We start from the raw sequence: 57,671 nt of genomic DNA on the forward strand, positions 1-57,671 counted from the left end.
AAGGAACCGCGGAACGCGCCGGACGAGGTCACCGGCACCGTCTGGCAGGACTTCACCCTCGGCAAGGGCGCGGGCGGCGTCAACGGCATCGACTCCTCCGAGGTCGGCTACCCGGGCATGCGGATCGAGGCCGTCAAGGACGGCAAGGTGGTGGCCTCCACCACGGCCGCGGCCGACGGGACGTTCAGCCTGCCCGCCAAGGCCGAAGGAGCCCAACTCCGGCTGCCCGCCTCGAACTTCGTGGAGCCCTACAACGGCGTCGACTGGCTGGGCGACAAGAAGTTCTTCACCCTCCACCTCGGCGGCTTCGATCTCTACCTCAACATCGTCACGACCTCGATCATGGTGTCGTACGTGTGGATGTGGGCCGGCTTCGCGATGGTCCTGATCGGCGCCGGACTCGCCAGTATCCCCAGGGAACTGCTGGAGGCGGCCCGGGTCGACGGGGCGACGGAGTGGCAGGTGTTCCGGCGCGTCACGGTGCCGCTGCTCGCGCCGGTGCTCGCCGTCGTCATGGTGACGCTGATGATCAACGTGCTGAAGATCTTCGACCTGATCTTCATCATCGCGCCCGGCTCCTCGCAGGACGACGCCAACGTCCTGGCGCTGCAGCTGTACCGGTCGGCGTTCAGCGAGGGCAACGAGGGTCTGGCCAGCGCGATCGCGGTCCTGCTGCTGCTGCTCGTGATCCCGGTGATGTGGTTCAACATGAGGCGACTTCGGCGGGAGGCACGACGATGACCACCGTCGACCAGACAGTGAAGAAACCGCGGTCGTTCGCGAGCCGCGTCACCGAGAAGGTCGGCGGCGGATTCCTGCAGTTCGTCCTCATCCTGGTGGGCGCGCTGTGGCTGGTGCCGACGGTAGGGCTGCTGCTGTCCTCGCTGCGCAGCCCGGAGGACATGGCGGCGAGCGGCTGGTGGAAGGTGCTCAGCAAGCCCTCGCAGCTCACCTTCGACAGCTACAGCAAGCTCCTGGAGAACTCCGACATCACCAGGTCCCTGATCAACACGGCGCTGATCACGGTGCCGGCGACGCTGCTCGTCATCATCATCGGCTCGCTGGCCGGGTACGCGTTCGCGTGGATGGAGTTCCCGGGCCGCGACTGGTGGTTCCTGATCGTGGTGGGCCTGCTGGTGGTGCCGGTGCAGCTCGCCCTGGTGCCGATCGCCAAGCTCTTCGGCAACATCGGGATCTTCGGTTCGCTGTTCGGCGTGATCCTCTTCCACGTCGGGTTCGGGCTGCCGTTCGCGGTGTTCCTGCTACGGAACTTCTTCGCGGAGATCCCCCGCGAACTCCTGGAGGCGGCCCGCCTCGACGGCGCGGGCGAACTGCGGCTGTTCGTCCGGGTCGTGATGCCGCTGGGCGGTCCGGCGATCGCCTCGCTCGGCATCTTCCAGTTCCTGTGGGTGTGGAACGACATGCTGGTCGCGCTGATCTTCACGGACACCGACAGCCAGCCGATCACGGTGGCCCTGCAGACCCAGGTGCGGCAGTTCGGCAACAACATCGACGTGCTCGGGCCGGGCGCCTTCATCTCGATGGTGATCCCGCTGGCCGTGTTCTTCGCGTTCCAGCGACAGTTCGTGTCCGGGGTGATGGCGGGCGCGGTGAAGTAGCGGACGATCATGCGGTGACGGGGGCGGGCCGGGCACCACGGCCCGCCCCCGTCGCGCTCGCACGTACGTCCCCCGTCTGCCACATCCGGCGTAACCGATCACTCCGTCGGGCGTTCCCGGGCAATATGCCCGCGCCGACCCCCTGGATGTGCAGCCTTGCCCCGGTTCAGTGTCATCGTTCCCGTGTACAAGGTGCAGGCCTACCTGCACGAATGCCTCGCGTCGGTCCTGGAGCAGTCCTTCTCCGACTTCGAAGTGATCGCGGTGGACGACTGCTCGCCGGACGCCTGTGGCGCGATCATCGACGAGGTCGCGACGCTCGACCCGCGGGTCAGACCGGTCCACCTCGACGAGAACGTCGGCCTGGGCCGCGCCCGCAACGCGGGCCTCGCACACGCCACCGGGGACTACGTCCTGTTCCTCGACAGCGACGACGCGCTGACGCCGGGCGCGCTGCGGGCGATCGCGGACCGCGTCAAGGAGACCGGCTCCCCCGATGTCCTGGTCCACGACTACGCGCGCACGTTCTGGGACGGCCGCGAGGTCCGCAACCAGTACGCGCACCTGCTCACCCAGGAAGGCCCCGCGCCCTTCCGGCTCCTCGACCGGCCGGACCTGCTGCGGCTCCTGATGGTGGTGTGGAACAAGGCGTACAACCGGGAGTTCATCGAGCGGGAGGCCTTCACCTTCCCTCCCGGCTACTACGAGGACACGCCGTGGACGTACCCGGTCCTGATGGCCGCCGAGACCGTCGCGACCCTGGACCGGGTCTGCGTCCACTACCGGCAGCGGCGTCAGGGCAACATCCTCGGCACGACCTCCCGCAAGCACTTCGACATCTTCGACCAGTACGAGCGCGTCTTCGCGTTCCTCGACCAGCACCCCGACCTGGACGCCGAGTGGCGGGCGGTCATGTTCCGGCGCATGGTCGACCACCTGTCCACCCTCTTCACCAAGCCGGGGCGGCTGCCGCGCCGCAGCCACGCCGAGTTCCTGCGCAGGTCCCGCACGCACTACGCCCGCTACCGGACCGTCGGGTCCCGCGTCCCGCTCAGGACCCGGCTGCGGCACGCCCTGATCCGCCTCGGCTCGCACCGCACGTACCGCGCCCTGTGGACGGCCCTGCGCGTCAAACGACGCGTGCACCGCTACGCCGCCACGGCCCGCCGCACCCTCAGGGCGAGCGCCCTGCAACTCCACTACCACGTCCAACTCCGGCTCCCGGTACGGGAGAACGAGGCCGTCTTCGCCAGTTACTGGGGCCGCGGGCACGGCTGCAACCCGGGCGCGCTGGAGGAGGCGTTCCGCGCGTACGCCCCGCAGGTGCGCACGGCCTGGATCGCGCACCCCGAGCACCACCACACGGTCCCGGCCGCCACCCGCCGGCTCACCCCCGGCACGGCCGCGTACTGGACGGCGCTCGCCCGCTCCAAGTACCTGGTCAACAACGTCAACTTCGACCGCCGCCTGATCAAGCGCCCCCGTCAGGTCCTGATCCAGACCCAGCACGGCACCCCGCTGAAGAAGATGGGGCTCGACCTCCAGGACTATCCCGCGGCCGCCCGCGACACGGACTTCGGGCAGCTGATGCGCAACGCCGACAAGTGGGACTACGTCCTGTCCTCCAACCGCCACTCGACCCTCGTCTGGGAGCGCGTCTTCCCGTCCTCGTACACGACTCTCGAGTACGGCTATCCGCGCAACGACCGTCTCCACGCGGCGACTTCGCAGGAGGTCGCGCGGATCCGCGAGTCGCTGGGCATCCCGCGCGACACGACCGCGATCCTGTACGCCCCCACGCACCGCGACTACCGGGCCACCCCGCGCCGGACGCTGGACCTGGAGCGGATGCTGCGCACGCTCGGCCCCGGCTTCGTGCTCCTCGTCCGCTCGCACCACGTGTACGAGGCGCCGGCGGCGCACGCGGCGGGCGGCCGCCTCATCGACGTGACGGACCACCCGAGTGTGGAGTCCCTCTGCCTGGCCTCGGACGCGCTGGTCACGGACTACTCGTCGCTGATGTTCGACTACGCGTGCCTGGACCGGCCGCTGGTGATCCACGCCGACGACTGGGAGGCGTACGAGGCGTCCCGCGGCACCTACTTCGACCTGCGGTCCTTCCCGCCGGGCGCGGTGGCCCGGTCCGAGGACGAACTGGTCGACATCTTCGCCACCGGGCACTGGCGCGGCTCGCGCTCCGCGCAGCTGCGGGCCGCGTTCCGCGAGCGGTTCTGCGTCTACGACGACGGGCGCGCGGGTGAGCGCGTGGTGCGGCGGCTGGTGCTGGGCGAGGCCGTCGGACCGGTGCCCGGAGGGGCTACCGCTCCAGGAGAGCGAACAACTCCTCCCACCTCTCCAGGACCCGCTCCTCGGAGAACCGCTGGACGTTGACGCGCGCCCGCTCCCCCATGGCGTCCCGCAGCCGCGGATTGCCGGTGAGGCGCAGCAGCCGGTCGGCGAGGGCGTCCAGGTCGCCGAGCGGGGCGAGGAGGCCGTCCTCGCCGTCCCGGACGATCTCGCGGACGCCGGGCGCGCAGTCGAACGCGGCGCACGGCACGGCGCTGGCCATCGCCTCCATGAGGGCCAGCGGGAAGCCCTCTCCGCGCGAGGACTGGGCGAACACGGAGGAGGCGGCGAGGGCGCCCGGCACGTCGTCGGTGCGCCCGAGCCACTTCACCGATGTGTCGAGCCCCAACTCTGTGCACTGGCGGCGCAGTTGAGACTCGTCCGCGCCCGCCCCGTACACGTGCAGCTGCCAGCCCGCGCGGAACGGCGCGACCCTCGCCCAGGTGTCGAGCAGCATGTCGACGCCCTTCTGGTCGGCGAGCCGGCCGATCGAGCAGACGACCTTCTCCGTGCGCGGTGACGGGAGCGCGGGCAGGTGGGCGAGGGCGTTGGGCATGAAGCCGACGTTGTTCAGGCCCTCGGCGGTCCAGATGTCGGCGTCCTCCTGGGTGAGCGCCAGCCAGCGGTCGACGTGCGGGTAGTGCCGCTTCACCCAGTGGTAGCGGTGGCAGGCGCGGGAGTACGCGAACGACTCGTGGCTCATGCCGACGACCGTGAGGTGCGAGGTGTCGATCTCGCGCAGCCACTCCATCGGCCACACCTGGGTGACGACCACGACGGAGCCGGGCGGCGCCGGGCGCAGGATCGACTCCAGCGCGGCGACGGCCCGCTTCTTCTCGGCGACCCTGCGGGACTCGCGGCGGCGCGCGGGAACACTGAACCGGCGGGCGCCGCGCAGCGGCCGCGGGGTCGGCGGGTGCTGCGTGTAGAGGCTGGTCACCGGGTAGCCGGGCGCCGTCGGCACCGCCATTTTCAGGTCGGACTCGTGGACGCCGATGACGTGCACGCGGTGGCCCGCACTCGTGAACAGGCGGGCCATCTGGTGGGTCCAGGCGGTGACGCCGCCGAGCTCGTCGGTGGTGTTGGCGACGAGGAAGAGGTCGCGGGCCGCGGTCATGAGCCTGCCTTTCGCGTGAAGAGGGCGTCGACGACGGCGCGGGCGGCGCCTCCGTCGTCGTACGCCCCGAACTCGGCGGCGAACGCCCGCCGTGCCTCCTGCCAGTCGTCGTCCGTCTCCTTGATCCCGGCGAGGGTGCGGTGCAGTTCGTCCTGGGTGGCGACGACCGGGCCGCCCGCGCGGGCGCGCAGGTCGAAGTAGCTGCCGCGCTCGGCGGCGTACGCGTCGAGGTCGGGGGCGAAGTGCACGAGGGGGCGGTCGAGGAGCGCGTAGTCGAACATGATCGACGAGTAGTCGGTGACCAACACGTCGGCCAGGCAGAGGAGTTCGCTGACGTCGTGGTGGGCGGAGACGTCGATGACGGTGCCGGGCGGGGTGACCGGCAGGGCGGCCGCCTCCATGTAGTGGGCGCGCACGAGGAGCACGTGCGTGTCGCCGAACTGCTCCGCGAACCGGCGGACGTCGAGCGGCAGCCGGACGGTGTTCTTCTTCGGTGCGCCGCGGAACGTGGGGGCGTACAGGACGACCGTCCGGTGGTCGGGGATGCCGAGGGCGACGGCCAGGGCCGGGCGCGGGAAGCGGCCCTCGCGGCCGTCGCGTTTCCTGGCCGCCACGAGGCGGTCGTTGCGCGGGTAGCCGACGCGCATCAGTCGGTCCCCGGAGATCCGGTAGGCGTGCGCGAGGGTGTTCACGTCGTGTTCCGAGCGGACCAGGAAGTGGTCGAACCGGTCGACGGCGCGGGCGAGTTGCTCACGCCGCGGGGCGTTCTGCGTCTTGTGCCGGATCTCGTCGAAGCCCATCCGCTTGTACGCGGAGCCGTGCCAGGTCTGCAGGTACGTGGTGTGCTTCGGCTTGTCGAGGGCGTGCGGGAAGCCCTGGTTGTCGACCCACCATTCGGCGCGGGCCAGGGCCCACAGGTACCGCCAGGACCAGCGGCGTACGAGCTTGGCGTCCGGGGGGAAGCCGTCCGGGGACGTCGCGTACGACCACACGACGTGCGCCCCGCGGCGCCGGGCGACGAGCTCCTCGTGGATGGCGCGGGGGCTGTCGCCGTAGCACTTGCCCATGTGGCTCTCGAAGACGACGGTGCCGCGGCTGACGGGCAGCCGGCACAGAACCCGGCGGTAGACGCGGATCTTGACGCGCTGCGAGTGCAGGGCCTGGTACTTCTTGCGGAGCTTCTTCCAGAGCTGTTTGACCTTGCGGGCCGGGCGGAAGTTCGTGGCGTACCGGGCGAGGGCGTTGGCCTTGCGGGCGGGCCGTTCGCGCGGCAGCAGGCAGACGGCGAGGTGGTGCCTGGCAGTGACGTAGGGCTGCCAGGTGTCGGCGGTGAGGCGGCTCAGCCGGGGCCTGGCCGGGAGGGCGGTGTCCTTGCCGGGGACGGTGTCCGGTTCGGCGAACAGGTCGAGCGGGGGCAGGAGTTCACCGTCGACGCCGAGCCGCAGCCGCGGATCCCACACGCGGTCGCCGATGCCGCGGGGGCGCAGCATGCGGGTGAGCGGGACGGCGGCGCGCCACGCGATGGTGCCGCCGTGCTCGCCGTGTTCGTGGTGCTCGCTCTGGAGTCGTACGTCCTCGACGGGCACGGTCACCGTCTTCTCGCCGGCGTCGCGTACCTTGAAGTCGAGGGTCGCGGTGAGGACGCTCGCGCGCTCGCCGTCGAACAGGCCGGGCGGCACGACGACTTCGCCTTCGACGACGAGCCGTCCGTCCTCGCGGGCGCACCGGGTGACGCGGTTGAGCAGCGCGAGGTCGCGGGGGGCCCGGTGCTGGTGCCCGAGTTCGGTGACGTCGTACGCGGCGCCGGTGTGGCCCGCGCTCCAGTGGACGCGGTCGCCGCTGCGGGCCAGGGGGGTGACGATGGTGCCGGGCCGTTCCAGGGCGTACGCGGCGGTGAGTACGCCGTCCGCGTCCCCGTCGGCGAGCAGCCGGGCGGCGACCCGGTCCAGGGGCGGGAGCTGTGCCAGTACGGCGGTGTCGAGCAGACCGTCGAGCAACTGCGCGGCCTGTGCCGCCAGTTGGGCGCGGCGGGCGCGGTCGAGGCCGAGGAAGGCGCGGGCGCACGGCAGGACGTGGTCGACGACGAAGGCGTGCGCGCGGCGGGACCGCAGCTCCGGGTCGGCGATCAGGGCGAGGGCGCGGCGGTGCTCGTCGGCGGCCGCGGGGAGGTCGCGGAGCGGGTCGGGGGCGGCGCGGTGGGTGGTGATCAGGTTGGGGACGAGGGCGATGCGGCGGGCGGCGACGGCACGGCCGAGTCCCGTCGTGGCCTCCCCCACCAGCGCGCGCCGCACGCAGTACCCGGCCGTGAGCGCGGACCGCGTCAGCAGCTCCGGCGCCTCGGCCACGGTGTCGAGGACCCGCGACCTGGCGTACAGGCCGGCCTGCCACTCGGGGGCGCGCTCCTTCGTGCCGGTGCCGGTCAGCCGGGTCCAGCGGCCCGCGATCAGGTCGGCGCCGGTGCGGCGGGCCGCCGCGTAGAGGTTGCGGCAGGCGTTGCGCTCCAGGAGTTCGCCGGGGGCCAGCGGCAGGACGTAGGTGCCGCGGGGGGCGCCGAGGCGGACCCGGCGGGGGTGGCCGGCGACCAGGGCGGTGCCCGCCTCGCCGACGCCGTCGCCGGTGAGCACGGCCTCCGTGGCGGCGAGGGTCTGGTCCAGGACCGAGCGGACCGAGGCCCGCAGCCGCGCCGGGTCGGTGCCCGCCGGGCAGTCGAGAAGGACGCTGACGTCGATGGCCTCGGGGGCGCTCATCGCGGGCCCCCGTCCGTGCCGTGGGCGAGCATCGCGTCGGCGACCTGCGCGGCGGCGGTGCCGTCGTCGAGGTCGCAGAACGCCTCACGGAACCGCGCGTACGCGTCCCGGTGCCCGGCGACGGCGGCGTCCGGGTCGAGCAGCGCGGCGATCACCTCGTCGCTGCTGCGCAGCAGTGGCCCCGGGGCCTGCGCGCCGAAGTCGAAGTAGAAGCCGCGCAGGGAGTCCCGGTAGTGGTCGAGGTCGTAGGTGTGGAACAGCATCGGCCGGCCGGTCTGCGCGAAGTCGAACATCATCGAGGAGTAGTCCGTCACCAGGACGTCGGCGATGAGCAGGAGTTCGGCCGCGTCGGGGTGGCGGGTCACGTCGCGCACGAAGTCGGAGGCGGGTACGGCGCCGCCGACCAGGTAGTGGCGGCGGACCAGCAGGACGTGGTCGTCGCCGAGGGCCGCCTGCGCCGCCGCCAGGTCCAGCTGGAGGTCGAGGCCGTAGCGTCCCGACTTGCGGGGCTGGTTCTCGCGCCAGGTCGGTGCGTAGAGGATGACCCGCTTGCCCTCGGGGATGCCGAGGCGCTCGCGCACGGACGCGATGAGCTTGTCGCGGTCGGGGGCGTGCAGCACGTCGTTGCGCGGATAGCCGGAGGCGAGGACGGTGCCGGTGTAGCCGAAGGCGCCGCGCAGGACCGGCGTGGAGAAGCTGTTCGGGGAGACGAGCAGCGACCACTGGGCGGCGCGGTCGGGCAGCGTGGCGATGAACTGCACGTCGGCGGAGGCGCTGCCCGTCAGGTCGCGGCCGATCCGCTTGAGCGGGGTGCCGTGCCAGGTCTGGACGACGCACTGGCCCTCGGCGCGCTCGAACCAGTCGGGCAGGTGCGTGTTGGTGACGATGTACCGGCAGCGGGCCAGCGCCTCGTGCCAGGCGGCGCTCCACATCGCTACGGGCGCGGCGCCGGGCGGCAGCTCCACCTGCTGGTCGCGCACCGCCCACAGGTGCTCCAACTCGGTTCCTCGCGAGGCCAGTTCGTCGAAGACGGCGCGCGGCGAGTCGGAGTGCTGGCGCCCGTCGAAGCTGACGTAGAGGACGGCGTCGCGGCGCGGCAGGGTGCGCTGCGTCGCGTAGGCGGCGCGCAGGGCGTTCTGTGCGCCGCGCCCGCGGTCCGGCTCCGGCAGCGACGTGCCGGAGGTGAGCAGGAGCTGGTCGTGGTGGCGGCGCTGCACGACGAAGTCCCGGCCGCCCAGCTCCCTGGTGAGCGGCAGCTCCGGGTGGCGGGCGGGCGAGACGAGGACGGGGACGCGGCTGTCGGGGTCGCTGTCGCCGGTCCCGCGCAGGAACAGGTACCAGTTGCCTTCGGCCAGCGGCAGCGTGCCGGCCGGGCCGGGGAGCGCGTGCGGGTCCAGCGAGACCTCGAAGCGGCCGTCGGCGAGCGTGACCGGGACGACGGCCTCCTCGTCGTGGCCGCTGTGCACGAGGACCAGCTCGCGCCGCCCGGCGTCCGGGTAGCTGCCCGCCAGCAGCAGCCGGCCCGACTCCGCCCAGCGGACGGTGTCGACGACGGGCCGTACCGTCTGGTCGCGCAGTTCGGTGTTGCCGGACGGGTTGGCGAGCACCATCAGCTCGCGGCCGCCGCCGAGGCCGTAGCGGCCGGGCGCGATGTCGGGGCGCACGGCGAGCGAGGCCCAGCTGCCGTCCGGGCGGACCAGCCCGGCGCCCCACGGGTCGGCGGGCCCGTCCGAGCCGCCGAAGAGGGCCAGCGGCACCTCGGCGGTGAAGGTGCGCCCGTCGACGGCGACGGGCAGGTCGTGGGCCTCCTTGGTGCGCCAGTTCTCCACGCGCACGGCGACCGGCGCGGCGGCCCCGTGGTCCGCCAGCTCGCCGTGCAGCAGGACCCTTTCTCCGTCGCCGGAGTGTGCGGCGAGCCGGGCGGGCAGCCGCTCCACGCGCAGCCGGAGCCGGCCGCCCCGCAGGGTGGGCGCGACCCGCAGGAAGTCGTCGAGGTGCCGTACGGGCAGCGGGCACGGGCCGTTCATCCGGACCGGCCCGGTGCGCGGCAACAGGCTGCCCGCGTAGGCGCCGAGCTCCAGGTTCCAGGTGGTGCTGGCCCGGCCGGTGACGAGCTTCGCCGGGTCGAGAACCGTCTCGAACCCGGCCCGGTCGTAGCTGTGCAGCCCCTGCTTGGAGGCGAGCGTCGCCTCGCGGGAGCGGACGGTGCGCAGCCGCAGCGGTACGGCCCGGCGCTTGCCCGCGCGCAGCCAGGCGACGCGGACGCGGGCGCCGAGCCGGCCCGCGGGCAGGTTGCGTACGTACGCGTAGCCCTTGAGCCGCAGCGTGCCGTCCTCACCCCAGGCCGCGTACGTGACGCGGGCCTCCAGCGGCAGGTCCCCCCGGGCCAGGTCGACGACCTTGCGCGGCAGCCGGCCGGTCAGGGCGGGGAAGTCGGCCCGGCGTCCGCGCAGTCCGCGGCGGGCCCGGAAGGCGCCCGGGTTGCGCTTCTCGTACGCCATGAAGGCGAGCAGTTCCGTCGTGCGGCGCTCGCGGATCAGCCGCCAGCGCACCCGCAGCCCGAGCGGCAGTTCGTCGAGGACGGCCGGGTCGACTCCTGCGGCGAAGGAGTTGGCGTGGTCGAGGAACGCCTCGTGGTAGGCGGCGTCCCCGTCGGGGAGCGCCTCCATGAACATCCACAGGTCGCCGGCGAGGACGGAGGCGTCGTAGCGCCGCTTGGCCTCCTGCCACTCGGGCCGCCCGGCGAGGAAGGTGCTGACGTGGGCGACGGAGCCGGTGCGGTCGTGGACGGCGCGCGGGAGGGCGCGGCGGTTGGAGATGGAGCCGTCGCGGTCCCGCCACAGGTAGACGGTGTCGTCCAGGACGTCGACCGAGCGGGCCAGGAAGTGGGCGGGCAGCACGACGGGGATGTCCTCGAAGAGCACGCCCTCCGGGAAGGCGAAGGAGTGCTTGTCCCAGAAGCTGCGCCGGAACACCTTGTTGCAGGCGATCCGGTCGGCGAGCAGGTCCCAGTCGGCGGTGACGTGGGTGGCGGTGCGGGTCGAGGCCATCGCCCTGCGGAACATGGGCGACTGCTCGGTGGAGCCGTCGGCGCGCAGCCGGTGGACGTTGCCGGTGACGAAGTCCGAGCCGGACTCCTCCAGGGCGTTCAGCATCAGCTCGTAGGCGGCCTCGGGGATCACGTCGTCGCTGTCCACGAAGGCGAGGTAGCCGCCGGTGGCGTGCCGGGTGCCGGCGTTGCGGGCGGCGCCGAGGCCGGCGTTGGCCTGCTCGACGAGGTGGAACCGGGGGTCCCCGGCCGCGAACTCGCGCGCGATCCCGCCGCTGTCGTCGGTGGAGCCGTCGTCGACCATCACGACCTCGAGGTCCGGCATGGTCTGCGCCGAAAGCGACTCCAGGCAGGCGCCGAGGTACTCCTCGACGTTGTGGATGGGAACGACGACGGTGAGGCGGGGTGTCATGCGCTGCGCACATTCCTTCCGGCGGACGGCGATGGGCCTACTCGTTAACAACCGGTGCCGCTGTTCCCGGTCACCCGTCCTGGGCCATTCGAGTGATCACACGTCGGCCCCCGCTCCACGCGACGCGGGGGCCGATCGTCAAGTACACGCAGGTGGAGCGCAGTTCACGGCTTGACCGCGATGCGCCCCTCGTCCATCCGCAGCAGGAGCAGCCGCTCGCCGGTCCGCTCCAGGAACTCGTCGACGGCCTGCCGGGAGCCCTGCCAGTAGCCGTAGTCGTCGATGAGCAGGACGCCGCCGGGCACCAACCGGTCGTAGAGGTGGTCGAGTTCGTGCTTGGTGGAGGCGTACCAGTCGGTGTCGAGCCGCAGGATCGCGATCTTGTCGGGGGCCTCGCCCGGCACGGTGTCCTCGACCTTGCCCTGCACGTAGTGGACGCGCTCGGCCGGGTAAGGCACCTGCTGGAAGCCGGACTTGACGTCGTCGAGGGTGGCGTACGCCCAGATCGCCTTGTCCTTGCCGTGCCGCGCGAGGATGTCGGCGGCGGGCGTGCCGTCGCGCCGCAGGTCCTCGTCGGTGGGCGGGGTCATGCCGTCGTACGTGTCGAAGAGGTACAGGTCGCGGTCGGCGACGCCGCAGCCGAGCAGCGTCTTCGCGCAGGCCTGCATGGAACCGCCGCGCCACACGCCGCACTCGACGATGTCACCGGGGATGCCGTGCCGGACGACGTGCCGGGTGGCGAGGATGAACGCGTTGAGCCGCTCCGGGGACGTCATGGTCCACGGCTTGACCGCGCGGATCGTCTCCTTGGCCTCGTCGTCGTAGTCGACGGGCAGGTGGAGCCCCTTGGACTCAGCGGACGCGGGCGCGGGCGCGGGCTTCGGGGCCTTCGGGACCCCGGCGCGCGGAGCGGGCACCCGCGGGCGGGTCAGCTGGTATCCGATGAGCGTCCGGAGCGCGCCGTTGACGGCTTTCTTCCATGCCATGGGGCGGGACACTACGCGCATTTCACCCTCCATGTCACGGTGCGTCAGGGGTCGGTCACGTTACGTGGCTCAGCGGCGCGTCCACCAGCGCCGGGCGGGTTCCTCGACGTAGGTGTACGCGGCCCAGGACAGGGCGACGACGACGGCCGCGACGCCGAGCAGGGTGAACACGGACTCGTTCGAGGGGTGCGCGCGGCCCCAGTGGTCGACGATCAGGCGGTTGACGGTCTGGTGCAGCAGGTAGAAGGCGTACGACCAGGCGCCGAGCCGCACCATGACCGGGGTGCACAGCCAGCCGCGCCGCCCGTCGCGTTCGCGCTGCACATACGCGACGATCACGAGGACCGAGAAGACTGCCGCCAACGGCCGTACGGAGTAGGTGAGTTGACCGGTGACAGTGTCGGTGAACCAGGCGCCGCGGTGCGCGTACACCACCGTGTACGCGGCGAAGGCGGCGGCGAGGACGCCGGGGCTCAACGGGACGCGGATGCCCCGGCCCACCGCGAGCGCGAGCGTGAGGCCGAGCGCGAACTCGGGCAGCCGGGTCACCGGGTGCCGCATCACCCATTCGCTGTAGAACGGTGAAAGGTGCGTGGCCGTCCACCAGTTGAGGGCCCACATGGCGACGATCCCGGCCCCCGAGAGGCCGAGCAGGGTCCGCGTCCGCAGCCGGTAGGCGCCCCGGATGACGAACGGGAACAGCAGGTAGAAGAGCGCCTCGACGCTGAGCGTCCACGCGACCCCGTTGCCCGGGAACATCGGGACGACGCCGGGGAACCAGGTCTGCACGAGCACCAGCGACGCCAGGAAACTCGGCAGGTCCCACGGCACACCGCCCCACACGTGGAACACCCAGATGCACGGCACGGTCGCCGCCAGGTGCAGCGGGAGGATGCGGCCCGCGCGCCGCCGGTAGAAGTCCTTGGCGCCGGTCCCGGCCCTGTGTCCCCAGGCGAGCAGGAACCCGGACAGGACGAAGAAGAAGTCGACGCCGGTGATGCCGATCGTCGAGTAGGGGAAGAGCACGGGCGCGTGGGCGACGCCGCCGGACGGGCTCGCGCCGGTGAAGTGGTGCGTGAACACGGCGAACGCGGCGAGGAAGCGCAGCCCGGTGAGGGAGTCGAGCCGGTCGGTACGGGCCACCCGGATGCGCTGCCGCAGCGGCTGGGAGGGGACGAGCGCGGTGGTCACCGGAGCACCTCCTGGGAGACGGGCACGACGGGGGTCGGCCGCGCGGGGGCGAGCGGGATGGGGTGTACGTGGCCGCCGTCCGGGGGCGGGGCCACCCCGGCGCCGGTGCCGGGGGGCCGCGGGACGGCCGGGCCCGCCGGTGCGGCGGCCGGGGCGGGGCTGAGCCGCGCCCCGCAGTCGCCGAGGTGGCCGCGTTCGTTCTGCTTCTCGTGGTTCATCCGGTCGATACGGGGCTTCGCCCACTGCCGTACGGCGTCAATGCGGGGCTCTCCGCCCGGCACGGCGGAGGCGAGGACGTAGTCGCCGCCGGTGTTCTCCGGGTACAGCGGCACGTATCCGGCGGCGGTGAGCCGGGCCGCGGTCAGACCGGACTTGCCCGGCCAGGTGCCATGGGTGTGGATGAGTTCGGGGCGGGTCTCGGTCAGCACGTAGTGCGTGAGGGCGGCCTTGTCGTGGGCCGCGTACGCGTCGGCGATCCTGCGGTCGGTGAGGCCCGCGACGTCGACGACCCGCAGCCGGCTGGTGAGCAGCGTGCCGCCCAGGTCGGGCAGGGCGACGGTGGCGCCGGGGCGCAGGCCGAGCCGGTCGGCGTACGCGTCGAAGGTGCGGCCGTAGCGGTCGGCGACCCAGCACATGGAGAGCGTCGGCTCGCGCCGGAACCCCGCGCCGCGGGCCCCCTGTCCGGCGAGGGAGAGCACCAGGGCGCCGGCGACCGCGCAGCCGAGCAGGACCCGGGCCCGCGGCCGTGCCGCGCCCGCCACGGCGGTGACGGCGAGCGCGGCGACGGCCGAGCCGAGCACCCACACCGGGGTGGCGAACCGGTACAGCGGCATCCAGTCCCGCGCGAGCGCCCCGTACGCGAGGAGGGTGAGGGCGAGCGGCACGCACAGCACGGCGAGCACGCGCCGCGCGGGACCCGGCCGCCCCACGACGATCCCGGCGCACGCGACGCAGACGAGGACGAACGCCCAGCCCGCGTAGCCGAGCAGCTCGCTCACCTTCGCCAACTCGGCTGTATCGGGCGGCTGTTGGGATTTGGCGACCGCGGTGTTGGGCAGCCAGAGCCCGAACTCGGCGAACCGCCACAGCAGGAAGGCGCCGTAACCCGCGCCGAACGCGGCGCCGTTGATCAGCGCCGCCCGCAGCGCGTCCCGGCGCCGCAGCAGCAGCACGGTCAGCGGGTACGCGGCGGCGAGCACGGCACCGTCGGGGCGGGTCAGCGCGGCGAGCAGGGCGAGTCCCGCGGCGCCGCACGCGACGCGGGGCGTGGTGCCGCCACGCACGAGCAGCAGGGCCAGAGCGGCGGCGAGCAGCCCGTACAGGGAGTTCTCCAGGCCGGAGAAGCACCACACGACGTACGCCTGGTTCGCGGCGAGCAGTCCGCCCGTGCCGAGCACGACGAGCCAGGCGCGCGCGGGCAGCGCCACCCGCGCCGCTCCCCCGACGCAGGCCAGCGTCCCGGCGACGCAGCCGAGGGCGAGGACCTTGGGGAACAGCGCGAGGTCGCTGACCCCGAACCAGGCGCCGTGGTCGAAGAGGCCGAGGACCCGCCCGACGAGCAGCAGGGCGAGCCAGACCGGGTTGGAGTACCCCTCGACGGGCGGCGCCCCCGCCTGCTGCACCGGGCCGAGGCCGTCCCCGATGCTGCGTACGTAGGCGAAGGTGACGGCGGCGTCGTCGACGATCCACTGGCCGAGCGCCGCGGCGCGCAGGGCGACGAGGGCGGTGCCGCCGAGCACGGCGAGGGGCACGGCCCAGGACCGGGCCGGGATGCCGGGCGGGGCGCCGGGGCGGCGGGCGCCGGGGACGGCCGGGCGGGCCGGGACAGTGGGCCGGTTCAAGATCTTCATCCACTGCCCAACCCCCGCGGGGCCGCCCGGTCACTGGTACTGGCCCGCCCGGGTGACCCGTCTTAGCCCACCTGGGCGGGGACCCCCTGCGGCCGCGCGCACAGCTCGCGCCCGTCGAGCGGTGCCGGGACCGCGATGCCGTCGACGCCGCCGACCCGGTTCGCCCACCAGCGGGTCACTCCGCGCACGAGCCCCATGCGCAGTTCCGGGTACTTCGCGGGCCGCCGGAAGACGCCGACCGTGTCGCCCCAGTAGGAGTTCTTGGCGTCGATCGACGGGTAGTTGTGGCGGATGCCCTTGAAGGGCGGGAAGTCCGTGTGCGCTTCCACCAGTTCGAGCCCGGTGTACGCGGCGAGGGCCCGCATGCCGTCCGGGTAGTAGCGCCAGCAGTCCTGCTCGTCGTGCGCGTGGCCGCGCGAGGGCGCGGTCACGAAGGCGGTGCCGCCGGGCCTGAGCACCCGGGCGATCTCCAGCATCGTCGCCCAGAAGAACGGGATGTGCTCGAAGGCCTGGCCCGAGATGACGAAGTCGGCGCTCCTCGACTTCACGGGGACGCGGTACGGCTTGGTCATCACCCGGTCCACGTTGCGCCCTTCGAGCACGTCCACGCCGACGTAGTCGATGTCGCGCCCGTCCAGCAGCGACCGGTGCGTCCTGGTCTGCTTGTCGGAGATGCGCGATCCCAGGTCGACGACCCGGTGGCGGCCCTCGTGGGGCAGGTACTGCTCGACGCAGAGCTTCATGTGGGCGTACGCGGAGGGGTGCATGCGGGTCGGTTCCTCTCGGCTGGGTCGTGGCGCTCCCTCAACTGCCGGGGCGGCGCGAGGGCTACGGTCCGCGTCAAGCCACCGTGGCCACGTTTTCGTAACGTACCCACTTATGTACCGATAAGTTCAACCATGACCACTCTTCTCGGGGGCAGACGGCTGCCCTTCGTTCCGTCGCCGCAGGGCCGGTCCGCGCCCGGCCGGCCCACGTCACGCGGCCGCGTGGCACGGGCCGCGACCGTCGCCGGACCGGCCCTCGCGCTCGCGGTGCTCGGCCGGCACCACCGCTGGATCGGCGACGACGGCCTCATCTACACGCGGGTGGTGCGCCAGCTCCTCGCCGGCCACGGCCCCGTCTTCAACGTCGGGGAACGCGTGGAGACCTCCACCGGCACCCTGTGGGTGTGGCTCGTCACCGCGGCGACGTACGTCACCCGGCAGGACCCGGCGACGGTCGCCGTGCTCCTCGGCCTCGCCCTCGCCGTCGGCGGGCTCGCCCTCGCGCTGCTCGGGACACTGGAACTGTACGGCCGCCCCGCCCGGGTGGTGCCGCTCGGAGTGCTGGTGCTGCTGCCGGTCCAGGCGGTGTGGGACTACGCCACGTCGGGCCTGGAGACCGGGCTCGCCTTCGCCTGGCTGGGGGCGAGCTGGTGGGCGCTGGTGCGCGCGGCCCGACGCTCATCGGCCCCGGACCCGTCGCCCCAAAACCCTTCGTCCGGGCGCCCGTTCACCGTCGCGGCCGTGCTCCTCGGTCTCGCCCCGCTGGTCCGCCCGGACCTCGCGCTGGTCGCCGTGGTGTACGCGCCGGTGCTGTGGCTGGTGGTGCGCCCCGGACCGCGGCGCACGCTCACGGCCGCGGCGGCGGGCCTCGCGCTGCCGCTCGCCTACGAGATCTTCCGCGCCGGCTACTACGGAATCCTGGTGCCGCTGCCCGCCGTCACGAAGGAGGCGTCCTGGACGCTGTGGGACCGCGGGCTGGTCTATCTCGGTGACTTCACCGGGCCGTACCGCCTGTGGCTCCCGCTCGCCGTGCTCGCGGCGGCGGGCGCGCTCCTCGTCCGGCGCACGGCCCCGCGCGGGCACCGGATGCCGCTGGTCGCCGCCGCCCCCGTGGTGGCGGGCACGGCGACGGCCGTCTTCGTCGTCAAGGTCGGCGGCGACTTCATGCACGGCCGGATGCTGCTGCCGAGCCTGTTCCTGATCCTGCTCCCGCTCTTCGCCGTGCCGTGGTCCAGAGTCACGGCGGCCGCGCTCGCGGCCGTCGCCACCTGGGCGCTGAGCTGCGCGTTCCTGTGGCGCCCCGCGTACCACGGCGGTGACGGCACCTATCACGTGTACGACGAGCACGCCGGCTACGTGGCGAACACCGGGCAGGACCACCCGGTGACCCAACGGGCCCACGCGGACCGGCGGTTCCTCTTCGCGCGCGAGGTCCGCGGCCTCCGCACGGCGGGCACCAGGACCCTGCTGATCGAGACCCGCTACGACCGCACGGTGCTGAAGCTGCCGCTGGCGCCGCGCGTCCCGGCCGCGTTCGTCGGGGTGGAGGCCCGCCTCGGGCACGCCGGGACGGTGATCCCCCTCACCGACCGGGCCGTCGACTCCCTGAGCCTCGCCAACCCGCTGGGCGCGCACACCCCGCCCGTCCTGTTCAGCAAGGCGGGGCACGAGAAACCGGTGGACCCGGCCTGGCTGATCGCCGACTACACGGACCCGGCGCCCGGCGAGAGCGCCCCGGTCCGTGCCGCCCGCCGCGCACTGCGGTGCGGCGCGATCGCGGAGCTCCAGGACTCGGTACGCGCCCCGCTGACCCCGGCCCGCTTCTGGCACAACCTCACCGGCGCCCCGGCCCGCACCGCCCTGCGCGTCCCGGCGGACCCCCTCGACGCGCAACGGGCCTTCTGCGGCGGTTAGTCAGGGCACGTCATCCGTTCAGGAACAGTTTCCGTACGACCCGGTCGGCGGCGCCCCCGTCGTCGTAGGCGCAGAACCGCTCGCGGAAGGCGGCGCGCAGCCGGGTCGTCGCGGGGCTGTCCCAGCCGCCGTCCTGGAAGAGCGCGAGCAGTTCCTCCTCGGTGGTGGCGACCGCGCCCGGGGTGTCGCCGGGCAGTCCCGACAGGAGGTCGAAGTAGGTGCCGCGGGCCAGCCGGTACGCCTGCCAGTCGGGGGCGTAGGTGATGATCGGGCGGTCGAGGCAGGCGTAGTCGAACATCACGGACGAGTAGTCCGTGACGAGGGCGTCGGCGGCGAGGCACAGCTCCTCGACGCGGCCGTGTCCGGTGACGTCGATCAGCCGCGGATGTGTGTCGGCGAGGCCGGCCTCGGCGCCGTAGAAGTAGTGGGCGCGGACCAGGACGACGTGGTCGTCGCCGAGCGCGTCGGCGAACCGGACGAGGTCGAGCCGGGGCAGGAAGCCCTTCTGGTAGTCGCGGTGGGTAGGGGCGTAGAGGATCGCCCGCTGCCCGTCGCCGATCCCCAACTCCCGGCGGATGGCCCGGATTTCGTCGTCGCCGGTGGTGAAGAGGACGTCGTTGCGGGGGTAGCCGAGTTCCAGCGGGGCGTACGCCGACGAGGGGTACACGCGCTCCCACACCTGCGTGGAGTGCGGGTTGGCAGAGAGGCTGTAGTCCCACTGGTCGGTGTGGGCGAGGACCTTGGCGAAGCTGATGCCGTGCGTGCCCGCCGGGTAGCGGCGCTGGTCCAGGCCCATCTTCTTCAGCGGTGTGCCGTGATGGGTCTGGAGGTAGACCTGGCCGGGACGCTTGGTGAAGCCGCCGGGGAAGGACGAGTTGTTGACGAGGTACTTCGCCGTGGCCATGGCCTGCCAGTAGCGGCGCGAGCCCTCGATGACGTACGGGACACCGGCGGGGACGCGCTCCTGGTGGCGGGAGGAGACGACGAAGACGCCCTTGACGTGCGGGGCGGTCCGGCGGGCCGCGGCGTGGATGGCGGCCGGGTTGCAGCTGACGCCGCGGTTCCAGTACGCGCCGTAGACCGCGAGGTCCGGGTCGAGGCGCGCGGTGCGCAGGTCGGTGCGGTAGGCGGCCTTCATGACGCGGGAGCGCAGCCTCTTCTTCTGCCGCTTGAGGGCCGAACCCACCGACCGCTTCAGCCCGTTGGTCTTCTCCTGTTTCTGGTACGCGGGCCAGGACCCGGCGGCGACGGCCTGTTCCCGCTCGTCCAGGGGTGTGTGCCCGGCGGGCCGGTGGGCGCGGTGCAGTTCGGCGGCGAGGCGGAACAGCTCGGGGCGGTCGGCCGCGGGGGTGCGGGTGGAGTCGTCGAGGACGTCGAGGACGCGGCCGACGGCGACGGGGAAGACGCGCTGGGTGTCGCCCGGTCCCGCGAGCAGCTCTCCGTAGCGCTCCACGACCGCGAAGTGCTGACGTCCCGGCGTCGCGGCCAGGCCGCCCGCGCGGCGCCTGCGCCAGCGCACGCAGGGGCGCGGCAGCGTCGCGAGGGTGGCCGCCTCCAGGACGGCACGGTGGGCGGGGACCACGTCCTCGTACGGGCCCTCCGCGGCGAAGGCGAGCCCCCGCTCCGCCCAGAACTCGCGGCGCACGGCGCGGTTCCACGCGGCGGGGGTGAGGGTCAGCGGGTCGGTGTCCCCCGCGAGGTCGTCGCCGCTGCCGCGGACCTTGTCCCACCAGTCGGTGCGGTCGTGGTCGTAGAGCAGGACGTCGGGGTCGCCGGCCCCGGTGAGTGCCACGTCGATCGCGGTGAGGGCGCCGGGCAGCAGGGCGTCGTCGGCATCGAGGAAGAGGAGGTAGGTGCCGGTGGCCACGCGCACTCCCGCGGCGCGGGCGGCGCCGACGCCCTCGCGGGCGGGCAGGGTGACGGCCCGCACCCGCGGATCGCGCCGCGTGTACTCCGCGGCGATCGCGCCGGAGGCGTCCGGCGAGGCGTCGTCGACGACGATCAGCTGCCAGTCCGCGTGGCTCTGGCCGAGCACGGAGTCCAGGCACTCCCGGAGATAGCCCTGGACGCGATACGCGGGAACAATAACGGAGAATCTGGACATAACACCTGACGGTACCTCAGCCTCCCGGCCGTCGAGCGGGCACGGAGCCCCGCGACGGGGGACCCCGGCCGGCCGGCCGGTTGACCCACACGGGCGAGTCGAGGCAAAACCGTGGGCACAAATGGGCAAATAAGACGAATGCCCCAAAAGCCTCGCCCCCGCCTCAGCGTCGTCGTGCCCGTCTTCAACGTCGAGGACTACCTGGCCGAGTGCCTGGAGTCGATCGCCGCGCAGACCCTCACCGACCTCGAGGTGGTCCTCGTGGACGACGGGTCCACGGACGACAGCCCGCGCATCGCCCGCGCCTTCGCGGACCGCGACCCCCGCTTCCGCTACGTCCGGCAGGACAACGCCGGACTGAGCGCCGCCCGCAACACCGGAGTGCGGCACACCGACCCCGGCGCCGCGTTCCTGACGTTCGTCGACAGTGACGACGTCGTGCCGCACGACGCGTACGAGCGGATGACCGCGAGCCTGGAGCGCACCGGGTCCGACTTCGCGACCGGCAACGTGTGGCGGCTGAACGAGCGCGGCCGGCAGCAGGCCTGGCAGTACAAGTGGCTGACGCGGCGCCGCGAGCGCACCCACATCACCCGCGACCGGCAGCTGCTGTCCGACCGGGTCGCCTGGAACAAGGTGTTCCGGCGCGCGTTCTGGGACCGGCACGACTTCACCTTCCCGGAAGGGAAGCTGTACGAGGACACCCCCGTCATGATCCCGGCGCACTTCCTCGCCGAGTCCGTGGACGTCCTCGACGACCACGTCTACTACTGGCGGGTGCGCGAGGGCTCCATCACCCGGCGCCGCACCGACGTGAAGGGGGTCCGCGACCGGATCGCGGCCTGCGACCACGTCAGCCGCTTCCTCGCCGAGCGCTTCCCCGACCGGCCCGACCTGAAGAAGTCCTACGACACGTCCTGCCTGCGCGACGACTTCGTGTACTTCCTCGACGGGCTGCCGATGGGCGGGCCCGAGTACCGGCGGGCCTTCATCGACGACACGGCGGCGTTCCTGCGCCGCGCCGACCCGGCCGCCGCCGACGCCCTCCCCCTCGACCTGCGCGTGAAGTGGCATCTCGTACGCACCCGGCGCCTCGACGACCTCGTCCGCCTGCTCTCCTTCGAGCGCCGCAACGGCACCGCCTTCCAGCTCCGCGGGGCGCTGCGGCGCACCGCCTCCTACCCGGTCCTGGCCCGCCTGCCCGAGAGCCTGGTGAAGATCGGCAGGCGCGAGATGCCGGTGGTGGCGCGGGTCCGCGAGACGGCGTGGGGCGCCGACGGGAAGCTGCGCCTGAGCGGCTACGCGTACGTGAAGAACGTGGCCGCCGCCCGGTCCGGGCAGTCGGTGAAGACGGGCCTGCTCAAGGCCGCGGGCAGCCGCACCCAGGTGCGCCGGGTACCGACCCGCAGCGCCGTGGACCCGCTGGCCACCGCCGACTCCGGCCAGGAACTGCACAGTTACGACCACTCCGGTTTCACCATGACGATCGACCCGGAGAAGCTGAAGGTGAAGGGGAAGTGGCGGCCCGGCACCTGGAACCTGGGCATCGTCGTCGCCGGGCGCGGGCAGCTGCGCCGCGCGGCCCTGCGCGCGCTCGACGGTTCCGCGCAGCAGCACCTGGTGCGCGACCTCGGCGACGGGACACGCCTCGTCGTCGGCCACACCAAGGGGCGGCTCGTCCTGAAGGTCGTGGCGCACGCGGCACTCGCCGACGACCACCACGCCGAGCACGGCGCCATGGTGCTCGCGGGCCGCCTGCTGAACGGCATCGAGCCGCGCACCCTGCGCCTCACCCACAAGCACTCGGGCACCGAGCTCGCGTATCCGGTGACGTGCGCGGGCGGCCGGTTCCTGGTGCGGGTGCCGCTCGCCGAGCTTGCGGCGGTGCCGGAGCCGCCGCACCGCGCGCCCAAGGAGGTCGAGCCGCCGCACGGCGACCGCTGGCAGGTCAACTTCGCGCTGGCCGACGGGAAGACGCGTTCGGTGGCGGCGGCGCTCGATCTGGAGCCGGGCCGGTACCCGGCCGGGGAGCGCGAGCTGTGCGCGACCGCCAACGACCAGGGCCAGCTCGTGGTCGAACTCACCCGCCAGCCGATCGCCGACCTGGTGGGCTGGGCGGACGACGGCTCCTTCGTCGTCGCGGGGACGGCGTCCGCACACAGCTGGGAGCGACCGGAGTTCGTGCTGCGGCACAGCTCGACCACCGAGGAGATCACCACCCCCACCGAACACGAGGAGGGCCGCTTCCGGGCCGTCGTCACCGCGTCGAAGGTGTGGGAGGGCCGCTGGTACGCGTTCCTGCGGGAGACGGACGACCGGCACGGCGACGGCGTCCCGGTGCGCGTCCTGACCTCGGTCGGCGCCGAGCTGCCCCGCCACCGGCCGTACTCGGCGCGGCAGTTCACCCTCGACCGGCGGTTCGGCGACCGGCTGCTCGTCGAGGCGGGTCCCGCGCTGTCCCCCGCCGACCGCGGCCCCTACCGGCGCCACCGGCTGCGCACCCTCCACTACCCGGCCCAGCGCCTGCTCCCCCTGCGCGACGCGGTCCTGTACGTCGACGGGGACTCGCCGCGCGCGGTCCACACGGAGCTGGTGCGGCGCGGCGCGGCCGTCGAGCACCTGTGGGTGACGCGCGACGGCCGCACCCACGTGCCGCCGACCGCGCGCGGGATCGAGGAGTTCTCCGCCGAGTGGTACGCGGCCCTGGCGCGCTGCCGCCGCATCGTCACCGCCCACCAGCTGCCCGACTTCTTCGAGCGCCGCACGGGCCAGACCGTCGTACAGACCTGGGACGGCAGTCCGCTCAAGCGGATCGGCGCCGACCTCACCGACACCCTGTACGCGGACCACGACCACCTCACGCTGCTGCCGAAGCTGGCCCGCCAGTGGGACGTCCTGGTCGCCCCCTCGCGCTGGTCGGCCCCGCACCTGTCGCGGGCCCTCTCCTACAGCGGCGAGGTCCTCCAGGCGGGCTCGCCGCGCAACGACGTCCTCTTCACCACGGCCGACGACCGCCGCGAGCGGGCCGAACGGCTGCGCCACGACCTCGCCATCGAGCCGGGCAAACGGATCGTGCTCTACGCGCCCACCTACCGCGACCACCTCGCCCACTCCCCCGGCCGCTTCCGGCACGAGCCGGCCTTCGACTTCGCGGCGGCCGAACGCGAGCTCGCCGCCGACCATGTGCTGCTGGTCCGCAAGCACCCGCAGTCGACGGGCCGCCTCACCGGTGCCCGTGCCCCGTTCGTCCGGGACGTCACCGGTCATCCGAGCGCGGCCGAACTCCTGCTCCTGGCCGATGTGCTCGTGACGGACTACTCGTCGCTGATGTTCGACTTCGCGCACACCGGCCGCCCGATGCTCTTCCACACCTACGACCTCGACCACTACCGGGACACGGTGCGCGGCTTCTACCTCGACTTCGAGGACCACGCCCCGGGCCCGCTGCTCTCCTCCACGGCCCAAGTGGTGTCCGCGCTGCGGGAGCTGGACACGCTGGCGCCCCGGCACGCGGCGGCGTACGAGGCGTTCCGCACGGCCTACTGCGACCTGGACGACGGACAGGCGGCGGCCCGGGTGGCGGAACGGCTGATGCGATGACGCCGCCGGCCGCCGCCACGCTCACCCGGGGGACGGTCCGCGGCGCGACCGCCCTGCGCGGCGGCCGTTTCTGGCGCCCCACCCCGTTCTTCGTCCTCGGCGGCCTGTTCTGGCTGGTGATGACGCTCGCGTACTGGCGGGTGCCGATGTGCTGCGACTTCGGCCAGCACGCGGCGGTCGTGGAGCGCCTCAAGGCGTCCCTGTCGCACCCCCGTCACCCCATGGCGGACCTGCCGGGCGCGGGCAGCCCCTACTACTCCCCGTACGCGGTCGCCCAGGGCGTCTTCGCGCGCCTGACGGGCCTGGCCGGCTGGGAGGTCGTGAAGCTGGCGGGCCCGCTGAACCTGCTGGTGCTGCTGAGCGGCCTGAACCGTTTCGTGCGCTCCCTGACGTCCCGGCAGTGGGCGCCCGTCCTCGCCCTGGCCGCGATGACGCTGCTGTGGGGCACCCGCACGGCCTGGTGGAGCGGCTACCTCGGCCTGCTCTCGATGACGGGCAACCTCGGCTATCCGTCCACGTTCGCGATCGGCCTGGCGTTCTGGGCCTGGGCGTGGGCGGCCCGGCTGCGCCGGACGAGTTCGTGGTGGGCGTACGCGGGGCTCGGCGTCCTGGTGGGCGTCATCCTGCTCGTCCACCCGATCTCCTCGGTGGCCGCGGTGCTCGGCGTCGTGGCCGTCGGACTGCGCGCCCTCGACGTGCGCTGGACCCTCACCGCGGTGACCGCCGCGGCCACCGCCCTGGTCTGGCCGTACTACGACGTCCTGTCGCTGGTCGGCGACACCAGCGTCGACTCCATCCACCACCAGCTCTACACCGAGATGCCCGCCCGGTTCTGGCTGGCCTTCATCGGCCTGCCGGTGCTGTGGCTCAGGTTCCGCCGCGACCGCCGGGACCCGCTGGCCCTCATGTTCGCGCTCGACGTCCTGGTCATCGCCTACGGCTGGGCCACCGGCCACTACACGTACGGCCGGATCATGGGCCTGGCCCTGGTCCCGCTCCAGTTCTCCCTGGCGATCGCGCTCGCGGCGCCCCGCCCGTGGACCTGGCCGCGCCGCGCCCTGGGCCTGCTGGCGGCGGCGGGCGCGGCGCTCGGCTTCCTCACGGTGCAGGCCGGCGCGGTCGTGCCGCGCGGCTTCGACCAGCCCCCGATGTGGCCCACGTACACCTGGGCGGCGCAGCACATCCCGCCCGGCGACGTGGTCCTCACCAACGGCTACCGGCCGACCCGCTCGCTGCCGGGGTACGGCCCGAACCTGCTCGCCCCGGCCTGGCCGGACCCGGCCCTCGACGAGCGGGAGCGCCATCGGCGCCTCGACGCGGTGCGCGCCTACCTCTCCCCTGAGTCCACCCGCTCGGAGCGCACGGCCATCGCGCGCCACTACCGGGTGCACTGGCTTCTCCTGGACAAGAGCCAGAAGCTGCCCGCGGAGGCGGTGATGGTGGCCTGGAGCCCCCGGACCGGCGAGGTGCTCGCGCGGGTCGGCTCCCGGTGACGGATTACTCGACGACGAGGTCCACGTCGATGTTGCCGCGGGTGGCGTTCGAGTACGGGCACACCTGGTGGGCCTGCTCGACCAGCTTGCGGCCCGTCTCGGCGTCGACCGAGTCGGGCAGCTCGACGCGGAGCACGACCGAGAGGCCGAAGCCCTCGCCCTGCTTGCCGATGGAGACCTCGGCGGTGACGGCCGCGTCGCTGACGTCGACCTTGGCCGAGCGGCCGACGAGGCCGAGGGCGCTGCCGAAGCAGGCCGCGTAACCGGCGGCGAAGAGCTGCTCCGGGTTCGAGCCCTGGCCGTTGCCGCCCATCGCCTCGGGGATGCCGAGCTGGAGGTCGATCACGCCGTCGGAGGAGACGGCGCGTCCGTCGCGGCCGTGGGTGGCGGTGGCGACGGCGGTGTAGATGGCGTCCATGAGGGGGCTCCTTGCGTACGTCCGTGAAGTCCTGACAGCCACAAGTAGAGCACGCAATTCAATTGTGCACAACTTAATGACGCGTTCAGTTATCCTGGGGCCATGACCGACATCCGCCCCGACGAGGACTTCCTGCGGCTCGACCGGCAGATCTGCTTCTCGCTGAACGCGGCGTCGCGCGCGTTCGGCAGCGTCTACCGCACCCTCCTCAAGGACCTCGACCTCACCTACCCCCAGTACCTGGTCATGCTGGTCCTCTGGGAGGACCCGGAGCACGCGGCGCTCCCGGTCAAGCACCTCGGAGAGCGCCTGCGCCTCGACTCGGGCACGCTCTCGCCCCTGCTCAAGCGCCTGGAGGCGAACGGGCTCGTGCGCCGCGAACGCAGCGCCCGCGACGAGCGCTCGGTGAACGTGACGCTCACCGAGGCGGGCGCCGCCCTCAGGGAGCGGGCGACCGAGGTCCCGCGCGGCATCGCGCGGGCGACGGGCTTCGAACTGGCGGAGATCGAGGACCTGCGGGAGCGCCTGAACCGGCTGACGGCGGCACTGGACGCGGCGACGCTCGACCGGGCCTGAACACCCGCTCGAGCCGGGACACCCGCCCGGGCCGGGGCGCTCGGTTGAGCCCTCAGGGGCAACATGGGACATACGCTCCCACATCGTGACAGTCGACACGCTAGAACAGCCCACGGCCCCGGACACCGCCCCCACCACCCGGCCCCGTCCGGCCCGCGCCGCACTCCCCGTCGCCTGGCTGCTCACCCGCGCCGCGATGCTCCTCCTGCTCGTCCGGGACGGCGCGCACCCGCTCGGGGCCGGCGGTGTCGCCCGCGAGGTGCACGACCTGTACGCGCGCTGGAGCGTCACGCTCGCCCACGGCACGTTCCCCACCGACGACCCCCTGTGGCAGTACCCGCCGGGTGCGGGGCCGGTGCTGCTGGCACCCGGCCTGCTCCCGGGCCCGACGTACTTCCAGGCGTTCGTGACGCTCACCCTCGCCACCGACGCACTCGTCACGTACGTGCTGGTGCGCGGCGGCCGCGACCCGCGCGGCGGCTGGCTCTGGACGGCGGGCCTCCCCCTCCTCCTGCACATCCCGCTCGCCCGCTACGACATCGAGGTCACCGCTCTCGCCGTCCTCGCGCTGCTCACCCTGCACCGCTCGCCCCGCGCCGCCGGCACCTTCGCCGCGCTCGGCGCCCTCGTGAAGGTCTGGCCGGCGCTGACCCTGCTGGGCGCACCCCGGGGACGTACGACGAGAGAGGCGTGGACGGCGGCACTCGCCTCGGCGGCCGCGCTGCTCCTGGTCCTGGCGCTGGCCTTCCGCTCGCCGTTCTCGTTCCTGGGCGGGCAGAGCGGGCGCGGGGTGCAGATCGAGTCGGTCGGCGGGACGGCACTCATGCTGGCGCGCCGGGCCGGATGGCCGGGGCACGTCCGGTACCAGTTCGGGGCGATGGAGTTCGTCGGGCCGTACGTGGGCGTCGTGGCGGCGCTCTCGCTCGCGGGGACGGCGGCGGCGTTCGCGTCGCTGCTGTGGTGGCGGGTGCGGGCCCGGCGGTTCTCGGCGGCGACCCCGTACGACGCCGCGCTCTGCGCCGTGCTGCTGTTCACGGTCACCAGCCGCGTGATCAGCCCGCAGTACCTGGTCTGGCTCCTCGGCCTCTCCGCGGTCTGCCTCACCGCGCGGTGCACCACCCAGCGTCCGGTCGCGCTGCTGGTCCTCGCCGCGGCGGGCGTGAGCGCGCTCGCGTACCCGGTGCTGTACGACGACGTGAAGGCCGGTACGTGGCTGGGCATCGCGGTGATGGCCGTACGCAACACCCTTCTCCTCGGAGGGGTTTTGATGTCGTTCCGTTCCCTTTGGCGGGACACAAAAGAGTAAAACCTTCCGCTTACCGGACAATTACCCGAAACCCCTAAGATTTACCCCGTGAACGCCCAGGACTCTCCGACCCCGAACACCCCGGCCACCCCGACCGTCACGGTGATCGTCATCGGTTACGACGACGCCGCCCATGTCCGCGACGCGGTGCGTTCGGCGCTCGCGCAGGGGCCGGGCGTGCGCGAGGTGATCGCGGTCGACGACTGCTCCACGGACGGCAGCGGCGACCTGCTCGACACACTCGCCGCCCACGAACCACGGCTGAGCGTGGTGCACCGCGAGACCAACAGCGGCGGCTGCGGAACGCCCCGCAACGACGGGATCGCCCGCGCCTCCTCCTCGTACGTGATGTTCCTCGACAGCGACGACGTGCTGCCGCCCGGCGCGGTGGACGCGCTGCTCGCCGCAGCCGTACGGCACGACGCGCAGGTCACCGCCGGCCTGTGCGTGCGGCGCGAACTCCCCTCCGGGCACGAGACCCCCTGGCAGCCCGAGCTGTACGCGAAGGCGTCCGTGGTCCGCCATCCGGCCCGCCGCCCGCGCCTCGTCCACGACACGCTCTGCGTCAACAAGCTCTACCGCACGGACTTCCTGCGCGCGCACGCGATCCGCTTCCCGGACGGCCGGTTCGTCTACGAGGACTTCGTGTTCACGGCGCGCGTGCTCGCCGCCGCCCCGCGCATGGCCCTGACCCCCGACCGGGTCTACGTGTGGCACGTCCGCCGCGCCGCCGAAAAGCTCTCCCTCTCCCTCGACCGCTCCGGCATCGACAACTGGCAGGCCCGCCTCGACGCCCACCGCGCCTCCGTCTCCATCCTCCTCGACGCCTCGCAGAAGCGGCTCGCCCGCGCCGCCCGCTCCTACTTCCTCGACCACTCCCTGCGGATGTACGCGCGTGAACTCGATCTGCGCGGGCCCGCGTACCGCACCGAATGGTGGACACGGACCCGCGCCTACCTGGAGTCCTTCGACACCGCCGACTTCGAGGCGGCCCCGGCACCGGGCCGCGTCGTCGGCCGCCTGATCCTCGCGTCCCCGGCACCCCGCGACCTGCCCCGCCTCAAGGAGGTCGCCGCCCGCCCCGCCCGGCTGCTGCCCCCGTACGCGCGCGCCCCCGACGGCACGCCCGTCTGGTCGCCCGACCTGCCCCAGGTCTCCCTCGAACACCTGCTGCACCGCCCGATGGACCTGCTCCCGGTGGCCGTCGACGGCGAGCTGCGCCCGAGCGCCCGCGGTACCCGGCTCAAGCTGCTGCTGCACGAGCTGTACGGGCGGGTGGCCGACGCGGGACCGCGGACCGTGGACGTGGAACTGGTGGAACGGCGGCGCGGCTCGGTCCTGCAGCGCCGCACGGCGGCGTTCACCGCCCTGTCCGAGGACGAGATGTGGGTGGCGACGGCCCTGCTCGACCTGTCCGCGCTCGGCCGCCCCGGCACCTGCGACATCCGGCTGCGCCTGCACTTCGCCGACGGCGGCCACCGCGACGCCACGGCACACGCCGTCCACGGCCCCGGACTGCTGCGCCGGGTCGCCGTGCCGAGCCGCCGCCACGGACTGCTGCTCGCCCAGCCGTACGCCACCCACTCGGGCGCCCTCGCGCTGCGCACGGCCCCGGGGCTGCGCGGTGCGGTCTCCGTGGTGCGGCGCAGGGCGGCACGGCTGTTTCACTGAACTCCGGGAACGCACGTTCACCGGTTCCGACGACGAGGGGACCTCACCGACATGACCTGGCTGATCACCGGCGGGGCCGGCTACATCGGCGCCCACGTGGTGCACGCGCTGCGCGCGGCGGGTGAACGCCCCGTCGTCTACGACGACTTGTCCACGGGTGTGGCCGAACGGGTGGCGTCCGACGTCGAGTTGGTGGTCGGATCGACCCTCGACCGCGCCCTCCTGGACCGGACGTTCACCGCGCACGACGTCACCGGCATCATCCATCTCGCCGCGAAGAAGCAGGCGGGCGAGTCGGTCGAGCTGCCGCTGCACTACTACCGCGAGAACGTGGAAGGCCTGCGGGTCCTCCTGGAGGCGGTCACGGCGGCCGACGCCGTTCGCTCCTTCGTGTTCTCCTCCTCGGCCGCCGTCTACGGCATGCCGGACGTCGACCTGGTCACCGAGGACACCCCGTGCGTCCCGATGAGCCCGTACGGCGAGACGAAGCTGGCGGGCGAGTGGCTGGTCCGGGCCACAGGCCGCGCCACGGGCCTGGCGACGGCGTCCCTGCGCTACTTCAACGTGGCGGGCGCGGCGACCCCCGAACTCGCCGACACCGGCGTCTTCAACCTCGTCCCGATGGTCTTCGAACGCCTCACCTCGGGCGAGGCCCCCCGGATCTTCGGCGACGACTACCCCACCCCCGACGGCACCTGCGTACGCGACTACATCCACGTCACCGACCTGGCCGAGGCCCACGTCGCCACCGCCCGCCGCCTCGCCGAAGCCGCCCCCGGCACGGACCTCACCCTCAACATCGGCCGCGGCGAAGGCGTCTCGGTCCACGAGATGATCACCCTCATCAACGCGGAGACGGGCTACGACCGCCCGCCACTCGTCACCCCGCGCCGCCCCGGCGACCCGGCCCGGGTAGTGGCCTCCGCCGCCCGGATCGCGACGGAACTCGGCTGGACGGCGAAGCGGGATGTTCGGGAGATGGTGAGCTCGGCGTGGGCGGGATGGAAGGCGCCCGGCCCGTCGGCATAAGGGAGCCTGTGCGCCCGCCCGGATGCGGGCAGACGAAAAGGGGGCCCGCTCCTGCTCGGCGGGCCCCCTTGCCTCCGCATCTCTCCCGGCGGGGCCGCGGTGAGGTGCGTCGGAGGTACTGGCGAACTACTCGCCGTGGTTGCTCTGGAAACCGGAGGCCGCGGTGATCCCGGCCGGGCCGCCGAGGTTCGCGAAGCCGAAGCCGGCCTGGCCGCCATCGGCGTGGTCGCCCTCGGCGTAACCGGAGGCGCGGGTGATGCCGGCGGGGCCGCCGAGGTTCTCGTAGTGGAAGGCGGACGCCCCGCCGTAGTAGTGGTCGTCCTGGTCGTCGTGGGCGAGGGCGGTGCCACTGGCGCCCAACACGGCCGCGGCGGCGAGGGCGGTGACGGCCAGAGCAGTACGAATACGCATGGGGTCCCTTTCAGGTACGTGACGATGACGTTTGCCCAGGTCATGCCCTCTTCCCGGACCGCACAGACCCGCCCTCCCGCATTTCACCCGGACAGCCTCACCCTCCGGAAACCGCCCTGTCCTCGACAAAAAGCTCTGCGACATCGACAGCGGTGACGGAGCGGTCGAGCCACAGATCCAGAGTGTCGAGATCTCCGCACGAGGTGATGCGGGCACGAACCTCATCGGTGACAGGAACACCACGCTTCTCAAGAACCCTGAGAACGGCCTTCGCCTCACCCTGGGCACAGCCCTGGGCACGGCCCTCATCGCGGATCTCCTCCGACATGTCGGAGTTGTAGAAGGACAGATCGACGGCCATCAGGTGCCTCCACTGTTGGGCTGCCGGGCGCTTGTTCAGGCCCTTTGCGACGAATTCGATGAGCGGGTTTGCCGGGCCCGCGGGGTCGTCCCGCAGGGCGGTGGAGAGTGCTTTCAGTATGGCATCGACCCTTTCGTCGGCGGCGTGTGTGATCGCCGAGAACGCGGCGAGCGTCGGATCCTTGCGGGCCTCGACCGCGCTGGTGATGCGCGGCATGTTGTGCGGTCCGATGACGAGGGGCTGAATGGTCAGCCCGGGGATCGCCGCCGGCCCGCTGGACACGGGCTGTGCCGCCCATTCCGCCGTGCGCCGGTCCTGGCACACGACGAGAAGGGTCGTCGGCCGCCGGTATTTCGACCAGAGGTAGGCGATGTAGTACGCCCACGTGGCCGGCTTGTCCGGGTGTTTCTTTCCCTGCGCCTCGACGGCGAGGAGGTACGGGCCGAACTCCTCCGTCTCCATGTTGAGCAGCGTGTCCACGCGCCGTTCCAGGCATGACCGTGGAGGCGCTGGCGGACGGGTGGGGATCGGAGCCGCGTCCGGGCGGGGCCGGCCAGACGGTGTGGTGCGAGCTGCGCTGGGAGAAGACGTAGTCGGACGAGGCGGATCAGACGAGGCGGCGGGCCGTCGCCCAGCGCGTCAGCTCGTGCCGGTTCGACAGCTGGAGCTTCCTGAGGACCGCCGAGACGTGGGACTCGACCGTCTTGACGGAGATGAAGAGCTGCTTGGCGATCTCCTTGTAGGCGTAGCCGCGCGCGATCAGGCGCAGCACCTCGCGCTCGCGCTGCGTGAGACGGTCGAGGTCCTCGTCCACCGGCGGCGCGTCCGTCGAGGCGAACGCGTCGAGGACGAAGCCCGCCAGCCTCGGCGAGAACACCGCGTCGCCCTCCTGGACCCGGAAGATCGAGTCGACGAGATCCGTGCCGGTGATCGTCTTCGTGACGTAGCCGCGCGCGCCGCCGCGGATCACGCCGATGACGTCCTCCGCCGCGTCCGAGACCGACAGGGCCAGGAAGCGGACGGGGTTCTGCGCGTCCGACATCAACGGGGCGCTGCGGCGCAGGACTTCGGCCCCGCCGCCGCCCGGGAGGTGCACGTCCAGGAGGACCACCTCGGGGCGGGTCGCCGCGATGACGGTGACCGCCTGGTCGACGTCGGCCGCCTCGCCGACCACCTCGACGCCCGTGGTCTCGGTGCGGCCGATCTCCGCCTGGACGCCCGTACGGAACATGCGGTGGTCGTCGACCAGCACCACCCGCACGTGCCGCTCGGGGGCCGCACCGGTTGTTGCAGCTGCGTCGTCGGTCATGACGTCCTCTCCGCCCTCTTCATGGTCAGTTCGACCTCCGTGCCGCCGTCCGGGACGGCCCGCAGCCGGGCCGTCCCGCCGTTGCGTTCCATCCGGCCGATGATCGATTCTCTTACGCCCATGCGGTCCACGGGGATGGAGTCGAGATCGAAGCCGGGCCCGCGGTCCCGTACGGACACGAACACCTCGTCCCCCTCGACCTCGGCGAAAACCTGCACAGCCCCGCCCTCGCCACCGTACTTGGCGGCGTTCACCATCGCTTCCCTCGCGGCCTGCATCTGTGCGCGCAGGCCCTCGTCGAGCGGGCAGTCGCCGACGACCACGACCTCCAGGGGGACGCCGTGCTTGTCCTCGACCTCGGCCGCGTCGCGCTTGACGGCCTCGGCGACCGTCTCGGGCTCCTGCGGGTTCTCGGCGGCGGCCGGCTTGTACAGCCAGGCCCGCAGGTCGCGCTCCTGGGCGCGGGCGAGGCGGCGTACTTCGGAGGCGCTGTCCGCGTTGCGCTGGATCAGGGTGAGGGTGTGCAGGACCGAGTCGTGGACGTGGGCCGCCACTTCCGCCCGCTCCTGGGCGCGGATGCGCATCAGCCGTTCCTCGGACAGGTCCTGGGTCATGCGGATCAGGTAGGGGCCCGCGAGCAGCGCGATGCCGACGAGGACGGCGAGCGCCGCCTGGAGGATCGAGCCGAGGTGTTCGGTGGCGCCCTGGGTCACGAAGATGCCGGTGACACCTGTGCCGACGAGGACGACGCCCGCGGCGGAGCGGGCCAGGTTCAGGGTGCGTTTGCGGCGGCCGACCTCGGCCCAGCGGGCCCGGCGCGCGTTGTCGGCCTGGCGCCAGACGAGGGCCACGCCCGCGCCGACGAAGACGGTGGGGACCAGGTACGCCTTGGTGTTGCCGGTGAGGTTCACGTTCTGCACGAAGATCATCGCGACGATGACCATCAGCAGCAGCGCGAGGATCTGGCCCTTGTCGGGGCGGCGCGCGACCAGCCTGCGGCGCCCGTCGGAGGCCGTCTCGGTGGTGAGCACCGGCGGCCGGCCGGTGCCGACCCCGCCCACACCCAGCGGCACGAAGAACCAGAACGCCGCGTAGAGCAGGGCCCCGAGCCCGTCCGCCATGAACAGGCCCACGAAGACCAGGCGCACCCAGACGACCGGCAGACCGAGATGCCCGGCGAGCCCCCGCGCGACTCCGCCGAGCCAGCGGCCGTCGCTGCTGCGGTAGAGCTTGCGCGGCGGCCGCGGGTCTCGCGTGTCTTCGGTGAGAGGGGCGGTCGCTGCTTCCGGCATGCCACCGATCGTCACACGCCGGACCGGTTCCGGGCATCAGGGTCGGCCCCGGATACGCCCCTGATCTCCGGGCCCGTACGAGGTCGGACTCAGGGGTGATCTCAGGGTCCGGCCAGGGTTGTCCCGGCTGCCGTCCGCGGCGCGGGCCCGTCACCATGGACGTATGACCGAGCAGCCTCACGACGCGGTGCCCACCGCCGAGAAGGAACCGCCGCCGCCCGCCCCGGCACACCGCTTCCGCCGGGACCGGCCGCACAAGACGCTGGGCGGCGTGTGCGCGGGCCTGGGCAGGCACTGCGACATGGACCCGGTGATCTTCCGGATCGGCCTGGCCGTGCTCGCCGTGACCGGCGGGATCGGCCTGATCTTCTACGGCTTCGCGTGGCTCTTCGTGCCGTACGACGACGAGGACGAGAACGAGTTCCGCAAGCTCCTGACCGGCCGCGTCGACGGGCCGGGCCTCGCGGCCATCGTCACCGCGCTGGTCGGCTGCGGCGTCTTCCTGTCGATGCTGAACAACGGCGGCGCCCTCACCTTCGCCGTCGTCCTCGCCCTGCTGCTCGCGGGCGCCGGCTACTGGTCGCAGCAGCGCCGCACCGCCGACCCCGACCCCGTCACCGTGCAGGCCGCGGCCGACGCCCCGCCGGAAGCGCAGGCCCCGCCGGTCTCCCCGGCGCCGTCGTGGTGGCGCGACCCGATCGTCAAGGACGGCACGCACGTCGGCGGCACCGGCTACTTCTGGGGTCCGGCGGGCAGCGAGGACCTCACGCCCGAGGGGGCCGCCGCCCGGTCCGGGCCCGCGGTCAAACGGCCCGCCGCGCCGCCGCAGGCACGCGGCCCCCGGGGCATCGGCGCCCTCACATTCCTGGCCGCGCTCGTCGCGGGCACCGTCGGTACCGGCGCGTCCTGGGAGTCCCGCTCGTTCGGCGCCAGTTTGCAGACCGGGCTCGCCGTCGCGCTCGGCGTCCTCGGCCTGGGAATCGCGATCAGCGCGTTCCGCGGCCGGACCGGCGCGGGCGCGATGATCCTCGCGGTGATCACGGCGGGACTGCTCGCCGCGTCCGCCGCCCTCCCGGCGAACATCGGCACCGACTGGGTGCGGACGGACTGGACCCCGGCGAGCGCGGCGGAACTGCGGCCGCACTACGAACTGGGCTCCGGCGTCGGCACGCTGGACCTGTCGAGGGTGGACGCCGCCAAGGGCACGACGCTGACCACGCACGTGCAGGTCGGGGCCGGGCAGGCGAAGATCGTGCTGCCGAAGGACGACACCGTGAAGTTGCACGTCCAAGTGGGCGTCGGGGACGTCCAGTTGCCCGGCGACGAGTCGAACGACGTCGACGTCCGGCCCGATGTCGAAAAGACCATCACGCTCGAACCGCCCGCCGGCACGAAGGCCTCCGGCGTGCTGGAGCTTCAGGTCGAGGTCGGTCTCGGACAGGCGGAGGTGTCCCGTGCGGCATGACTTCTCTCCCGGCCGGCTGGTCGCCGGGGTGGCCCTGATGATCGCGGCGGTCGTCTATTTCGGCGACGCGGGCGGCGCGTGGGACACGCCCTGGTTCGTGATCATCCCGCTGGTGTGCGGGGGGCTGTTCCTGGCGGCCGCGGTGGGGACGATCACGCGAGCGATCCGCCTGAAACGGCGGCGCTCCGCTTGAACCTGGTGGATTGCTGCCCCGGGGCTGGTCACCCTCGTTGCGCCACCGCGGCCCGGTGGGGGCTGATCGCGCGGTTCCCCGCGCCCCTGGGCGTCTGCCAGGTTGCGGCATCGTGCGGGTGCGCCACCGTCGTGGTTGTTCGCGCACTCCGTGCGCCCATGGGGCTGCGGCGCAGCCGCATGCTCCAGGGGCGCGGGGAACTGCGCGAGAAGTCACGACGAGAGCCGCACCCGCACGACGGCAGGACGCGGCAGACGCGACCGCGTAAGGACCCCGGTCAGCGACGCCCCCGGCCCCTCCACCACGCATCGACGGACCACACCGCCGCCCCCGCCAAAATCAGCGGCAGCCACGCCATCAGGTACGCCAGATCGTTGCCCAGGTAATACGGCTCGGTGGCCCAGCTCACCGTCAGCCACAGGCTCAGGGAGATCAGCGCGCCGCCGAGCGCCGCGATCCGGGTCAGCAGACCGAGGAGCGCGCCGATCCCCACCGCCAGCTCGCCGAGGGCAATCGCGTACCCGAAGCCCGTCGGCGCTTTGAGCGCGAGGTCGACGAGTTGGGGGATGGCGGAGATGTCGCGCACGTTGCGCATCTGCTCCCCGATGGACCCGGCACCGCTCGCGTCGAAGAACGCGCTGTCGGTGAGCTTGTCGAGGGCGGCGTAGATGAAGGTGACGCCGAGGAAGATGCGCAGCGGCACCAGGGCGTACCGCTGGGCGGTGTCGCGCCAGTCGCCGCCGCTGCCTCGTTGGAGGTAACTGCCGTGCAGGTCGGTTCTCATGCCGTGCGTCATCTCTGGTCCGCCGCCTCTCCCCGCGCTTCCCGCCCGGTCTCTTTACCCGACCATACGTACGAGAGTGTGGCTCGGCTCACTTCCGGAGCCGATCAGCTGAAACGATGCACCGCTGCGCCGAAGCATGGCTCAATCGACGACGTCTATGGCGCAGCGGTTCGTCTCGACGCCTGTCGCGGTGATCACCTGGACCTCGACCCGGCCGGGTTCGACGTCCACCGGGACCGGCACGGTCAGCAGCGCGTCCGCCGGGTTGGTGAAGCCGCCGGGGACGGGGACGAGCGGCACGTGGACGTGGACGGTGCCGATGCGCACGGCGACCCGGGCGAGCTGGTCGGCGGTGCCTGCGCCGGGCGGCACGAATCCGGCGCCGCGGATCTCGATGTCGTCGCCGGTTCGGATCGGCGCGTCCAGGTCACCGGCCTCGCGGGCCCGCACGACGGAGAGGACGACGGGGCGGCCGCCCTCCGCGTACTTGCCGCAGATGTACGTCGCCGCCGAGACCGCCACCAGAACGGTGAGGCCCCACGGCAGGTCGGGCAGCTGGTCGGGGCGGCGGGCGAGGCGGGCCGCGGCCCACACGAGGGCGGCCGCGCACACGGCGACGTACTGCGTGTCGGTGAAGCTGCCGCGCCCGGAGTCGTCGGTGAGCAGGTCGGCGGCGCGCGGCCGGGCGGCGGGCACCTTCTGCAGTCGTTGGGCGAGCACGCGCAAGCCGACCACCCGGCGCACCAGCACCGCGACGGCGCACACCACGGCCAGCACGGTCAACAGGCCTGCTCCGCGGGCGAGTTCAAGGCCGTCGATGAGGTCTTCACGGGCGCCGTGGCCGGACGCGGAGGCCAGTTCACCGGCGAGGACGAGCACCGCGTAGACCGCGAAGAGCACCACGACGCCCGCCACCGCGCGGGACGTCGACAGCCGGTTGTCCTCGCCGATCAGGGGCGCGAGGACGCCGCCACGGGACCGGTGCACGGACGCGGCGCCGCTCAGCAGCCCGCCCACGACGACCGCGGCGACGAGGCCCGCCGTGCGCGCGGCGCTCCAGCCCGCGCCGATCGCGGTGAGCGCCTGCACGAGCAGCAGCGCGAGGACGCCGCCCCACACCACGTACAGGGTGCGCGGCCGCAGACCCGCGAGCCAGGCCGCGCCCTCCTCCCGGGCGCGGGCGGCGACCGCCTGGGCGGACTGGGTGAGTTCGTCGGAGATCCACTGCCGGGAGGCCCCGGCCGAGTGCGCGACGGCGGCCGGCAGGCCGCCCCCGGACGCCAGCACGTCCCGCTTCGCGAGGAACGCGGCCACTGCCCTGCGGTGCCCCTCGCGCGCCCCGTGCGGACAGTCGCCGCACGTGCATCCGCCCTCGTGCGCGCCCTGCCCCTGCCGCACTCCCTGCATCGCCACCGCGACGCCCCCGCCCTCAGCCTCTGTGTCGACCGTCGGCGCTTGGCCAACTCGTCAACTTCTTTGTGGTGAAGGTGAATTGTGCCGTACGCGGCGCATGCTCCGGCGCACGGGACCGAACCGGAGGGGTGAACAGGGTTCGTCCGTATTGACCGGAGTGTTGACGACGCTGCGAGAATTTTCGTATGGCCGAGATCATCCAGCGTGACGGAACCTGGGCCTTCGACGGAACCACGGTCCGCATCACCCCGGGTCTGCACCGCAGCGTGGCCCTGCTGCGGCAGACGTACGGCGAGATCAGCGTGCCGCTCACGGCCGTGACCGGGGTCGCCTACGAACCCGAGCGCAAGCGCGGCCGGCTCCGCCTCACCCTGCGCGAGGCGGCCGACCCGCTGCTGCAGGCCACCGGCGGCCGCCTCCCGGACACCGCCGACCCCTACCGGCTCGCGGTCGACACGGACCGCTCCGGCGTCGCGGAGTACGTCGCCGAGGAGATCCGGCAGGCGCTGCTCCTCGAACAACTCCCGGACGGACCGGCCGAGTCGTACCTCGTGCCGGGGCCCGCGGTGCCGGTCTCCGTGCGCTCCAGCGACGGCACGGTCTCCTTCGACGGCAGCCGCGTCCGGATCGACTGGAGCGACACCTCGGACCGGGTGAAGCGGGCGACGGGCCCGCGCGTCATCGCGCTCGACGACCTCGACGGCGTCGACTGGGTGCCCAACTCCGGTTACGAGGACGGCGTGCTGCGATTCGTCCTCAAGGGCACGGCGTACGCGAAGCTGCCGCCGGAGAAGGACCCGTACGCCCTCGACCTGTGGGGCAACACCCGCAAGGACCTGCTGACGGCCCTCGTCGCGGCCGCGGTCACGGCCCGCCTGCCGCATCCGTCCATGCCTGCCGGCACTCCCGCCCTGCCCGGTCCGCCCCGCACCGACCACGACGTACTCCTGCGCCGATTGCGGGAGTTGGGTGAGCTGTACCGGCAAGGGGTGCTCACGGACGAGGAGTTCACGATGACGAAGCGGATCGTGCTCCGTGACTTCCGCTAGCCGCGCCGGCGGTCCCGGTCAGCCCAGCAGCTCCGGTTCGCTGCGCGTGATGTCCTGCCACAGGGACTGGTAGTTGATCCACGCGACGAGGTCGCCGCCCGTCTGGTCACGGGTCGCGGCGGCCTGCCGCCGGTCGATCAGGATCGGCCGCCCGGCCGCGCGCGCCGCGAGCTGGACCTGGCAGCACCGCTCCATGGCGATGAACCACCAGGCCGCCGCGTCCACCGAGTCGCCGACGGTCAGCACGCCGTGATTGCGCAGGACGAGCGCCTTGTAGCCGCCCAGCGCGGCGGCGATCCGCTTGCCCTCGCCCGCGTCGACGGAGACCCCCGTGTACTCGTCGAGCAGCGCCTGGTCCTCGTAGAAGGCGCAGGCCTCCTGGGTGATCGGCTCGACCAGCTCGCCGAGCGCGGACAGCGCGCGCCCGTACGGGGAGTGGCAGTGCGCCACGGCGACCAGGTCCGGCCGGGCCCGGTGCACCTCGGCGTGCACGGTGAACGCGGCCTGATTGACGTGCCGGCGGCCCTCGACGACCTGCCCGTCCCCGTTGGCCAGCACGAGGTCGCCGACGGTGATGTGCCGCAACGGCATCCCGAACGGGTTCACCCAGTAGCAGTCCTCGAACTCCGGGTCCCGGGCGGTGATGTGGCCCGACACCCCGTCCTCGTACCCCAGCCGCCCGAAGATCCGCAGTGCGCCCGCGAGCCGTTCCTTGCGGTACCGCCGCTCGTCGGCCGCGTTCGTGTGCACCGGCGGCATCGCGAAGTGCAGCTGGTCGGTGGGGAGGGGGATCGGGGCGGGGTTCTGCGTCGACATGGAGCGGAAGGTACCTCCGTGACCTCCAAGGCGACAGGTCCCCGCTGTGAAGAGATCGCGGCGAATCACCACCGAATCCGGACAGAGGCTGTCGGGTATCAGCGCCAGACTCGACGCATGACGTCGCACTGGGCTGCCTTCGCCACCGCCGAACCGGACCTCGCCAAGACCGTCGAGGCCCGCTTCGCCCTGCACACGCACCACGTCCTGGCGACCCTTCGCAAGGACGGTTCGCCCCGCACCTCGGGGCTCGAAGTCCGCTTCCTGGACGGCGAGTTGTGGCTCGGCATGATGCCGGGCTCGCTCAAGGCCCGCGACCTGGAGCGCGACCCGCGGTTCGCGCTCCAGACGAACCCGGGCGAGGGCACCACGATGGGCGGCGGCGACGTACGGATCAGCGGCCGCGCCCACCTCGTCGAGGACCCGGCGGTCATCACCGGCTACACCAGCCGGGTCGACGTCCCCGACCCGGACGACTTCCACCTGTTCCGCACCGAAGTCACCGAGGTCACCAGGACGTACATCGAGGACGACACGTATCTGGTGGCGCAGGTGTGGAAGCCGGGCGAGGCCGTGCGCACGATGAAGCGGAGGTGAGCGCCTCCCTCCACGCGCCGTCCAGGTGCCTACGTGACGGAAGGCGCCGCCCACCATCGCGGTGGGCGGCGCCTTCCGTCACGTACGGCCGGGGTGGGGACTACTCCCACTCGATGGTGCCCGGCGGCTTGCTCGTCACGTCGAGGACGACGCGGTTGACGTCCTTGACCTCGTTCGTGATCCGCGTCGAGATCTTCGCGAGCACCTCGTACGGCATCCGCGTCCAGTCCGCCGTCATGGCGTCCTCGGACGAGACCGGGCGCAGCACGATCGGGTGGCCGTAGGTGCGGCCGTCGCCCTGGACGCCGACCGAGCGGACGTCGGCGAGCAGCACGACCGGGCACTGCCAGATCTCGCGGTCCAGACCGGCCGCGGTGAGCTCCTCGCGGGCGATCGCGTCGGCCTCGCGGAGCAGGTCCAGACGCTCCTTGGTGACGTCGCCGACGATCCGGATACCGAGGCCGGGGCCCGGGAACGGCTGGCGCTGGACGATCTCGTCCGGCAGGCCCAGCTCGGCGCCGACCGAGCGGACCTCGTCCTTGAACAGCTGGCGGAGCGGCTCGACGAGCTCGAACTCGATGTCGTCGGGGAGCCCGCCCACGTTGTGGTGGGACTTGATGTTCGCGGTGCCGGTGCCGCCGCCGGACTCGACGACGTCCGGGTAGAGGGTGCCCTGCACGAGGAAGGCGACCTCGGGGCCGTCCTCCTGGAGGATCTCCAACTGCGCCTGCTCGAAGACCCGGATGAACTCCCGGCCGATGATCTTCCGCTTCTGCTCGGGGTCGGAGACCCCGGCCAGCGCGTTCAGGAACCGCTCGCTCGCGTCGACGACCTTCAGGTTCGCGCCGGTCGCGGCCACGAAGTCCTTCTCGACCTGCTCGGTCTCGCCCTTGCGCATCAGGCCGTGGTCGACGTACACGCAGGTCAGCTGGGAGCCGATGGCCTTCTGGACGAGGGCCGCGGCGACCGCCGAGTCGACGCCGCCGGACAGGCCGCAGATGGCGCGCTTGTCGCCGACCTGCTCGCGGATCGCGGCGACCTGCTCCTCGATCACGTTCCCGGTCGTCCAGGTGGGCTGCAGGCCCGCGCCCCGGTACAGGAAGTGCTCCAGGACCTGCTGGCCGTGCGTGGAGTGCATCACCTCGGGGTGGTACTGGACCCCGTACAGCTTCTTCTCGTCGTTCTCGAACGCGGCGACCGGGACGACCTCGGTGGAGGCCGTCACGGTGAAGCCCTCGGGGGCGGCGGAGCAGGCGTCGCCGTGCGACATCCACACCGGCTGCTCGGCCGGGGTGCCCTCGAAGAGCGTCGAGTCGGTCTTGGAGACGGCCAGCGGGGTGCGGCCGTACTCGCGGGCGCCGGTGTTGTCGACGGTGCCGCCGAGGGTCGTCGCCATCAGCTGGAAGCCGTAGCACATGCCGAAGACGGGGACGCCGGCCTCGAAGAGCGCGCGGTCCAGGCGCGGGGCGCCCTCCGCGTACACCGACGAGGGGCCGCCGGACAGGATGATCGCCGCCGGGTTCTTGGCGAGGATCTCCGCGACGGGCATGGTGCTCGGCACGATCTCGCTGTAGACCCGGGCCTCACGGACACGGCGGGCGATGAGCTGGGCGTACTGCGCACCGAAGTCGACGACCAGGACGGTGTCGGGGGCGGCGGCAGCGGAAGCTGATGACACGGGTTGCCTTCCGGCTGCGGCTGAGCGGGGGTACCCGTGATTCTACCGGTTCGGCTCAGCTGCTCCTCAGGCCACGGGGCTCCGCCCCGGACCCGCTCCTCGAACGCCGGAGGGGGTTGAAGGAACAGCGCGCTATAGTGGCCGCCATGTTCTCGCAGACGACCTTCGTCTTTACCTATGGCAGCCGGCCCGCCGGATGCCATGGTCGTGCTGCTTGAGCAACTGACAAGCGACTTCCCAGGCGCCCCGGGCCGACAAGGCCCGGGGCGTCTGTCGTTTCCGGGGCCTGACGGGCCGGGGCTCCGCACCGACACCAGGAGCCCGCTCATGACTGCCACCACCGGCACCACCGACACCACCACCGCCGTGATCTCCGACGCCCGCGAGCGCATCGACGCGCTCGACGACCGGATCATCGGCCTCGTCCAGGAACGCATGGCCGTCTCCGCCGTCGTACAGGAGGCACGGATCTCCTCGGGCGGGCGGCGCGTGCACCTCTCGCGCGAGATGGAGGTGCTCGGCCACTACCGCGACGCGCTCGGCAAGCCCGGCACCTCGCTCGCGATGACGCTTCTCGAACTCTGCCGGGGCCGGATCTGAGTTCGAATGCGCCCTCACCCGTACGGCGCGTGACCCGGACGCGCCGGGCTTCGTTGGTCCCGGTGTCCGTGCCAGCCAGGGGCGGTCCGATCGAACCACGCGTGGCTCTGCTGGAGCGATGAGACGTCACGGTCATGCCGTACGTCGTGGGACCTCGCTTCAGTGCAGTGACCGGACGGCAGGGGACAGCAGCCCGGTCACCCAAGAGAACGGCCGGTCCTGGGGACGCCCGGGGCCGGCCGGCCTCCCTCCCCGTAGCACCAGCACCACGAGCACGATGTGCGGGAAAGTCCACACCTGCACGTCAAGTCCCCTGCTCCACCGGCCAGTTGACCGACCGAGACTTGCGGCGTCACCCCCCGGCGCCGCTCCGCGGCACCGACGCTGCCCTGACGTCGGAGCCGATGCCGAAGGGCCCCGCAGCTCCGTCCTGCGGGGCCCTTCGCCCGTACCGGTCCTCAGGAGGCCTTCGCCGGTGCGGCCTTCTCCAGCTTGGCGATCTGCGCCTCGATGATCCTCGCCGGGACTTCGGCCTGCTGCGCGTCCAGGGTGTTCATGGCGTAGAAGGCGGCCAGGGTGGAGCCGCTGCGCACGACGACGTACGTCATCGGGATCGTCTCGCCGTCGATCTTGCCGGTCATCGCGTACGAGACGGCCTCGTCACCCAGAGCGGGGGCCTTGCGGGGCTCGATGCCGCTGTACTTGTAACCGGTGTGCTCGTACGCGTCGCAGCTCTCGCTCGCCGTGCGCAGATCCGCGACCACCTTCTCGGCGTCCGCCTCCTCGTGCGCGAGGAGGCCCATCTGGATCACGGTGGCGTCCGTCTCGGTGAGGCTGGTCAGCGAGCGGGCCACCCGCGCGGCCGCGTCGGGCTCGGAGCCGAGCAGGAACATGTCGGCGATCGCCTGGCAGTCCGCCGGCTCCGCGGGCACGCTCACGTCCGGGATCTCGGCGTCGGGCACCTTGCCGACGCGGTAGCCCTTCACATCCGCCTCGGTGATCACCGCCTGCGTCAACTGCGCCTCGGCGAGCGGCTTCAGGGCCGGCTGCGCCGTGGACTTGCCGCCGCCCTTGTCGCCGTTCTCGCCGTCGTCCGCCCCCGAACCGCATGCCGCCGTGGCGGCGAGCGCCGCCGTCAGACAGGCCCCGGCCCACACGCGCCCCAGACCTTTGTTCACGTCACTCCCCCACTCCCGCATCCCCCGGCCCGTCCGCAGATCGGGGCGCGCCGAGCCGCCATCAAAGCCCGGACCTGCGACGTTTGCCAGCCCTTTGCGCCCGCTTTGCGTAACGATCGGGGATCGGCGAAATGGTTGCACAGCACGGGGGTGGTGCTCGACACATCCCCTCGCGATGCTCGACAGGGCGTGCGAGCCGAGGGTTCACAATCCATGCGCAAGCGGAAGATATCCCTCATTTTGTGACTCGCGCCACATCGGGCAACGTCCTTCCCCTCAAGTGGTCTCAACCAGTTCACGGGTCGACGTGGCCCGTCTCCTGGGGGGGAACACTCATGAAGATCGTCTTTCTCATCAACGACGCGTACGGCATCGGCGGCACCATCCGCGCCACCGCCAATATGTCCGGCGCCCTGGCCACCCGGCACGAAGTCCACGTGGTCAGCGTGCACCGGACCGCCGACCGGACGGGGCTGCCCTTCGACCCGCGCGTCCGGATGGCCACCCTGATCGACCTGCGCGAGGACAGCCCGGCGTACGCGGGCGACGACCCGCTCACCGCACAGCCCTGCGCGATGTACCACGAGAAGGGCACGCTGGAAGGGCGGCTGCGCTACACCGCGCTGCACGACCGGCGCCTCGCCGACTACCTCACGGAGACCGACGCCGACATCGTCATCGCCACCCGCCCGATCCTCAACGGCTACCTGTCCCGCTACGGCACCGACCGCTACCTGCGCATCGGCCAGGAACACCTCTCGCTGACGGGCCACGCCGACGACGTACGCCGCGCCCAGAACGTGGCGATCGGGCAGCTCGACGCGTTCGTCACCGTGTCGGAGGCGGACGCCGCGCAGTACCGCGCCGCACTCCCCCAGGTCCGTACGACGATCACCTGCGTGCCCAACGCGGTGCCCGCCGGTGCCGTCCAGCCCTCGCCGCGGGACTCGAAGGTGATCGTGGCGGCCGGACGGCTCATCCCGGTCAAGCGCTACGACCGGCTCGTCGACGCCTTCGCGAAGGTCGCGGGCGACCACCCCGAGTGGACGCTGCGGCTGTACGGACGCGGCCCCCAGAGAGACGCGCTGCGCGCCCAGATCGACGAACTGGGGCTGTACGAGCGGGTGTTGCTGATGGGCCCGGTCTCCCCCATCGAGACCGAGTGGGCCAAGGGCGCGATCGCGGCGGTCTCCTCCGACCGGGAGTCCTTCGGCATGACCATCGTGGAGGCCATGCACTGCGGGGTGCCGGTGATCGCGACGGACTGCCCGCACGGCCCCGCCGAGATCATCACCCACGAGGAGAACGGGCTGCTCGTGCCGGTGGAGGCGGGCGACAGCGGCGTCCAGCTGTTCGCCGACGCGCTCGGCCTGCTCATGTCCGACGCCGAACTGCGCGACAGACTCGGCGAGTCGGCGCGCACCCGCGCCCAGGACTTCGAGCCCGCCGCCGTCGCCCGCCGCTACGAGGAGCTGTTCCGGACGCTGTCGGCGCGCCGGCACCTGGGACGGGTCCGGCAGCCGCAGCCGCGACGCCCTCTCCTGCGGCGCCGGACCAGAGCCACCGCGCCCGCCCACCGGCCCGCGGCGACCGCCGGGCCGAAGGCGCCGGCCAACCCGGTCGCGTTCGTCCGCTCCACCGCCGACGGCGGATTCACCGTGCGGTTCGACGCGGCGAGCCTGCCGCCCCGCTCCCTGGACTTCGTGGCCCGGCTGCGCAAGGACCCCAAGGGGCGGGAGATCCGGGTGCCGCTGCCCGAGGTCGCCACCGCACCGGACCTCGGCGCGATCACCGTCACCGTCGCGGCCGGCGAACACGCCCTCGCCGAGGGCCGCTGGGACTGCTACATCGCCCGCCGCGGCACCGACCGGCGCACCCGCCTGATCTGCGGCCTCGCCGAACGCGCCCGCCGCGTCGGCGCGGCCCCGCGCACCGGTCCCGACGGAGTCGCGGCCTGGCTTCCGTACGCCACCGTCGACGGATTCCTCGCCGTGCGCGCCTGGCAGCGGCCCGCGCACGCGGAGGTGCTCCGCGTCGACATCGGTGCGGAAGGGGTCACGATCGGCGCCGCGCTGCTCGGTGCCGAGGACCCCCTCGACGGCGCGCGCGTGGTGGCCGTCTCGCGCGCCGGCAGGAGCCAGGACTTCTCCGTCCCGGTGACCCGACTCGCCGACGGGCGCTTCGAGTTCACGCTTCCCTACGCGGAGGCGGCCGAGCGGCGCGAGGCCGTGAGCGACCACTGGGACCTGCGGTTGCACCGCGCCACGCCCGATCCGGCGCCGGTGCCGCTCGGCCGGCTCGGCGGCGACATCGTCGACCGCAACAAGACCGACCTGTTCCCCGAACGCGGCGCCCACGGCGTGCAGATGTACGTCACCGGCGCCAACGACCTGGCCCTGAGCGCGCGCGAGCAGTGATCCAGTTCACATAAAGATCCTGTCAGTGAAGGGACAACCATTTCCGCCCATCGCAGGTCACATGTGCAGAACCAACGGCCACACCCGCGACCGCCACCGCGGCGGCCCTCCGCCTTCGTACCGATCGAGGTCTAGATGAAGCTTCGCCGCGCACTGGTGACGGCGGCCGCGACGGCCGCCATGGCCCCGATCGCGCTCCTGTCCGCACCGGCCGCGTTCGCCACGGGGACGCCGACCGCCCCCGGGACCGTCGAGTCCACCGAGACGACTACGACGGCGCCGGAGACCACCGCGGGCGAGACGCCCGGGACGAGCACGCCGGACCCGTCCGCCACCGAGACGGCGGAAGAAACCGAAACCCCCGCGGCCGGCACCGGCGAGACGACCTCGCCGGCCGTGTCGGACACCACGACGCCCGCGACCACCCCGGACCCGTCCGAGACCGACGACGACGGTGACACCGGTGACGACGACGAGTGCACCGGCTACGAGGACAGCCCCGGCACCCTCGCCGAGCTGCGCGATCTGCCGTCCGAGATCGTCGCGGGCTCCGGCTGGCACGGCTTCACGTTCCGCGTCTCGAACAAGACCGACGCGGACTTCGAGACCGTCTCCACGCAGCTGTACGCCTTCTCGTACGCGTACGACGAGGACACCACGGAGACGAGCAAGTACCTGCACGTCCAGTTCTCCGACAAGTCCGGCTGGCACGACATCGACACCGCCATCGACGTCGCCAACGACGAGCCGTTCACCGAGCTCGGCCCGCTCGCGCGGGGCAAGCACACCGACGTCAAGCTCCGCATCAAGGTCGACGCCAAGGCCCCGGCCGGGCTCGGCGGCGGGGTGGCCTTCGCCACCAGCGTGGACGCGGAGGGTGTCTGCGGCTACAGCGTGCCCGAGGACCAGGAGTACCGCTTCGAGGTGCTGCCCGCGGGGACCAAGCCCGGCAGCGTCCCGCCGGCCACGAGCGCGCCGAAGCCGACCAACACCCCGGCCCCGCAGAGCAGCAGCACCCCGCTCGCCGGGTCGCTCGCCGAGACCGGTTCCAGCTCGGCGCTGCCGACCGTCGGCCTCATCGGCGGTGTCGCCGTCGTCGCCGGTGCCGGTGTCGTCTACTCCGTGCGTCGCCGCAAGGTGGGCAACGAGGCGTAAGCGCCTGTGCACGAGCCCCGCATGTAACGCGAAGGACCCGCACTCGGAGGGGGGTGCGGGTCCTTCGCGTTCAACAGCCCTGCCGCTACTGCTCCTTGGGCTACTTCTGCTTCTTGCGCGGTACCGCCGGTATCCCCAGGAACGGCAGCTTCAGCGCGCCGAACGCCTCCGCAGGGACGGCCGGGTTCTTCGGCTCGACGGGCGCGAGCCGGGTGTAGGCCGCGCCGACCGCCGGGCGCTGATCGTCCTCGCCCTTGTTCGGCCAGTACGCCATCGCGCGCTCGGCCTGCGCCGTGATCGTCAGGGACGGATTGACGCCGAGGTTCGCGGAGACCGCGGCGCCGTCGACGACGGAGATGCCCGGGTGGCCGTAGACCCGGTGGTACGGGTCGATCACGCCGCTCTCCGCGCTGTCGCCGATGGGGCAGCCGCCGAGGAAGTGGGCGGTCAGCGGGGTGCCCATCAGTTCGCCGACGTTCGACCCGGCGAAGCCGTTGATCTCGGCGGCGATGGCGGACGCGCCCTGCGAAGCCGCCTTGATCTGCTTGGGGTTGGGGGCGCCGTGGCCCTGCCCTGCGGTGAGCAGGCCCTTGCCGACGCCGTCCGGCTTCAGGTACGTGGTCAGCGAGTTGTCCAGGGACTGCATGACCAGGCCGATGATGGTCCGCTCCGACCAGTGGCGGTTGGAGAGGGAGCGCACCAGCAGGCTCGGGTGCCTCACCGCGTTCGCCAGCCAGCCCGCCACCCTCGACGTCCCCTCGGCGTAGGGGACTTGGAGGATGGACATGCCGCCCATCGCGTTCGACCCCTTGCCGTAGCGGACCGGCTCGATGTGCGTGTTCGCGTCCGGGTGGACGGACGAGGTGATCGCGACGCCCTTGGTGAAGTCGGCCTTCGCGACGCCGTGCCGCTTGCGGTAGCGCCGGTCGGTGGTCTGCGCGCCCACCAGGGCCTCGGAGTTGGTGCGGGTCAGCTCACCCAACCTGGCCGAGAGGTGCGGGAGTCGGCCGCTCGCCTTCATACGGTGCAGGAGCGTCTGCGTACCGTAGGTGCCCGCCGCGACGACGACCCTGCGGGCCTTGAAGACGCGCCCGGCCGCCTTCTTCTTGTTGTCGGTGGGCAGCGTCGCGATCGCGTACCCGCCCTGCGAGTCGTCGGTCACGGACACGACGGACGTCATGGGGTGGACGACCGCGCCCGCCTTCTCGGCGAGGTACAGGTAGTTCTCGTTGAGGGTGTTCTTCGCGCCGTGCCGGCAGCCCGTCATGCACTCGCCGCACTCGGTGCACGCCTTGCGGGCCGGGCCCGCGCCGCCGAAGTACGGGTCGGGGACCTGCTGTCCCGGCCGGGCCCTCACCTCGTCGCGGCCGTCGGCGTCGTCACCGTCGCCGAAGAACACGCCGACCGGCGCCATGTGGAAGGTGTCACCGATGCCCATGGATTCGGCGGCCGCCTTCAGGTGCACGTCGGCCGGGGTCATCGTCTTGTTGAGCCGCACGCCGAGCATCCGCCGCGCCTGGTCGTAGTACGGCTTCAGCTCCTCCTCCCAGTCCGTGATGTCCTTCCACTGGGGGTCCTCGAAGAACGGCTTCGGCGGTACGTACAGGGTGTTGGCGTAGTTGAGCGAGCCGCCGCCGACACCCGCGCCGGCCAGCACCATCACGTTGCCGAGCAGGTGGATGCGCTGGATCCCGTACATGCCGAGCTTCGGCGCCCAGAGGTAGTTCTTCACGTCCCAGGAGTTCTTCGGGAGCGTGCCGGGGGCGAACCGGCGGCCCGCCTCCAGGACGCCGACCCGGTACCCCTTCTCGGTCAGGCGCAGGGCGGACACGGATCCGCCGAACCCGGAGCCGATGACCACGACGTCGTAGTCGTACGCGGAGTCGTCGCTGTTCTCCAGCGCCATTGCCGGTTCTCCTTGCGTGCGTGTGCGGGCTGTGTGTGGCCGGTCGCGCTCGCGCTCAGCGCAGCCGGAACTTCTTCATCAGGCTCAGGCTGCGCGTCATGAACTGCGCGTACTTCTCGTCGTCCATCCCGAACGACGGCGCCATCGGCATCACGCGCTGGTGCGCGACGGTCTGCGCCTCGGTGTACTTCAACAGGCCCTCGGAGCCGTGCCGGCGGCCGAGTCCGGAGTCCTTCATGCCGCCCATGGGCGACTGGACGCTGCCGTACGCGGGCGCGTACCCCTCGTTGATGTTCACGGTGCCGGTGCGCAGCCGGGCCGCGACCTCGTGGCCGCGCTTGGCATCCTTCGTCCACACCGACGAATTCAGCCCGTACGGCGTCGAGTTGGCGAGCGCGACGACCTCGTCCTCGTCGGTGAAGCGGTAGATCGAGACGACCGGGCCGAAGGTCTCCTCGTTGCAGACCGCCATCGGCGCCTCCACCCCGTCGAGGATGGTCGGCTCGAAGAAGTACGGGCCGATGTCGGGGCGCGCGACACCGCCGGCGACGAGCCTGGCGCCCTTGGCGACGGCCTCCTCGACGTGCGCCTTCACGGTCGTCAACTGCCGCTCGCCGACGAGCGATCCCATGTCGGCGCCGTACGCGAGCGACGTGCCGAGCCGCATCGCCTTGGTACGGGTGGCGAACCGCTCGACGAAGGCGTCGGCGACCGACTCGTGGACGTACAACCGCTCGATGGAGATGCACAGTTGGCCCGCGGAGGAGAAACAGGCCCGCACCGCGCCGGCCGCGGCCTTCTCCACGTCGGCGTCCTTGAGGACCAACATGGCGTTCTTGCCGCCGAGTTCGAGCGAGACGCCGACCAGGCGGGCGGCGGCTCCCTGCGCCACCTCGCGGCCGGTGCGGGTGGAGCCGGTGAAGGAGACGTAATCGGCGTGCTTGACCAACTCGGGTCCCACGACCGGGCCTTCGCCGAGCACGACCTGGAAGACCTCGGCGGGCAGCCCTGCCTCGATCAGGAGGTCGCGGGCCCACAGTGCGGTCAGGCAGGTCTCCGTGTCGGGCTTCATCACGACGGCGTTGCCCGCGACGAAGGCGGGCAGCGCGTCGCCGACCGACAGCTCGAGGGGGTAGTTCCAGGGCGCGATCTGGCCCACGACGCCGCGCGGCTGCCGCAGTTCGGTCACCTTGGTGAGCGTCGGGACGGCGCCGGTGTGCCGCTTGGGCTTCAGGTACGAGGGGGCCTTGCGGCCGTAGTGCCGGGCCGCGACGACGACGGCCTGCACCTCCTCGTGGGCGTGCAGCCGGGCCTTGCCGGTCTCCAGCTGGATCAGGTCGAGCACCTCGGCCTGCCGGGCCAGGACCAGGTCGTGGAAGCGCAGCAGCACGGCGGCGCGCTGCCGCACCGGCGTCTTCGCCCACACCTCCTGGGCGGCGCGGGCGCGCTCGAAGGCCGTCGCCACGTCCTCCGGTGTCGACTCCGGCAGGTCGGCCAGCTTCTCACCGGTGAACGGCGTGTGGTTCGCCGTCCGCCCCGAGCCGACCACGCCCCGGGTGAGCTGGGCGACCAGCTCGGGCGTGACCACGTCGGCCGCCGTGCGCGCGCCTACGGGGGCGGCGGCCGGCGGATTGGTGCCGGTCCTCGCCGCGGTCTCTGCGTTCTCGGGGCTCTCGGTGGTGGCCTGCGACTCCGTCATGTGGGGGAGCGTATGCCGAAGCCGACGCTTTCGGTACCCATCGGTAACGGGCTTTCACCGAGTACACACACCGCGCCAGTGATCGCTGGCAGCAAAGCCGCTGATCAGGCGCTTTACGGCACCGAGAACCGCCGATCAATTACTCCCGATCATTTTCCGGCGATGTCCACATTCGCCAGTACGTCCTCGGCGACCTCGCGGCCGCGGTCGGTGAAGTCGCCCTTGCCCGGATAGCTGACCGTCACCCGGTACATGTCGCCGGCCTTGTTCTTGTAGTAGAAGAAGCGGATCTCGCGCGGCCGGGGATTCTCGGTGTCGTCCGTCATGTAGGCGACGGTGTTCCGTGCGGCGTCCTGCTCCTCGTACTTGGCGTTCGCGTCGGGGGTGGTCTTCGCGCCCTCCGGCATGTCCAGATCGGAGTCGCCGGAGTCCTTGAACTTGGTGTCGTCGTCGTACATCTGGGCCCGCGCGGACCCCTTGATCTCGTTGAGGGAGTCCTCCTTCTTGCGGGCCACGTTCACGCCCACCCAGATGCTGCCGCTCCAGTCGGTGTACGTCACCCAGTTCTTGTCGGTGTCGGTCTCGGACGGCTTGCCCGGCTGATAGTCCTCCGGCACCGCGACCGTCACACCGAGCGCCTTCGTCTCGTACTCCTTCCAGCCGTCCGGCAACGGCCCCGCGAACGGGTTCGCGACCACCAGGTACGCGGCCACGGCCAGGACCACGACGCCTGCGCCGATCCCGAGGAGCGTCCCGCGCCCGAGCCGGATCCCGCCCCGGCCGGACCCGACCTGTACGACCTGGGTGGGGCGGTGCTGGACCGGGGGCTCGGCGGCACGCTCCAGGAGGGCGCGGACCTGCGCCGCGTTCGGGCGTCTCGCCGGGTCCTTCTGCAGCAGCCCGTTGATGACATCGGCCAGCGGACCCTGCGCCGAGGCGGGCGCGGCCGGGGTCGCGTTCAGCACGGACTGCAGCGTGGCCGGGGTGTTGCTGCGGCGGAACGGGGAGACGCCCTCCGTCGCCGCGTACAGCACGACGCCGAGCGACCACAGATCGGAGGCGGGTCCCGGGCGCTGCCCCAACACCCGTTCCGGCGCGATGAATTCGGGTGAGCCGACGAACCCGCCGGTGTCGGTCAGATTGGTCTCGCCCTCGATCTGGGCGATGCCGAAGTCGGTGAGGATCACCCGGTCGTGCCGGCCGAGCATGACGTTGTCCGGCTTCACGTCCCGGTGCAGGATCCCGGCGGCGTGCGCGGCCTCCAGGGCGCCCAGCACTTCGAGTCCGACGCGGGCGGCGTCCCGCGCGCCGAGCGTGCCCTCCTGGAGCGCGGCACCGAGCGAGCGGCCCTGCACGAACTCCATGACGATCCACGGCCTGCCGTCCTCGACGGCGACGTCATGGACGTTCACCACCGCCGGGTGGTCGAGCCGGGCCGCGGCCCGCGCCTCGCGCCGCATCCGCTCGAAGACGTTGGCCCGCTCCCGGTCCGGCAGATGATCGGGCACCCGGGGTTCCTTCACGGCGACCTCGCGGTCCACCGTCTCGTCCTTGGCCCGCCACACGGTGCCCATGCCGCCGTGCCCGAGCTTGCTCAGCAGCCGGTAGCGGCCCGCCACGAGCCGGCCCGCGCCCGGGTCCGACTGCGGCGGCACGACCTGCGTGGGTGCCGGCTGCACGGGCCGCGGCGGCTGCAGATCGAAGCTGGTCGGTTCGTTCGGGCCGTAGGAGGCTCCCCCGTTGTTGCTCATGGCACCATCCCTACCGTGCGGACGCCCCCGGTTCCACTCCGGTCACGGAGTTGTGACCGCCCCGGTGCCCGGCCCGCCGTCGGCGGCCCGCCGCCATTACCCCGCAGAAGGGGCGAACGTGTCCACGGCGGCGTCGAAGTAGGCCCGTGCCTCATCGATTCTGCTGACGGGCGCCGACACCCACACGTCGTACATCCGGCCGCCCTCCTCCCAGCACAGGTCGATGGTGCGCCGGGCGCCCTCGGACGTGCTGAACCCGTCCCAGGTGAACTCCCACAGCGCGGCGTCGTGCCCGTCGTGCGAGGTGTCGGTGACCTTCCCGTCCCGGTAACCCGGGTTGGTGCTCGGCCCGTCCGCCGCCGCCCGGCGCTGCGCGGCGGCGGGCCCGCCCTCCTGCGTCCCGGTGACCCGCACGCCGATGCGGAAGGTCCTCCGCGGCGACATGTAGAAGACCCGCTGCCCGTCGAGCGAGCGCGTGAACCCCTCGGGCACCGCGAGGCTGAACCCCTTCGCGTCCCGTACGGTCCGGTACCCGGTCGGCGCCGTGGGCCGCGGCGTCGCCGTGCGGGTCTCCGACCGGGTGACGGTGACGGTCGGCGTGGGCGAGACCGACGCCGACCCCGTACGCGACGGCTCGGAGGCCGAACTCGTCGGCGTCTGAGGCGTGTTGCCGTCCCGGCCCGCGAGCAGCGCGGTCGCGGCGAGAACCGCCCCGGCGGCCGCCGCGACGAGCGCCGCGGCCACGAGCAGCACCCGCGTGGAGATCTTCTGGCGGTGGACGGCGGGCATGTCCGGCCGGGTCGGCGTGTACGCGCCCGGAGGCGGGGCCTGCTGCGGGGTCGCACCCGTGGCGACGTACGCACGCAGCAGCCGCTCGGCCTCGTCGAGCCCCAGCCGCCGGGCGGGATCCCGCTCCAGCAGGCCCCGGACCACCGGGAGCAGCGGGGCGGCCTCGGGCGGCGGCTGGATCTCCTCGTACACGACCGCATGGAGGACTCCGCCCAACGAGTCGCGCCGGAACGGGGATTCACCGGTCAGCGCCGCACACAGCAGCGCCCCCAGCGACCACAGATCGGCCCCGGCGCCCGCCCCGCCGCCCGACATCCGCTCCGGCGCGGTGTACTCGGGCGACCCGACGAAGCCGCCGCTCTCCGTCAGCGTGGTGGCGCCCGCGACCTGGGCGATCCCGAAATCGGTCAGCACCACCCGGGCGGTGCCCGCCTCCAGGAGGACGTTGGCCGGCTTGAGGTCGCGGTGCAGCACCCCGGCCGCGTGGGCGACGCGCAGTGCGCCGAGCAGCGCGAGCCCGATGCGGGCGGCCTCGACGGGGTCGACGGGCCCCTGCCGCGCGATCCGGTCGGCGAGCGATCCGCCGTCCAGCAGGTCCATGACGATGTACGGGCGTCCCTCGTGCAGCACCACGTCGTGCACGACGATGATGTTCGGGTGCCGCAGCTGGGCGACGGCCCGCGCCTCCCGCAGCATCCGCTCCCGCTGCTGGGCCGCCTCGTCCTCGGAGAGCGTCTCGTCGACGGCCAGCTCCTTGACGGCGACCTGCCGGCCGAGCAAGGTGTCCGAGGACCGCCAGATGACCCCCATGCCGCCCCGACCGATGATGGCCTCCAGCCGATAACGGCCGCCGATCACACGGACGTTGCCCCCCTCGGTCCCCATGCGCCCCATCATGCCGCACGGTTGTGAGCCGGGGTCCTCCGGTTCCGGACAGGAGCTAGGCGGGTCGCCAGCCCCGCAGAATGGCGTCGAACTGCTCCCGTGCGGTGTCCCAGTCCGCGGCCGGCACGGACAGGTAGATGGCGTACTCCGTGCCGTCCGTCTCCCGGTACGTCTGCTCTATGGCGCGCCGCGGCCCGGACGTCGTGTCCTTGTTCCCGGCCGTCCAGGTGAAGTCCCACAGCGAACCGGCCCGGTCCCGGAACCTGTTGGAGTCGAGCGTCACCCGCTGGTAGTCCGGCAGGTTCCGGCTCAGGTTCTTCTCCAGATCCAGCTGGTGCTGGTACGAGTCCTGCCAGTCGGACTGCTTGTCGATGGCGATACGGACGAAGTGCTGGCCGCCGTCCGGCGTGTAGTCGATCTGCGACCCGTTCGCCTGCCGCTTCCAGCCGGGCGGCAGCATCAGGCTGAACCCCTCGACGTCGTTGACCCGCTTCCAGCTGTCGGGTATCGCCCCGGCCTCCGGCTCCTGATCCCCCTGGTCCTCGCCGGACCCGTCCTGTCCCGCGACATTCTGGCCCGCGGAGGACCCGCTCCCGCTGCCCCGGTGGTCGGCGTAGTACAGCGCCGCACCGACCCCGCCGCCCCCGACGGCGAGGGCCGCGACCACGGCGACGAGCACCCGGGGCCAGTGCCGCCGCCGCGGGGCGGCCGGCGCGGGTACGGGTGCGGGCGGTGTCACGGCCGTGGCGGTCTCCGGCCGCGGGGCCGGCGTCGGCGCCGGTGCCGGCACGTCCACCCGCGTCGGCACATAGGCCTGCGCCGCTCCGGAGCGGCGCCCCTCCGCCGCCTCGGCGAGCATCACCTCGGCCTCGTCGGCGCTGGGCCGGTCCGCCGGGTCCTTGCGCAGCAGCGCCGCGATGACCGGCCCCAGCGCCCCCGCGTACTCGGGGACCTCGGGCTCTTCCTCGATGACGGCCTGCATCGTGCTGATCGGCGACGTACGTCTGAAGGGCGACGTCCCCTCGATGGCCGTGTACAAGGTGGCGCCGAGTCCCCACAGATCGGAGGCGGGGCCCGGCTCGGAGCCCCGCACCCGCTCCGGGGCCAGATAGTCCACGGACCCGACGATCTCGCCGGTCCGCGTGATGGTCGAGTCGCCCTCGACCTGAGCGATGCCGAAGTCGGTCAGCTTGACCCGGCCGTCCTTGGCCAGCAGCACGTTGCCCGGCTTCACATCGCGGTGCAGCACTCCCGCGTTGTGCGCGGCGCGCAGCGCCCGCAGCGTCCACAGGCCGATCCGCGCGGCCTCGGCGGGCACGATGCGGCCGTGCTCCTTGACGGCGTCGGCGAGCGAGGGCCCCTCGACCAGCTCCATCACGATCCACGGCCGGTCGTCGTGCTCCAGCACGTCGTGCACGGTGACGACCGCGGGGTGGTTGATGCGCGCGGCGGCCCGCGCCTCCGTCTGCGTCCGCGCGAGCAGAACCGCACGGTCGGCCTCGGCCACCCACTGAGCCGCGGTCAACTCCTTGATGGCGACCGCCCGGTGCAGCACTTCGTCATGCGCGCTCCACACGCGGCCCATGCCGCCGCGGCCGATCGATTCGCCGATCCGGTAGCGGCCCGCGAGAAGCTGGCCCTGCATCTGATTCACTTTCCCACCAATGGTCTTGACAGGGCCACACTAGGGAGCGGGCGCCTCTCAAGGAACAGGCGGGGTGCCATGGAGACAGCACTGTGACGCGAGTCGCGTCCGGTACCTCCCGATTCAGCCGCCGTACTGGTAAGTAGACGACGCCTGGTCGTACAGCCGGGTCACCTCATCGCGCTCCGCCTCGGGTCCCCGCACCTGCACGACGTGGTATTTCCCTCCGACGACCATGGCCAGATTCCGCACAAAAACTTCACGTCCGTCGGTCCCCTGCCAGGTGAACTGCCCCTCGGCCATGGTCCGTCCGCCGACGTCGATGGACTTCATGCCGCTCGACGTGGCCCACGTGGAATCGCGGAACGGCTGCAGTTCCCGCTCGTCCTCCCGCTGATACTTCATCGGGTCGGACCCGTATGTGGCGGTGGAGTCCCGCCCGGGGACCAGCAGGAGTTCGAACTTCCCGTGCGTGTACAGGACCTGACCCCGCCCGTTCTTCGACTGCCGCTGCCAGCCCTTGGCGACGGCGACCTCGAAGCCCTCGGCGTCCTTGCGCAGCGTGAACCCGGCGGCGATGTCGGACTGCGGCTGGGTACTGGACGGATCCGAGCTGCTCCTGCCGTCGGGGGACGCGGAGGACTCGGGCGCGGACGGCTTCCCCGCGCCCTTGCCGTCGGACGCGGACGGCGAACGGTCCGGCGCCCCGCCCACCGAGTTGGCGTTCTCCTTCGTATCCGAACCCGGCTCCGCCTTCGGCATGAAGGCCACCGCGTACGCCACCGCGCCGACAAGTCCGACGAGCACCAGCACCAGCAGCCACCGGCCGAGCGACCGGGGCCGCCCCTGCCGTTCCCGCGGCGCCTGCTGAGCTCTCGGCGCCCTCGGTGCCTTCTGTGCCTTCGGTGCCTTCTGCGGTCGCGGCGCCTTCGGTATCCGCTCAGCGCGGCCCCGCTTGTGCCGGGCGTGCGCCGCCGACGCGGCCTGCCGCGACCGCCGTCTGCGCACGAGTTCGCCCCTGCGCCGTACGATCGGCAGCCGCGCGGCGTCGAACGGGGGCGCCGGCACGACGTTCGCCCCCGCCTCCGGCTCGGGAGCGGAGCGCACCAGCGACCGCAGCCAGCCCCGCAGTTCCTCGAAGTCGAGCCGCTCGGTGGGGTCCTGCCGCAACAGGGACTCCACCACGGGCCGCAGCGGCCCGCACTCCTCGGCGAACGCGGGCGGCTCCGCGCACACCATCTGCACCAGCTCCGGCGTGGACTCCTCCGGATACGGCGCGTGCCCCTGCACGGCCCGGAAGAGCAGCGCGCCCAGGGCCCACAGATCGGTGGCGGGCCCCACGGGCGCCGCCAACTGCCAGCTCTCCTGCACCGGATAGGCCTGCTCGGGCGCCCACCGCTCGGTGACGGGCCCGACCACGGTCATCCGCACCTGACGGGCCCGCTCGGCGGCGATGCCACCCAACCCGGCCTCGGATTCAGCCCCGGCAAATCCCGCCCCGCCCGGCGCGGACTCAGCCCCTCCGGCGATCGAGGAGCGGGGTCCGGGGCGGAGCCCTGTGTCCTCACCTCCAGCGACCAGCTCATCCCAACGGGCCGGCTGAACAGCGGAGTCAGAGGCCGGGCCCCCCTCAACCTCACGACGGGGCCGGGGCGCGGCCCCGTGCCACGCCTCCCCCACCCCGTACGGATCATCGACCCGCTCCGCCGCGGCGGCCCGCGCACCCGCGCGATACGCGGCGATCGCCCCGGCCCGGGCGGCCCGGTAGTCCCCGGGGTCGGGCTCGGCAGCGGGCGCGACCGGCGAAGGCAACGAGGGCGGCGCTTCCCCAGCCGCCCCGAACCCGGGCTCCCCCTGGGACGGCTGGGGCCGCGGGTCATACCCGCACAAGGCCTCCTCGGCGGCCCCGGCGGCCATCCCGGTCAGCACGATCCGCCCGTCGTCACAGACCAGCACGGTCCGGGCGGTGATGTTCCGATGGACCCAGCCATGCGCGTGCAGCGCCCGTAAGGCGGTCAGCACGTCGGAGGCGACCTCGGCGGCCCGGTACGGGCTCAGCGGCGCCTCGTCCAGCACCGCGGCC

The 57,671-nt window shown here is 72.5% G+C and carries 40 protein-coding genes and 1 pseudogene (2 of these 41 running past the window's edge); 17 read left to right on the forward strand and 24 right to left on the reverse strand.

The annotated features are described in order from the left end of the window. The 3 genes from AB0J02_RS11360 to AB0J02_RS11370 all read left to right on the forward strand — a co-directional run. Positions 1–741, forward strand: partial view of a sugar ABC transporter permease gene (locus AB0J02_RS11360; protein WP_363193443.1) — the 3' portion only. 588 nt of this gene lie to the left of the window's left edge; the window shows 741 of its 1,329 coding nt (coding positions 589–1,329); its start codon lies beyond the left edge, outside the window; the stop codon is at positions 739–741. Further along, a complete protein-coding gene (locus tag AB0J02_RS11365) occupies positions 738–1,619 on the forward strand; it encodes a carbohydrate ABC transporter permease (RefSeq protein WP_363193350.1) in 882 nt (293 codons plus the stop codon). The genes AB0J02_RS11360 and AB0J02_RS11365 overlap by 4 nt, the downstream gene beginning before the upstream one ends. Before the next feature lie 156 nt (positions 1,620–1,775). Then, positions 1,776–4,010: a bifunctional glycosyltransferase family 2 protein/CDP-glycerol:glycerophosphate glycerophosphotransferase gene (locus AB0J02_RS11370; protein ID WP_363193351.1), complete on the forward strand. Its 2,235-nt coding sequence runs from the start codon at positions 1,776–1,778 to the stop codon at positions 4,008–4,010. On the opposite strand, the gene AB0J02_RS11375 is transcribed toward AB0J02_RS11370, so the two are convergent. The 7 genes from AB0J02_RS11375 to AB0J02_RS11405 form a co-directional block, all read right to left on the reverse strand. Continuing rightward, positions 3,937–5,082 carry a glycosyltransferase gene (locus tag AB0J02_RS11375; RefSeq protein ID WP_363193352.1) on the reverse strand — a complete coding sequence of 382 codons (1,146 nt, stop codon included), beginning with the start codon at positions 5,080–5,082 and terminating at the stop codon, positions 3,937–3,939. The genes AB0J02_RS11370 and AB0J02_RS11375 overlap by 74 nt on opposite strands. Next, positions 5,079–7,829, reverse strand: a complete 2,751-nt coding sequence (locus tag AB0J02_RS11380) for a CDP-glycerol glycerophosphotransferase family protein (RefSeq protein ID WP_363193353.1) — start codon at positions 7,827–7,829, stop codon at positions 5,079–5,081. The genes AB0J02_RS11375 and AB0J02_RS11380 overlap by 4 nt, the downstream gene beginning before the upstream one ends. Then, positions 7,826–11,290, reverse strand: coding sequence for a CDP-glycerol glycerophosphotransferase family protein (locus tag AB0J02_RS11385; protein ID WP_363193354.1), 3,465 nt, complete (start codon positions 11,288–11,290; stop codon positions 7,826–7,828). Before AB0J02_RS11385 ends, AB0J02_RS11380 begins: the two co-directional genes overlap by 4 nt. Before the next feature lie 164 nt (positions 11,291–11,454). Further along, positions 11,455–12,309 carry a TylF/MycF/NovP-related O-methyltransferase gene (locus tag AB0J02_RS11390; RefSeq protein WP_363193355.1) on the reverse strand — a complete coding sequence of 285 codons (855 nt, stop codon included), beginning with the start codon at positions 12,307–12,309 and terminating at the stop codon, positions 11,455–11,457. Between the two features lie 36 nt (positions 12,310–12,345). Continuing rightward, complete coding sequence (locus AB0J02_RS11395; protein WP_363193356.1) at positions 12,346–13,467, reverse strand: acyltransferase; 1,122 nt, start codon at positions 13,465–13,467, stop codon at positions 12,346–12,348. Then, positions 13,464–15,317: a hypothetical protein gene (locus AB0J02_RS11400; RefSeq protein ID WP_363193357.1), complete on the reverse strand. Its 1,854-nt coding sequence runs from the start codon at positions 15,315–15,317 to the stop codon at positions 13,464–13,466. The genes AB0J02_RS11395 and AB0J02_RS11400 overlap by 4 nt, the downstream gene beginning before the upstream one ends. 62 nt (positions 15,318–15,379) lie before the next feature. Continuing rightward, entirely contained in the window at positions 15,380–16,084 is a 705-nt protein-coding gene (locus tag AB0J02_RS11405; protein WP_363193358.1) for a methyltransferase domain-containing protein, read from the reverse strand. Between the two features lie 132 nt (positions 16,085–16,216). Between AB0J02_RS11405 and AB0J02_RS11410 the strand changes: the two genes are divergently transcribed. Continuing rightward, a complete protein-coding gene (locus tag AB0J02_RS11410) occupies positions 16,217–17,998 on the forward strand; it encodes a hypothetical protein (RefSeq protein WP_363193359.1) in 1,782 nt (593 codons plus the stop codon). Positions 17,999–18,008: 10 nt separating this feature from the next. Here the strand turns inward: AB0J02_RS11410 and AB0J02_RS11415 are convergent, their stop codons facing one another. Further along, positions 18,009–20,102, reverse strand: coding sequence for a CDP-glycerol:glycerophosphate glycerophosphotransferase (locus AB0J02_RS11415; RefSeq protein ID WP_363193360.1), 2,094 nt, complete (start codon positions 20,100–20,102; stop codon positions 18,009–18,011). A 138-nt stretch (positions 20,103–20,240) separates the two neighbouring features. Between AB0J02_RS11415 and AB0J02_RS11420 the strand changes: the two genes are divergently transcribed. Both AB0J02_RS11420 and AB0J02_RS11425 read left to right on the forward strand, forming a co-directional pair. Continuing rightward, positions 20,241–23,702: a CDP-glycerol glycerophosphotransferase family protein gene (locus AB0J02_RS11420; protein ID WP_363193361.1), complete on the forward strand. Its 3,462-nt coding sequence runs from the start codon at positions 20,241–20,243 to the stop codon at positions 23,700–23,702. Then, positions 23,699–25,195 (forward strand): hypothetical protein, encoded by a 1,497-nt coding sequence (locus AB0J02_RS11425; protein WP_363193362.1) that lies wholly within the window; start codon positions 23,699–23,701, stop codon positions 25,193–25,195. The genes AB0J02_RS11420 and AB0J02_RS11425 overlap by 4 nt, the downstream gene beginning before the upstream one ends. Positions 25,196–25,199: 4 nt before the next feature. On the opposite strand, the gene AB0J02_RS11430 is transcribed toward AB0J02_RS11425, so the two are convergent. Next, the gene (locus tag AB0J02_RS11430; protein ID WP_363193363.1) at positions 25,200–25,613 is read right to left on the reverse strand and encodes an organic hydroperoxide resistance protein; all 414 of its coding nucleotides are present in this window, start codon (positions 25,611–25,613) and stop codon (positions 25,200–25,202) included. Positions 25,614–25,715: 102 nt separating this feature from the next. Between AB0J02_RS11430 and AB0J02_RS11435 the strand changes: the two genes are divergently transcribed. The 4 genes from AB0J02_RS11435 (at position 25,716) to galE (ending at position 30,195) form a co-directional block, all read left to right on the forward strand. Next, positions 25,716–26,189, forward strand: coding sequence for a MarR family transcriptional regulator (locus tag AB0J02_RS11435; protein ID WP_363193364.1), 474 nt, complete (start codon positions 25,716–25,718; stop codon positions 26,187–26,189). Positions 26,190–26,367: 178 nt separating this feature from the next. Further along, on the forward strand, positions 26,368–27,495 hold the full coding sequence (locus AB0J02_RS11440) for a glycosyltransferase 87 family protein (RefSeq protein WP_363193444.1): 1,128 nt from the start codon (positions 26,368–26,370) through the stop codon (positions 27,493–27,495). A gap of 48 nt (positions 27,496–27,543) precedes the next feature. Further along, complete coding sequence (locus AB0J02_RS11445; RefSeq protein WP_363193365.1) at positions 27,544–29,166, forward strand: glycosyltransferase family 2 protein; 1,623 nt, start codon at positions 27,544–27,546, stop codon at positions 29,164–29,166. 51 nt (positions 29,167–29,217) lie between these two features. Then, positions 29,218–30,195, forward strand: a complete 978-nt coding sequence (gene galE / locus AB0J02_RS11450) for a UDP-glucose 4-epimerase GalE (RefSeq protein ID WP_363193366.1) — start codon at positions 29,218–29,220, stop codon at positions 30,193–30,195. A gap of 126 nt (positions 30,196–30,321) precedes the next feature. Here galE and AB0J02_RS11455 read toward each other — a convergent pair whose 3' ends face one another. From AB0J02_RS11455 to AB0J02_RS11470, 4 genes and pseudogenes are all read right to left on the reverse strand, one after another. Next, the gene (locus AB0J02_RS11455; RefSeq protein WP_363193367.1) at positions 30,322–30,606 is read right to left on the reverse strand and encodes a hypothetical protein; all 285 of its coding nucleotides are present in this window, start codon (positions 30,604–30,606) and stop codon (positions 30,322–30,324) included. Between the two features lie 97 nt (positions 30,607–30,703). After that, positions 30,704–31,459, reverse strand: a pseudogene (locus AB0J02_RS11460) (hypothetical protein); the annotation flags it as partial. Between the two features lie 115 nt (positions 31,460–31,574). Beyond that, complete coding sequence (locus tag AB0J02_RS11465; RefSeq protein WP_363193368.1) at positions 31,575–32,276, reverse strand: response regulator transcription factor; 702 nt, start codon at positions 32,274–32,276, stop codon at positions 31,575–31,577. Further along, the gene (locus AB0J02_RS11470) at positions 32,273–33,568 is read right to left on the reverse strand and encodes a PspC domain-containing protein (RefSeq protein ID WP_363193369.1); all 1,296 of its coding nucleotides are present in this window, start codon (positions 33,566–33,568) and stop codon (positions 32,273–32,275) included. Before AB0J02_RS11470 ends, AB0J02_RS11465 begins: the two co-directional genes overlap by 4 nt. Positions 33,569–33,731: 163 nt before the next feature. On the opposite strand from AB0J02_RS11470, the gene AB0J02_RS11475 reads away from it, so the two are divergent. After that, positions 33,732–35,033 (forward strand): PspC domain-containing protein, encoded by a 1,302-nt coding sequence (locus AB0J02_RS11475; protein WP_363193370.1) that lies wholly within the window; start codon positions 33,732–33,734, stop codon positions 35,031–35,033. Then, a complete protein-coding gene (locus tag AB0J02_RS11480) occupies positions 35,023–35,226 on the forward strand; it encodes a hypothetical protein (protein ID WP_363193371.1) in 204 nt (67 codons plus the stop codon). Before AB0J02_RS11475 ends, AB0J02_RS11480 begins: the two co-directional genes overlap by 11 nt. 277 nt (positions 35,227–35,503) lie before the next feature. Here the strand turns inward: AB0J02_RS11480 and AB0J02_RS11485 are convergent, their stop codons facing one another. Together AB0J02_RS11485 and AB0J02_RS11490 are read right to left on the reverse strand one after the other, a co-directional pair. Beyond that, positions 35,504–36,010, reverse strand: coding sequence for a DoxX family protein (locus tag AB0J02_RS11485; protein ID WP_363193372.1), 507 nt, complete (start codon positions 36,008–36,010; stop codon positions 35,504–35,506). Positions 36,011–36,151: 141 nt separating this feature from the next. Next, the gene (locus AB0J02_RS11490) at positions 36,152–37,417 is read right to left on the reverse strand and encodes a hypothetical protein (protein WP_363193445.1); all 1,266 of its coding nucleotides are present in this window, start codon (positions 37,415–37,417) and stop codon (positions 36,152–36,154) included. A gap of 191 nt (positions 37,418–37,608) precedes the next feature. On the opposite strand from AB0J02_RS11490, the gene AB0J02_RS11495 reads away from it, so the two are divergent. Further along, entirely contained in the window at positions 37,609–38,472 is an 864-nt protein-coding gene (locus tag AB0J02_RS11495) for a DUF4429 domain-containing protein (protein WP_363193373.1), read from the forward strand. Positions 38,473–38,490: 18 nt separating this feature from the next. Here AB0J02_RS11495 and AB0J02_RS11500 read toward each other — a convergent pair whose 3' ends face one another. Beyond that, positions 38,491–39,288, reverse strand: coding sequence for a class II aldolase/adducin family protein (locus tag AB0J02_RS11500; protein ID WP_363193374.1), 798 nt, complete (start codon positions 39,286–39,288; stop codon positions 38,491–38,493). A gap of 117 nt (positions 39,289–39,405) precedes the next feature. On the opposite strand from AB0J02_RS11500, the gene AB0J02_RS11505 reads away from it, so the two are divergent. Next, positions 39,406–39,885: a pyridoxamine 5'-phosphate oxidase family protein gene (locus AB0J02_RS11505; RefSeq protein ID WP_363193375.1), complete on the forward strand. Its 480-nt coding sequence runs from the start codon at positions 39,406–39,408 to the stop codon at positions 39,883–39,885. A 100-nt stretch (positions 39,886–39,985) separates the two neighbouring features. Here AB0J02_RS11505 and guaA read toward each other — a convergent pair whose 3' ends face one another. Continuing rightward, the gene (gene guaA / locus AB0J02_RS11510; RefSeq protein WP_363193376.1) at positions 39,986–41,563 is read right to left on the reverse strand and encodes a glutamine-hydrolyzing GMP synthase; all 1,578 of its coding nucleotides are present in this window, start codon (positions 41,561–41,563) and stop codon (positions 39,986–39,988) included. Between the two features lie 327 nt (positions 41,564–41,890). Here guaA and AB0J02_RS11515 point away from each other — a divergent pair, with 327 nt between their 5' ends. Beyond that, positions 41,891–42,163: a chorismate mutase gene (locus tag AB0J02_RS11515; protein WP_363193377.1), complete on the forward strand. Its 273-nt coding sequence runs from the start codon at positions 41,891–41,893 to the stop codon at positions 42,161–42,163. 458 nt (positions 42,164–42,621) lie between these two features. On the opposite strand, the gene AB0J02_RS11520 is transcribed toward AB0J02_RS11515, so the two are convergent. Further along, on the reverse strand, positions 42,622–43,341 hold the full coding sequence (locus tag AB0J02_RS11520; protein ID WP_363193378.1) for a hypothetical protein: 720 nt from the start codon (positions 43,339–43,341) through the stop codon (positions 42,622–42,624). Positions 43,342–43,676: 335 nt separating this feature from the next. On the opposite strand from AB0J02_RS11520, the gene AB0J02_RS11525 reads away from it, so the two are divergent. Together AB0J02_RS11525 and AB0J02_RS11530 are read left to right on the forward strand one after the other, a co-directional pair. Beyond that, positions 43,677–45,758 (forward strand): glycosyltransferase family 4 protein, encoded by a 2,082-nt coding sequence (locus tag AB0J02_RS11525; protein WP_363193379.1) that lies wholly within the window; start codon positions 43,677–43,679, stop codon positions 45,756–45,758. Between the two features lie 135 nt (positions 45,759–45,893). Then, a complete protein-coding gene (locus AB0J02_RS11530; RefSeq protein WP_363193380.1) occupies positions 45,894–46,913 on the forward strand; it encodes a peptidase in 1,020 nt (339 codons plus the stop codon). Positions 46,914–47,013: 100 nt separating this feature from the next. Here the strand turns inward: AB0J02_RS11530 and AB0J02_RS11535 are convergent, their stop codons facing one another. The 6 genes from AB0J02_RS11535 to AB0J02_RS11560 form a co-directional block, all read right to left on the reverse strand. Then, a complete protein-coding gene (locus AB0J02_RS11535; RefSeq protein ID WP_363193381.1) occupies positions 47,014–48,819 on the reverse strand; it encodes a GMC family oxidoreductase in 1,806 nt (601 codons plus the stop codon). Between the two features lie 55 nt (positions 48,820–48,874). After that, entirely contained in the window at positions 48,875–50,518 is a 1,644-nt protein-coding gene (locus AB0J02_RS11540; protein WP_363193382.1) for a succinic semialdehyde dehydrogenase, read from the reverse strand. A 149-nt stretch (positions 50,519–50,667) separates the two neighbouring features. After that, positions 50,668–52,269, reverse strand: coding sequence for a serine/threonine-protein kinase (locus AB0J02_RS11545; protein WP_363193383.1), 1,602 nt, complete (start codon positions 52,267–52,269; stop codon positions 50,668–50,670). Positions 52,270–52,365: 96 nt separating this feature from the next. Then, on the reverse strand, positions 52,366–53,943 hold the full coding sequence (locus AB0J02_RS11550; RefSeq protein WP_363193384.1) for a serine/threonine-protein kinase: 1,578 nt from the start codon (positions 53,941–53,943) through the stop codon (positions 52,366–52,368). 55 nt (positions 53,944–53,998) lie between these two features. Then, positions 53,999–55,588 carry a serine/threonine-protein kinase gene (locus AB0J02_RS11555; RefSeq protein ID WP_363193385.1) on the reverse strand — a complete coding sequence of 530 codons (1,590 nt, stop codon included), beginning with the start codon at positions 55,586–55,588 and terminating at the stop codon, positions 53,999–54,001. 123 nt (positions 55,589–55,711) lie between these two features. Then, positions 55,712–57,671, reverse strand: the 3' portion of a protein-coding gene (locus tag AB0J02_RS11560) for a protein kinase (protein WP_363193386.1). It continues 368 nt past the right edge of the window; only the last 1,960 of its 2,328 coding nucleotides appear in the window; the start codon falls outside the window, past its right edge — the gene reads right to left on this strand; its stop codon occupies positions 55,712–55,714.

Origin of the sequence: Streptomyces sp. NPDC050264, from assembly GCF_040655895.1 — a bacterium.
Classification (GTDB): Bacteria; Actinomycetota; Actinomycetes; order Streptomycetales; family Streptomycetaceae; genus Streptomyces.

Bases quoted from the DNA above. Each gene is read 5' to 3' on its own strand.
- AB0J02_RS11365 (WP_363193350.1), top strand. From the start codon at position 738: ATGACCACCGTCGACCAGACAGTGAAGAAACCGCGGTCGTTCGCGAGC.
- AB0J02_RS11375 (WP_363193352.1), bottom strand. From the start codon at position 5,082: ATGACCGCGGCCCGCGACCTCTTCCTCGTCGCCAACACCACCGACGAG.
- AB0J02_RS11380 (WP_363193353.1), bottom strand. From the start codon at position 7,829: ATGAGCGCCCCCGAGGCCATCGACGTCAGCGTCCTTCTCGACTGCCCG.
- AB0J02_RS11385 (WP_363193354.1), bottom strand. From the start codon at position 11,290: ATGACACCCCGCCTCACCGTCGTCGTTCCCATCCACAACGTCGAGGAG.
- AB0J02_RS11390 (WP_363193355.1), bottom strand. From the start codon at position 12,309: ATGGAGGGTGAAATGCGCGTAGTGTCCCGCCCCATGGCATGGAAGAAA.
- AB0J02_RS11400 (WP_363193357.1), bottom strand. From the start codon at position 15,317: ATGAAGATCTTGAACCGGCCCACTGTCCCGGCCCGCCCGGCCGTCCCC.
- AB0J02_RS11405 (WP_363193358.1), bottom strand. From the start codon at position 16,084: ATGCACCCCTCCGCGTACGCCCACATGAAGCTCTGCGTCGAGCAGTAC.
- AB0J02_RS11410 (WP_363193359.1), top strand. From the start codon at position 16,217: ATGACCACTCTTCTCGGGGGCAGACGGCTGCCCTTCGTTCCGTCGCCG.
- AB0J02_RS11415 (WP_363193360.1), bottom strand. From the start codon at position 20,102: ATGTCCAGATTCTCCGTTATTGTTCCCGCGTATCGCGTCCAGGGCTAT.
- AB0J02_RS11420 (WP_363193361.1), top strand. From the start codon at position 20,241: ATGCCCCAAAAGCCTCGCCCCCGCCTCAGCGTCGTCGTGCCCGTCTTC.
- AB0J02_RS11425 (WP_363193362.1), top strand. From the start codon at position 23,699: ATGACGCCGCCGGCCGCCGCCACGCTCACCCGGGGGACGGTCCGCGGC.
- AB0J02_RS11430 (WP_363193363.1), bottom strand. From the start codon at position 25,613: ATGGACGCCATCTACACCGCCGTCGCCACCGCCACCCACGGCCGCGAC.
- AB0J02_RS11435 (WP_363193364.1), top strand. From the start codon at position 25,716: ATGACCGACATCCGCCCCGACGAGGACTTCCTGCGGCTCGACCGGCAG.
- galE (WP_363193366.1), top strand. From the start codon at position 29,218: ATGACCTGGCTGATCACCGGCGGGGCCGGCTACATCGGCGCCCACGTG.
- AB0J02_RS11455 (WP_363193367.1), bottom strand. From the start codon at position 30,606: ATGCGTATTCGTACTGCTCTGGCCGTCACCGCCCTCGCCGCCGCGGCC.
- AB0J02_RS11465 (WP_363193368.1), bottom strand. From the start codon at position 32,276: ATGACCGACGACGCAGCTGCAACAACCGGTGCGGCCCCCGAGCGGCAC.
- AB0J02_RS11470 (WP_363193369.1), bottom strand. From the start codon at position 33,568: ATGCCGGAAGCAGCGACCGCCCCTCTCACCGAAGACACGCGAGACCCG.
- AB0J02_RS11475 (WP_363193370.1), top strand. From the start codon at position 33,732: ATGACCGAGCAGCCTCACGACGCGGTGCCCACCGCCGAGAAGGAACCG.
- AB0J02_RS11485 (WP_363193372.1), bottom strand. From the start codon at position 36,010: ATGAGAACCGACCTGCACGGCAGTTACCTCCAACGAGGCAGCGGCGGC.
- AB0J02_RS11490 (WP_363193445.1), bottom strand. From the start codon at position 37,417: ATGCAGGGAGTGCGGCAGGGGCAGGGCGCGCACGAGGGCGGATGCACG.
- AB0J02_RS11495 (WP_363193373.1), top strand. From the start codon at position 37,609: ATGGCCGAGATCATCCAGCGTGACGGAACCTGGGCCTTCGACGGAACC.
- AB0J02_RS11500 (WP_363193374.1), bottom strand. From the start codon at position 39,288: ATGTCGACGCAGAACCCCGCCCCGATCCCCCTCCCCACCGACCAGCTG.
- AB0J02_RS11505 (WP_363193375.1), top strand. From the start codon at position 39,406: ATGACGTCGCACTGGGCTGCCTTCGCCACCGCCGAACCGGACCTCGCC.
- AB0J02_RS11515 (WP_363193377.1), top strand. From the start codon at position 41,891: ATGACTGCCACCACCGGCACCACCGACACCACCACCGCCGTGATCTCC.
- AB0J02_RS11525 (WP_363193379.1), top strand. From the start codon at position 43,677: ATGAAGATCGTCTTTCTCATCAACGACGCGTACGGCATCGGCGGCACC.
- AB0J02_RS11530 (WP_363193380.1), top strand. From the start codon at position 45,894: ATGAAGCTTCGCCGCGCACTGGTGACGGCGGCCGCGACGGCCGCCATG.
- AB0J02_RS11535 (WP_363193381.1), bottom strand. From the start codon at position 48,819: ATGGCGCTGGAGAACAGCGACGACTCCGCGTACGACTACGACGTCGTG.
- AB0J02_RS11540 (WP_363193382.1), bottom strand. From the start codon at position 50,518: ATGACGGAGTCGCAGGCCACCACCGAGAGCCCCGAGAACGCAGAGACC.
- AB0J02_RS11545 (WP_363193383.1), bottom strand. From the start codon at position 52,269: ATGAGCAACAACGGGGGAGCCTCCTACGGCCCGAACGAACCGACCAGC.
- AB0J02_RS11550 (WP_363193384.1), bottom strand. From the start codon at position 53,943: ATGGGGACCGAGGGGGGCAACGTCCGTGTGATCGGCGGCCGTTATCGG.
- AB0J02_RS11555 (WP_363193385.1), bottom strand. From the start codon at position 55,588: ATGCAGGGCCAGCTTCTCGCGGGCCGCTACCGGATCGGCGAATCGATC.